Origin of the sequence: Coprothermobacter platensis DSM 11748, assembly GCF_000378005.1 — a bacterium.
Lineage (GTDB): Bacteria > Coprothermobacterota > Coprothermobacteria > Coprothermobacterales > Coprothermobacteraceae > Coprothermobacter > Coprothermobacter platensis.
Map to the genome: position 1 here is coordinate 461,154 of NZ_KB899040.1, position 57,671 is coordinate 518,824.

Genomic DNA, 57,671 nt, shown 5'->3' on the forward strand with positions numbered 1-57,671 from the left:
CAAGGTATCTTCCCCATCGTTTAACTTGCTTAAAGTTTATGACATGCAGGATGGCGGTAAACTATACCATCTGGATTTCTATCGTGTTATTAGTGTGAAAGAACTGTGGGATATACGTATTGAAGAGTTCTTGGAAGATGGAATTGTATTGGTAGAATGGCCTGGGCGTTTTCCAGACTTAATAGAGCTTCCTCACTGGAAAGTGATTTTTAAACTGGAGGATGATTGTCGTTGCATAGAAATCGTAAGACACTCATAATTCAAACAGCCGTACCTCAGGAATTTGCAGGCATTTATGATACCGCCACACAGCAGTTTTGCTGGCAGTCTTTAGAGGGAAAGAACCTTGAAGCTTTATGTGGCGTGGATGTGCCTGCTGATTTGGATGCATTGGCTGTTGCTGTCGGGCCAGGAAGATTCAGTTCTACACGCGTGGGCGTAGGTTTTGCCTTTGGATTGAGCTTCGCAAGAGACTTGCCCATAGCGGCACTGGACGTTTTTGATCTTATGGATAACGGAGAGAATGGGTGGTATTTAATAACGTCCAGAAAAGATGAATTCTATGCAAGTTACAGGCGGAATTCTATGGAGATTCGGCGGACTATTTTGGAGACAGTGCCTGAGGATACTGTGCGCATCGTAGACAAGGAACATCCTTTAGGCTACGAAGATGTGGAGCGTTATGTTTCATCACATAATGGTTTTTCTTTTAGTAGTGATTGGCAGTCGTTAAGAGTAGCTTACATGAAAGATGTGGCAGAGGAATACAAGTTATGGAAATAGTTGAAGTTGAAGATGCCACGCAAGATGATCTGGACGCCATTTATGAGGTGGACAGGCGAGCTTTTGAGTTTCCTATGAGTAAAGCAAGTATAGAACGTGATCTTCGTGACGAACGACTTTCTAAGTACTTTGTGGCTCGAGCTCTGGGTGTAGTCGTAGGCTATATCGGTTTATGGTGCATTTACCCAGAAGCACATATTATTTCCGTTGCCGTGGACCCAGACTTTCAAGGGCGCGGGATAGGCAAAAAGCTCATGGAGACCTCTTTGAAATGGCTAAAAGACGCAGGCTTTAAACATGTTTTTCTCGAGGTTAGAGTGGATAATACCATTGCAATAAACCTATATAAACAATTCGGCTTTGAAAACGTTACTGTTCGTAAGAACTATTACCAAGATGGTTCTGATGCCTTTGTCATGGTATGTGATCTTGGAAAAGCATCTAATATTGATGGAGAGCAAAAAAATGAATGAAATATTGGCTATAGAGTCAAGCTGTGATGAAACCGCTGTCGCCACCTTGACAAAAAATGGACAAGTAGGTCTGAGCAGAGTTATAAGCCAGATCGATATGCATGAAGTATTTGGTGGAGTCCTGCCTGAAGCGGCAGCACGTAGGCATTTGGAAGCTCTACCTTATCTGCTTCAAGGAGTGACACGGCCTGATTTGGTATGCGTTACAGCAGGACCGGGGCTTCTTCCAGCACTGCTTACAGGTGTTAGTGTTGCATTGGGTTTGTCCCATGGTTGGGGTATTCCTTTGCTGGGTGTAAACCATGTTGTTGCGCATGTAGCCGCCGCATCTCTGGAACAAGACATTCATTTGCCTGTGCTGGGTTTGGTTGTGTCGGGCGGTCATACGTCTTTCTATTTTATTGAACGATGGAGTGAACCCAAGCTTATTGGCTGGACTTACGATGATGCTGCTGGCGAGTGTTTAGACAAGGTTGGGCGGGCTTTGGGCATGAAATACCCAGCGGGCCCCGCCATAGACAAACTTGCTCTGGACATTTCTGATCGCATAGCGCTACCGTTACCGCTGAAGAACGAATCATCTTTTAACTTTTCTTTCTCTGGTTTAAAAACTGCTGCTTTACGCCACAAGGATGACACTTCGCCTGAGATTCTGGCAGCTTCACTGATGGACGCTGTAGTTGCGCATCTAATGGATCGTGTAGATCGCGTTATGGCTGATTATCATTATCCATTAGTCGTAGGTGGTGGCGTCTCTGCTTCCTCATATTTGAGAAACAGGTTTCTGAGCAAGTACGGGAACAATGTTCTCTTTCCAAGCCCTAAGAGAAGCACCGACAACGCTGAAATGATTGCTGCTTATGGCCGATTACTCTTGGATGAAGGTGTGAAACCATCAGCGTGTGTTAGTCCGGATCCGAATATGGAACGCGGTTGGTGTTGAATAGCACCCCCATGGTCGTGGTATATTATTCTTTAGCAACTGTTTAAAGAAATTGCTAAGGAGGTGTCCTTATGGAGATTAGACCATTGGGCGACAGAGTGCTCTTAAAACCATTAGATCAAGAGGAAAAGACAAAGTCCGGTATTGTGATCCCTGACACTGCAAAAGAAAAACCTCAGAAAGGAAAAATTTTGTCTGTAGGTAGTGGTCGGATTTTAGACAATGGAACGAAGGTTCCTTTAGAAGTTCAGGTCGGAGACATTGTTATGTTTTCCAAGTACTCCGGAACAGAAGTTAAAGTTGACGGAGAAGAGTATTTAATTGTTTCTGAACGTGATATTTTGGCCGTAGTCGGTCACGAAGATTAAGAAGGAGGTGTAGATAACTCATGGCATCTAAAATGCTTTCATTTGATGAAGAAGCAAGAGCTAAACTGCTCAACGGAGTCATAAAACTGTCTCAGGCTGTAAAAGCAACACTGGGACCGAAGGGCCGCTATGTTGTTTTAGAGAGAAAATTTGGTTCACCGCTCATTACCAATGACGGTGTGACTATTGCGAAGGAAATAGATCTTGAAGATCCTTATGAAAATCTTGGCGCGCAGTTAGCAAAAGAAGTCGCTTCCAAAACTAACGATGTCGCTGGAGACGGAACCACCACAGCAACAGTGTTGGCTGAGGCTATGGTAAAAGAAGGTATGAAAAATGTTACGGCTGGTGCAAACCCTATCGCTCTGAGGCGTGGTATTGAGAAAGCCGTAGATTCCGTTATAGATGAGATAAAGAGACTTTCAAGAACTGTAAACGGGAAACGTGAAATAGCTGAAGTAGCAACAATATCTGCAAAAGATACAGAAATTGGAAACATCATCGCTGAAGCTATGGATAAAGTAGGAAAAGATGGTGTGGTCACCGTTGAAGAAGGTAAATCGTTAGCACTGGAGCTCGAGTTTGTAGAGGGTATGCAGTTCGATCGCGGTTATATTTCTCCATATTTCGTGACCGATCCTGAGCGCATGGAAGCCACATTGGAGGATCCTCTGATCGTTATTACTGATAAGAAGATCAGCAATGTACAAGATTTCTTGCCGCTTTTGGAGAAGGTTGTGCAGTATGGCCGTTCCTTCTTAATCATAGCGGACGACGTTGAAGGAGAGGCTTTGGCTACATTAGTAGTGAACAAACTTAGGGGAACGTTTAACGCTGTTGCTGTAAAAGCTCCTGGGTTTGGCGACAGAAGAAAAGAAATGCTTCAGGATATTGCCATTGTTACAGGTGGCCAAGTGATCAGCGAAGAACTTGGTATCAGTTTTGAGAGCGTTACTCCTGATATGTTCGGACATGCTCGCAGCGTAAAGGTAGACAAAGACAATACCACTATCGTAGGTGGAAAGGGCAGCACTGAGGAGATTTCTAAACGTGTTGCTCAGATAAGAAAGCAGCTCGAAACCACCGAGTCTGATTACGAGAAAGAAAAACTTCAGGAACGCTTAGCAAAACTTGCTGGCGGCGTTGCTGTTATTAAAGTTGGCGCTGCTACCGAGACTGAAATGAAAGAAAAGAAACACAGAGTTGAAGACGCTGTGGCAGCTACCAAAGCGGCCATGGAAGAGGGTATAGTAGCAGGCGGCGGTCTTACTTTAATAAAGGCAGCAGCCGTTTTAGACAAGCTTCCACTGGAGAACGATGAGCTTATCGGTGCCAATATTGTGAAAAAAGCTCTTTACGAGCCCGCCAGAGTTATTGCCGAGAATGCTGGGTTCTCTGGAGAAGTTGTCGTTGAAGAGCTTAAGAAGAGAGAATACCCGATGGGCTTTGACGCCACTAAGGGCACCTATGTAGATATGTTTGAATCAGGTATTATCGACCCAACCAAAGTTACGCGTTCTGCCTTGCAGAATGCAGCGTCCATCGCAGCTATGGTGTTAACCACGGAGGCTCTCGTTGTGGAGAAACCAGAGCCAAAGGAAAATACACCAGCGATGCCACCTGAGGAATACTAATCAACTAAAAACAAAACTTTAGCAATATTAGAAGGAGGGGACCAGTTGTTGGTCCCCTCCTTCTTTTTTAAGGTTGTTGCTGTATAATTTAATGAAAATAGTCCCAAGGGAAGGGAGTGTAAGTTGAATGAATTATCTTATCAAAAGGATCTTAGAACTCATTCCTACGTTCCTCATCGCCACGCTCATCGCATTCATACTGTTCTCCTTAGTGGGCGATCCGTTTGAGGGAATGCGTCAGGACCCGCGATTAGCTTCTCAAGTAGAACGTTTGAAGAGAATCTACGGCTATGACAAGGATCCGGTAACGCGTTACTTCTTGTGGCTTTACAACTTCTTCAAAGGTGAATGGGGTTACTCCATTATGGCCAAGCGGCCAGTGTTCAATGTGGTGGTGGAGCGAATACCCGTATCGCTTGCCATGGGTGTAGCTAATACGGTGCTGTCAACGCTCTTCGGTATCTTGCTGGGCATCTATTCTGCCTTGCATTTGTATTCGACTGCCGATTATGCAGCTACTGCTCTGGTGTTCTTTGGTATGTCCATGCCGTCGTTCTTTTTCGGGGTTCTCGGGCTCTTTTTCTTTGTCATCTCGTGGCCGCTGTTTAATGTCGGCTTGATGACGCCAGGGTTCCATCCTGAAATGGCGAATTTGCTGGAGAAAACCATTGAGTACGGAAGGCACTTGATGCTTCCCATATTGTTGCTGACAGTCCTCGGAATGGGTGGCTTTGTGCGTTATGCTCGTTCTTCCATGTTAGAAGTGCTGAACATGGATTACATTAGAACAGCACGGGCAAAAGGTTTACCAGAAAACGTTGTGGTAAGAAAACACGCGTTAAGGAACGCTCTTATACCCATTGTGACGCTGCTGGCTTTAACGTTGCCAGGCGTTTTGGGGAGTGCTCCAATTACTGAAACAATCTTTAGTATTAATGGTTTAGGTAAACTGTTCATAGACGCGTTAGGAGCCAACGACCAGATGACATTGATGGCTAACTTGGTTATTTCAATCGTTCTCGTCATTTTCGGTAATCTGTTAGCCGATATACTTTACACTGTCGTAGATCCACGAGTCAGTTTGGAATGAGGAGGGTATAAGTCATGGCTGATAACGACAAAGAAAAAAACCAAAGCAATATCAACGCAAGCAGCAATGGCACAATTCCTCCTGCAACTGCTGACTATGAGGTTTCCGAGGAAAATTACTCTTTCTGGGGTGCTGTGTGGCGTCGATTCAGGCGTCATAAATTAGCCATTTTTGGTCTTTGGGTATTGGTCATTGTGTTCCTGTTCTCATTTGTGGGACCAGTGATTTACACCACTGACCCATCAGAAAATATTTTCGAGGAAGATGTGGCAAATTACTATCTTTCTCAGATAAACAAAGTTATCAAAAAGGATCCGGCAATAAAAGAATATCTTGGCCAATCTCTGACACAGTTTGAGCAAGATCTTAAAACTGCGGATCAGTTGAAGACAAAGGCAGCCAGCGGCGACTATGAAGCGTTGAGCCAGCTTGCGTTTAGCAGGAGTGATATATCTTCACTCAGTATGCAAATACTAAGCCAAATGGCTTCCTACACAGACAGCAATGGCAATCAACCTTATACCTATTTCTTGGATATGACGCGTTACCTCAGCCCTCCTGGACTTCCAGTAGGTGCTCCAGGTCATCCACTGGGAACCGATGACCAAGGACGAGACTTATTAGCCAGGGTCATGTTCGGTGGTAAAGTTTCATTTACTATAGGTGTGGTATCAGCTTTGATAGCTGTTATACTGGGAAGTTTGATCGGCTTAGTGGCTGGTTACGTTGGTGGTGTTGTAGATACACTGCTCATGCGTTTCGTGGACATTATGCTTTCTATCCCGAGTATGCCGCTTTTATTAGCATTGGCGCCTCTAATCCGGCGATGGACAAAGACGCTGACAGAAGGAATGGGCCTTGGTGTCTTCGGCGCCATACTTCCTATGGTGTTGGTGCTCGCTATTTTTGGATGGATGGGGTTGTCGAGGTTAGTACGCGGAGAAGTTCTGTCTTTAAGAGAACAGCAGTTTATTGAAGCTGCTCGCGCTATCGGCGTGCCCACCAGCAGAATTCTGTCACGGCATCTGTTCCCGAACGTTATTGCACCTGTGGTTGTTGCTGCGTCATTGGCAGTGGCTGGAAACATCATAGAAGAAGCCAGTTTGTCGTTTTTAGGCTTCGGTATTCAACCACCAGCTACGTCATGGGGCCAAATACTTAACGTTGCTATTAACTTTATAAACAGTCCAGAACAAATTGTGCGTTATTGGAATATGATTTTCATTCCGGGTGCTTTGTTGTTCCTCACGGTGCTTTCGTTTAACTTTGCGGGTGACGGTTTAAGAGATGCCGTAGATCCCCGAATGAAGTTGTGAGGTGAATTTGATGGATAAAAGTAACATTTTGGAAATAAAGGACCTTCATGTAACTTTCTACACTGAAGATGGTGTTGTGCGTGCTCTTCACGGTGTAAGTTATGATGTGCCGGAAAACGAGACCTTGGGTGTGGTTGGCGAATCAGGTTGCGGTAAATCCGTTACGGCTCTTTCAGTAATGCGCCTTTTGCCTCGCCCTCAAGCTCGTGTTGAGCAGGGAGAAATATGGTTTAGGGACAAAGACACCGGAGAAGAGATTAACCTGCTTAATCTTCCAGAAGAACATATGCGCCACATACGTGGGAACAAAATTTCCATGATCTTTCAAGAGCCTATGACAGCGTTAAACCCTGTCTACACGGTGGGCGATCAGATTGAAGAGGCAGTGCTTATACACAACCCCAAAATGAGCCAGAAAGAGGCCCGTGAACGGGCTATTGAAATGCTCAAGACGGTAGGTATTCCTGCTCCAGAAAAACGTGTGGATGATTTCCCTCACCAAATGTCAGGCGGCATGCGTCAAAGGGTCATGATAGCAATGGCTCTATCGACAAATCCTGAGATATTGATAGCCGACGAGCCGACTACAGCGCTTGACGTGACCATTCAAGCCCAAATACTGGAACTCATGAATAAGCTACAAGAGCAGTTCGGAATGAGCATCATCCTTATCACTCACAACTTGGGTGTTGTGGCTCAAAATGCTGACAAGATCGCTGTTATGTATTTGGGGCGTATTGTGGAAAAGGCTCCTGTGAGAGAAATATTCCATGATCCCAAACATCCTTACACGGAAGGGTTGTTGGCCTCAGTGCCACGTTTGGACAAAGGTGGACTTAAAGAGCACTTGCCAGGTATAAGTGGTAGTTTACCATCTCCTTATAATCCGCCGCCCGGATGCAAATTCCATCCTCGGTGCCCTTATGCCTTTGACAAATGCCGTGTGGAGGAACCACCTCAAGTGGAGATTAGCCCAGGCCATACTGTTTGCTGCTGGCTCCATACAAAGGAGGAAACACGACATGAGTGATAATAACAGCGATGTCTTGTTGGAAGTTAATGACCTTGTAAAGTGGTTTCCTATAAAAAGAGGTTTCTTCGGTGGTGTACAGGGCAATGTTAAAGCTGTAGATGGTGTAAGCTTCAAAATTAAAAAAGGTGAAATCCTTGGTTTGGTTGGTGAAACGGGTAGTGGAAAAACGACCATAGGTCGCTTGGTGTTGAGGCTTATTCCTCATACTAAGGGACAGGTCCTTTTTGATGGTATTGACATAACAGCAATGGATTACAGCAAATTCAGACCAATGAAAAAGGATATGCAAATTATCTTCCAAGACCCTTATTCTTCGCTAAATCCAAGGATGACCATAGGTGAAATCATCGCAGAGCCATTGATCGTTCATACAAAAATGAGTACTAAAGAGCGTGAGAAACGCGTGTACGAACTGCTGGAACTGGTTACTCTTCGCCCTGAACATGCTCGGCGTTATCCTCACGAGTTCAGCGGTGGTCAGCGTCAGCGTATCGGTATAGCACGCGCCTTAGCGTTAAAACCACGCTTTATTGTGGCTGATGAACCCATAAGTGCTTTGGACGTTTCAATTCAGGCTCAGATTACCAACTTGCTTATTGACCTGCAAGGAAGGTTAGGGCTATCGTTCCTGTTTATCGCTCACGACCTTTCTGTTATAAAGCACATGTGCGATTCGGTGCTAGTTTTGTACTTGGGAAAAGTTATGGAATATGGTACGAATGCTGATATTTTCCAACAATCGCGCCACCCATATACGCAGGCGCTCCTCTCTGCGGTGCCTGTACCAGATCCTGATTACAAACGTGATAGGATTTTGCTTCAGGGAGAAATTCCTTCTCCAATAGATCCTCCGTCTGGGTGTGTATTCCATACGAGATGCCCGTATGCAACAGACAAATGCAAAACGGACGTTCCTGAACTAAGGGAAGTTGCTCCTGGACATTTAGTTGCTTGCCATTACGCTTAGCATACTCAAAGGCTGAGTTACGAGTTTTCTCTTGTAACTCAGCCTTTTTAAAAGAGGTTGACAGTTATGATAGTGAATTTCATAGATATTTCTACGGCGTTGTGGCCTGGTTTTACTTGCACGGGCATTGTTCTCGATGATCCCAGTGATTGGTGCAGAAAGATAAGTTTCAGCCATGAGATTCTAAGTGTAAGACGCGCCACGAATTTCTTAAGGAAGAATGCGGATGTCATAGATGGTGTAGTGATTATTGGCAATGGCTCAGAGGCTGCAACGCTGTCGGCTGTTGCACGTGACATTGTAAAACCTGTTCGTTGGGTGCTTGGTGCAGAACAAGAGCCGTCTGATGCTTCTTCGAGCTTTAATAACATTTTACTGATGTATAGCGGTGGTTGGAATAAGGGTTGGGACCAATTGGCGGAAAAGATAACTTTAGGGATACTTGACGAAAAATATGTGAAAAAAGGACTTCAATTATCGAATGATCTTTCTATACCGGTGGAAACGCCCTTAAACACTGTTCCTAAGAATTACGCTCAGAACATTACAACTTTTCACTGGCTCTGGGCTTGAAGCTGCTGGAATGAATCGTCGGCCATATAGGACGAGCGAACTAAGGGCCCAGCAATGGTTATGGGTATACCTACTTCTTTCGCCATATTTGAAATGTCTGCAAACTCCTTTGGTGTGTAGTACTTGCTCACGGGCCAGTGTTTCTTAGAAGGCTGCAAATATTGGCCCACTGTTACGATATCGGCACCTGTTTTTGCTATTTCTTCTAATAATCGAGCAATGTCTTCCATGGTTTCGCCAACACCTACCATGAAACCTGTTTTTGTGGTAAACCCCATAGACTTGTAAAATTTGAGCATTTCTAAGGAGACATCTAAATCTCCTTTAGGCCTTAGCTTTGGAAACATGTTTCTCACTACTTCTACGTTGTGTGCCACAACATCTACGCTGGGTGTTATAAATTTATCCCAATTGCTTTTATTCTTATTGAAGTCTGGGATCAGCGCTTCCACTTTTGTTTGCGGATTCTCCATTTTCACTTCTTCGACTATGGAACGGAAGAATGAGCTACCTCCATCTCGTAGATCATCGCGCGTTACACTGGTAAGAACTACATATTTTAAGTTTAAGCGTTTAACCGCTTGTGCTACGCGCTTTGGCTCATTACTGTCCAGGGGCATGGGTATGCCACCTTCTACGTTACAGTAGAGGCAGTGACGGGTACAAACACTTCCCATGACAAGAAATGTGGCTGTTCCGTGATTAAAACATGTTCCAATATTGGGGCAGCGCCCTTCTACACATATGGTGTTTAAATCCAATCCTTGTAAAGCTTGCCGGACATGTTTTGCCGTTTCACTATCTTTTAGATTTGTTTTTATCCAATCTGGTTTAGTATTTTCCATAGTTTCATTTTAGCATCGCTTTACTATGTTATATTAAACGTGTGAGACTGTACAGGTGTTTGCCGTTTTCGTTGTATGCCGATTTTGTAGATTCGGTAAGCGAAGAATGGGTGATTCCAAAACCAGAGCCTGTTTTTTGGAAAACGAAGAAATGCGGTGTTTATTGCCTTTATCCTTATGCACAGGCAAAACCAATGATTAAGCAATGGAAATTTAACGGGGATGTGGCGCTGGGTTATCGACTGGGACAAGTTATTGGTGAAACCTTTAAAGATGTTCTTCATGACAAGACTATTTCATATGTGCCACGGTACGGCGAAGGATATCCATATGTGGGAAACCATTTGTTTTCGCTTTTAGGTGGTATTGCTGACGTCTCTGGTTGTGAAGTGGTACCTGCTTATAAGAAAATAAGACAAACATTTCCGCAGAAGGCTCTTTCACGTCGTGCGCGCATGATGAATCTGTCAGGTTCATTTGCCGCCGTAGGCAAAGCTGATATTGTGGTGGATGATGTGTTCACTACAGGCTCCACGTGCAGCAGTATTTACGATGCTGCACCGTTTGAAGCATGGCTCGTAGTTTCTCGCGTAGACCTAATACTTGAGCACTAAACATTTGCTAAGCATGATATACTTTATAAGGTAAAGCGGAGAGGTGGCCGAGTGGCCGAAGGCACCCGCCTGCTAAGCGGGGATACGATGTCGAGTCGTATCGAGGGTTCGAATCCCTCCCTCTCCGCCATTTTTTTAGGTTTAGGGGTTGAAATCAGAACAAAAACGCGTTTTCCCGTAATTTTCCTTCACAGAGAGCAAGAAGCTTTTCAATTTTTTCGTAGAAATACGTGGTAGCTATCTGTGTAGTTGGATTAAACTGCAAGATGGACGTTGTTAGCGAAACATGGGTGAGATAAAGCCTGAAGTTCATTATCATCATTTTTGACATATATATCCATCTTACAGAGCAGTCAAGGAGGTAAACTTGATGATTAACGATTTTATTTACGAAATTCCGACAAAAGTGTATTTTGGAAAGAATCAACTTCACCGTTTAGGTCAAGAACTTTCACACTTTGGCCAGCGTGTACTTCTCACATACGGCGGTGGTTCTATAAAAACATCTGGGTTATATGACAACGTTGTAAACGAGATTCGTTCCTCCAAGCTTGACTTGTTCGAGCTCGGTGGGATAGCACCCAATCCTCGCATAGACTCCGTGAGGGAAGGAGCTGCAATCTGCAAACGCGAGAACATCGATGTGCTGTTAGCGGTAGGCGGCGGTTCTACCATCGATGCTACGAAATGGATGGCGGCCGGCGCATGTGTCGATTTTGATCCTTGGAAGTTTTTCTCCGACAACGTTCGAGTGGAAAAGGCTTTACCTGTGTGCAGCGTTTTGACACTATCTGGAACAGGTTCTGAAATGGATGGAGGCGGTGTAATAACAAACCCCCAGACACATGAAAAGATAGGGCGTGGTTCAAAGTTACTAGTCCCCAAGGTTTCTTTTCTCGATCCCACGAACACGTATACGGTTAATGCGTATCAAACGGCATGTGGTTCTGTGGATATGATGTCACACATAATAGAGGTTTACTTTCATCCTGAAAGAGACTTAGAGATGCTGGATCATGTTATGGAAGGTCTTTTAAAAACGGTTATTAAGTTTGCGCCTATGGCTATGGAAGAACCTGAAAATTATGAAGCAAGAGCAAACCTGATGTGGACAAGTTCTTGGGCCATTAACGGATTTATCAGCTCTGGAAAAAGGCATGAATGGAGCTGCCATCCTATAGAACATGAGCTATCTGCGTTTTACGATATCACACATGGCTTGGGCTTAGCTATATTGACCCCACGATGGATGGAATATGTTCTGGACGAAGATAATGTGGAACCGTTTTATCAGTTTGCTGTTAATGTTTTCGGGGTAGATCCCAAACTACCGAAAATGGATGTAGCAAAGGAAGGCATAAAGCGTCTAAGTGATTTCTTTTTCCATACATTGAAGCTCAGCAGTACTTTGCATGAGCTTGGCATAGATGATAAAAACTTTGAAGTAATGGCAAACAAAGCGTGTCAGGGGAATGTCTTAAAAGGATTCAAAACACTAACGCCACAGGATGTAGAAAACATATACAGAATGTGTTTGTAGATTCAAAGAAAGAAGTACACATGGAACTTAAGTTGTCTTCTTTCAGCAATAAACGTGTTGAGGCAGAACTAACTCCTGTTAGCTCTGCTTTTTTTACGTGTTGTGGTGAGAATGTTAGAAATAATGGGGATATTCCGGGTGCTCCAACGTTATATATGCACGTATGCACACTTAATTATACATATGCACTTATTGACAAATCGTATACTTTACTTTAAGTACTGACTGATCACGCAAGTATCGTTGTTTATACACTATTTGGTTTCCTCAAAATGATTCATGAGAAAGTTCATTTTTGACTAAATCGCGTATAATATACTATATTCTTTTGGGTGTGAAACGAAGGGAGGCTTCATCGTGAGGTGGTCCAAAAAGGGTGTCATAACAGTAATGGTTTTGGTGTCACTGTTCATCATGGGTTGTTCCGGAGGTGGAGGAAGTTCCACAGGTGGAAGCAGTGATACCATAAAGATTGGACTTATTGCACCTATGACTGGCAGTGAGTCTTTGTACGGTCAGGCTTATCAGCGTGGCGTTGAGCTCGCCATCAAGGACATCAATAACGCTGGAGGCATTTTGGGTAAAAAGGTGCAGCTACTTGTGGAAGATGATCAAAATGATCCAAACCAATCCATAAATGCAGTGCAAAAACTGGTCACCCAGAATCATGTAGTGGGTATTATTGGATCGTTTTCATCCAAGTGTTCCATACCAGCTCATGAACAAGCATGTTCCTTGAAGGTACCAATCATTTCTCCCACATCTACAAATCCAAGTGTGACCACAAATAATGATGGTACCCACAAGTGGTGCGCATTCCGTGCCACATTTATCGACCCATTCCAAGGAGAAGTAGGAGCGAAATTCGCTTATCAGAATATAAATATCCGCAAAGCAGCAGTGTTCTGGGACAACGGCAACGACTACAGTATTGGTCTTGGCCAGGCGTTTATTACAAATTTTGAAAAACTTGGTGGTCAAGTACCCATAAAAGAAGCATACACATCCAGTGACCAAGATTTTTCAGCACAGATAACAAAGGCCATACAGGCGGGCGTGGAACTGATTTATTTGCCTGATTATTATTCCAAGGTGAACCTCATATCTGGGCAAGCAAGGAAACTTGGGTATAAAGGTATTTTCATGGGTGGCGATGGTTGGGACGATCCAGCATTAGATAAGACAGTTTTGAGCGGTTCTTACTTTACAACTCATTATTCTCCTGACGACCCTGGTTCAGCCTCTCTGGTAAGTGAGTGGAAGGCTGCCTACAACGGAGAAACACCATCGGGAATAGGTGCTTTGGCTTATGATGCTGCTGTCATATTGTTAAAGGGAGGCATAGAAAAAGCAGGCACCACTGATGGAGAAAAAGTCGCTGATGCCATGGTTCACATAACAGACCTGAAAGTCGGAACAGGCACTATATCGATAAACTCGCTGGGAAACACAGTGAAACCCGCTTATGTTATGCAAGTTACCAGCGGTGAACCAAAATTTATTACAAAAGTAGGGCCTTAGGTAAGTATTACTTGCTCCGAGGGTAGCACTCGCGGGTGGTGCCCTCGGACTTATTGGAGGTGAAACGAGCTATGCAACAGGTCATAAATGCACTAATGCTTGGTTCCATGTACGCTCTTATTGCCCTCGGTTATACCATGATTTACGGTATCATCCGGTTCATAAATTTTGCTCATGGTGACGTTTTTATGGTGGGTGCCTACATTGTTTTCAATGTGGTTACCATATTTAAGTTCGGTTTTTGGGGCGCGCTTTTGTGTGCTGTTCTTGGTACGATGCTGCTGGGCGTTGTTATAGAACGCGTGGCTTATAAACCGCTTAGGAATGCGCCTAAAATATCTCTTCTCATTACTGCCATAGGTGTTTCTTTGTTTTTGGAGAATTTTGTAGCATTGCCCGTGGTAATGGGGTCTATGCCCAAGGTTGTGCCTTCTTTTATTCCGATTTCCATATATAGTTTAGGCAATGTAAAGTTTTCGTCAGCTCAAGTAATAATTCTGGTAACAGCGGTAGCCTTGATGATATTCTTAGGTTGGTTCATACGCAGTACAAAGTTGGGTCGCGCTATGAGAGCTGTATCTTCCGATTATGCTGCTGTGCCTTTAATGGGAATAAACGTGGATAACATCATATCCATGGCTTTTGCTATTGGTTCTGCTTTGGCTGGAGTCGGCGGTCTCCTTTATGTCATTGTTTATCCTGAGGTTGATCCATTTATGGGCATTATGCTCGGTACAAAGGCCTTTATTGCCGCAGTGGTAGGTGGCATCGGTAACATTTATGGAGCTGTTGCCGGAGCATACCTTATTGCTTTTTTAGAAGTTGCTATGGTAGCAGCTGGATATTCTATGTGGCGCGATGCTGCTGCCTTTGGCTTGCTCATCATCGTATTACTTATAAAGCCATCTGGCCTATTTGGCAAATTTGAAAAGGAAAAGGTGTAAAGCCATGAAGCGGTTATCTAAAAATACAATAACTACTATCGTGGTCATATTAGTTTTATTGATCGTACCTCAAGTGCTTTACAGTACCGGAGTAATAACCATTTATGTGCTGTCCATACTGATGGAAATATGTTTTTTCTCCATAAGTGCGCTTTCCCTTAATTTGGTATTTGGCATTGCCGGGCAATTTTCTTTGGGACAAGCTGCCTTTGTTGGCGTGGGTGCTTACGTTTTTGGTTACATTATCAATCAGGTTCCATCATGGTGGATGTTATTCCCAGCATTAATCGCCGGTGGTTTGGCGTCAGCAGCATTGGGCTATGTTGTCGGTCTTCCCACGCTGAGGCTCAAAGGGGACTATTTAGGTATCGCAACCCTCGCTCTGGATCAAATCTTTGTCGTAGTGATACAGAATATAAAAGCTGTTGGCGGAGCAAGAGGCTTTCTTTTGGGTATAGGAAGTTCTTTTCGTCAATGGTGGCTGTTTTTTGGCGTTGCCGTTATCAGTGTCTGGATAATGAGAAATATTGTCTATTCTAACTGGGGCCGTACGATGATTGCAGTAAGGGAAGACGACATCGCTGCAGAGGCTGTTGGCATAGATACCACGAAATCAAAAATTTGGGCGTTTGTTATTGGCTCGTTTTTTGCGGGCGTAGCCGGTGGTTTATCTGCAATTTACAGCGGTTTTCTACAGCCAAACTCTTTCAACTTTATCCAGTCTTTTAATTATATGGTCATGGTCATTATGGGAGGTCTTGGTTCGCTGGGAGGTTCTCTGGTGGGCGCTTTTGTGTATGTGGCATTCCTGGAAGGATTTCGACTGTTGAAAGATTGGGCCATGTATGTGCCGTTACTCGGCAGCATAGCTCAAGATCAATATCGCATAGTGTTTTTTGCACTGATCCTGATAGTTATCATGCTTTATGCTCCTAAGGGCATTATGGGTGGAAAAGAATTTGCCATTCTTAAGGGTAAGGAGCTGGAAAAGAAATGAAGCCTGTCCTTGAGTTCAATAATGTTATCGTTTCTTTTGGTGGACTAAAAGCAGTAAATGATGTATCGTTCACTATCGAAGAGGGGCAGATATTCGGCCTTATAGGGCCAAATGGCGCTGGCAAAACAACGGTATTCAATACCATAACAGGTTTTTATAAACCAGATAGTGGGGAAATACGCTTTTTAGGTGAACCCATAGAAGGTAAACCCACATGGTGGATCACACGTAAAGGCATATGCAGAACATTTCAAAACATAAGAGTTTTTAAGCAATTGACAGTCTTAGATAATGTGCGTATTGCACTCCATGAAGCTGCTGAATACGGATTATTGGATGCTGGCACACATGCTACGAAAAAATTCCGGCAGCGTGAAGAAGAAATAATAAAAGTATCTGATGAGCTATTAGGGGGAATTGGTTTGCTCGAGGAACGAAGCAAGATTGCGTCACAACTGCCTTATGGTAAACAGCGAGAGTTGGAAATCGCTCGAGCGTTAGCATTAAAGCCAAAGTTACTTCTATTGGATGAACCAGCAGCCGGGATGAACCCAACTGAGACCATGGAATTAGGGCGCTATATAAAATCTATTAGGGATAATTTAGGCATTACCATTTTTGTTATCGAGCACCACATGGATTTGGTTATGGGTATTTGCGAAGAAGTCGCAGTGATGGACTTTGGGGTAAAAATTGCTGAAGGCACTCCTGACGTAGTCAAGAATAATCCACAAGTTATTTCGGCTTATCTTGGTCAGGAGGTGAGCACAAATGCTTGAGCTTGATTCCTTATTCGTTCGCTATGGCGGTATTACGGCTGTGCGCGGTATCAGCGTAAAAATTGATGACGGCGATTTGGCGGCGATAATCGGTGCCAATGGCGCTGGAAAGTCATCTACTCTAAATGCCATTGTTGGCATGGTTCCCGTAGCCGAAGGGAAGGTCTTCTTCGATGGCCAAGATGTAACAAGAACGCCTACTCATGTGAAAGTAAGAAAAGGTATGGTACTTGTGCCCGAAGGGAGACGAATTTTCCCAAACCTGACCGTCTATGAAAACCTTCAGATGGCTGGATATGCAGTAAAAGATTGGAAATCAGAACTGGATTTTGTTTTTACGTTATTCCCCATACTTAACGAGCGGTTTAAACAATCGGCAGGAACGTTGAGCGGTGGAGAACAGCAGATGCTTGCAATTGCCCGAGGAATAGTAGCTAAGCCTAAAGTATTATTGCTGGATGAGCCATCTTTAGGCCTTTCTCCTGTATTGGTTCAGCAGATAATGGGTGCCATAAAGCAGATAAACCAAAGAGGAACCACGGTACTACTAGTGGAGCAAAACGCTTTTGCAGCTTTGAGAATAGCGTCTAAAGCTTTTGTAATGGAACTCGGAGAAATTACGCTGCAGGGTGAACCTTCGCAGATTGCTGTCAATGAGCACGTAAGAGCTGCTTATCTGGGCGCCTAATCGTTAGGGTGCATGAGCCAAAAGGGTAGCAAGTATTGTCAAGTGGCATATGTTATGTGTATAATTTATTTGGTTGGTTGAAGTTGGACCTTGACAAGCGTAAGGCCTCTGGGCTAAAATAAGTAAAGTTGAAGGGCGGTTAGCTCAGTGGTAGAGCGCTTGTTTCACACACAAGAGGTCGGAGGTCCGAGTCCTCTACCGCCCACCAAGGTGCGGGAGTAGCTCAGTGGTAGAGCATTTGCTTGCCATGCAAAGGGTCGCGGGTTCGAATCCCGTCTCCCGCTCCATTGTTTTTCTTTCCCCCTCCACGATGATGGGCCGGCGTAGCTCAACGGCAGAGCAGCTGATTCGTAATCAGCAGGTTCCCAGTTCAAGTCTGGGCGCCGGCTCCATATGTAATTCGGACAAAATCTGTTTAATCCTTTTTAACAACTATTGGCATATATAATTGATTTTGTTGTGTAGGAGCGTGATGTGATGGACTTGAAATCGATAATTTACGAAACTATTGAAAAGCAGTTCAACATAACCTCGAAAGACGATATTCCCTCATTTGATTTGCAGCTTACGCCTGATATTGGCATGGGCGAATATGCTGTTCCTGTGGGATTTGTTTTGGCTAAGAAGCTGAAAATGGCGCCGGATAAAATAGCTGAACAGATAGCAGAGAACATGCATGGTCCTTTTGAAGCTCACTACGTAAAAGGTTTTGTCAATATTCGGATGAGTGACGATTGGTGGTTGAGTCGTCTTAATGAAGCATTTGTTTCTTATCCCCACATTACAGGCAATGCGTTGGTAGAATTCGTGTCTGCTAATCCTACGGGTCCTGTACACATTGGACACGGAAGGGGAGCCGTAGTTGGCTCCATTCTTACTAATGTACTTTCACGCGTTTATGACAAAGCCGATTCTGAGTTTTACATAAACGATGCCGGAGAGCAAATCAGAAAATTCTGTAACAGTGTCGAAGTGCGGATAAGACAACTCAAGGGAGAGCAAGTTGAACTACCCGAAGATAGTTATCATGGAGATTACGTAGTAGACATAGCGAAAAAGGTACTTGGAACGTATGACTGGGATCATTTGAATGAAGAGCAAAAATGGAACGTATTGTGGAACGGCGCTGTAAGTATGATGGAAGAATGGCACAAAGCAACCTTGGACAAGCTTGGTGTGATGATGAACATCTGGACAAGTGAGCGTCGCATTAGAGCGGAAAAATGGCCTGAAAAAGTTCTGGAGTTGCTTGGAGAAAAGCATCTAACTTACGAACAAGAGGATGCACTGTGGTTCAAGTCAACCGCATTTGGTGATGATAAAGACAGGGTTTTAGTGAAGAGCAACGGGGAATACACATATTACTTGGTTGATATTGCCTACCACCTTGAAAAAATCAGCCGTGGTTATGATGTCTTGGTGGACGTGTGGGGAGCTGACCACATAGGGCATCTCTCACGCATGAACAGTGCTCTAACCGCATTGGGTTTTGAAAATCGCCTGAATGTGGTTTTGGTGCAAACAGTTAGATTCTGGCGTCAAGGGGTAGCTGTTGCAATGTCAAAGAGAAAAGGCGAGTTCCTCAGTTTGGATGAGCTCATAGAAGAAATTGGTAAAGACGCTGCACGTATTATGTTTGTCAGTAGATCTGTAGACGCCACATTGGATTTCGATATCGATGTTGCGAAGCAAAAAGCTATGGACAACCCTGTTTACTACATCCAGTATGCCTACGTTAGAGCCAGGAATATATTGATGAAAGAACAAGAACGGCAGTATGGGGACGCTAAAGGTTTTGATACGTACGAGCGTACGCTTCTTCGTTTATTAAACGCCTATGAGGATCGTATAGCACAGACTGTTAGGAAAATGGATCCTTTTGTCCTGGAAAGCTATGCTTGGGATTTATCCGATGCTTTCCACAAGTTTTATCAATTTGATAGAGTTGTTGGCTGTGAGTATGAAAACAGCCGATGGCTTTTAACTGAACGCTTTGTGGAGGTTATGGAAGAACTCTTCGATATACTCGGTATAGAGAAACTGGAGCATATGTAAAAAGGGGGCGTATATGGATACCAAATTTGTGTTTGTTACTGGCGGTGTATTAAGTTCTGTAGGGAAGGGAATTGCTGCAGCTTCAATAGGGATGTTGTTTAAGGCACGTGGCTACAAAGTAACGGCAGTGAAGATGGATCCTTACCTAAACGTGGATGCGGGCACCATGAGCCCGTTTCAACATGGGGAAGTGTTTGTAACGGAGGATGGCGCTGAAACTGATTTAGACTTGGGCCATTATGAACGTTTCTTGGATGAGAATTTGTCTGGTAAAAACAATATTACTTCTGGCAAAATCTACTCTCATGTTATTGCTAAAGAAAGAAAGGGTGACTACCTTGGTTCCACTGTTCAGGTCATTCCACATGTCACTGATGCCATAAAGGAGAGTATTTTGTATGGTGCGCAAGGCTCAGATCTAGCGGTGGTTGAGATCGGCGGGACAGTAGGTGATATCGAGAGTTTACCGTTTTTGGAAGCGGTCAGGCAACTACGCAGAGAATTAGGGCCTAATGGTAGTGCCGTAGTACATGTTACCTATGTGCCCATACTGGATACAACGCAAGAAGCTAAAACGAAGCCCACGCAGCATAGTGTAAAGGAGCTGCGTTCCATAGGTCTTCAACCTGATGCGATCATACTTCGTTCGCATTTGCCTCTGGAAGAGCATGTTCTTGAAAAAACTGCTTTGTTCTGCGATGTTCCCTTAGATGGGGTAATCAACAGCTATGATTTGCACTCTGTTTATGAAGTACCTTTACTTCTCGAAGAAAAACACTTGTTGCAAGTGCTTGAACAAAGGCTTTTTGGAACGAGCAAAGAAGCTGACATTAGTGCTTGGCGCAACATGGTAGGTATGAAGACAGAAAAGAAATTGACAATAGCGTTAGTTGGCAAATATGTGACGTTGCCTGACGCATACATTTCTGTAGTTGAAGCAATAAAACATGCTGCTATTAGTAAAGGTGCAAAAGTAGAGGTTATCTTAATCTCTTCCGACAATTTAGAAACTGCAAGTGATAGTGTTCTCAAAGAAACATTTGATGGCATTGATGGCCTTGTTATACCAGGAGGATTTGGCGGAAGAGGCATTGAAGGCATGATCAAAGTGCTTCAATATGCACGGGAAAACAAATTGCCGACACTGGGTATCTGTTTAGGTATGCAGGTCATGTCTATAGAATTTGCTCGCAATGTTTTGCAATTAGACGGTGCAAACAGCACAGAATTTGATCCTGCTACATCTTATCCTGTGATAAGTTTGTTACCGGAACAATCTCAAATCGAGAATATGGGTGCGAGCATGCGTCTGGGAGCTTATCCTTGCACGCTAATAGAAGGAACGAAAGCGCAAGAAATGTACAAGAAACCAGTAGTTTTTGAGAGGCATAGACATCGTTTCGAGTTTAACAATCTTTTTAAACAAAAGTTCGAAGAGAACGGTTTCATTGTTTCAGGCATTTTTGAACCAAAAAACCTCGTGGAGATACTGGAATTGAAGGACCATCCATTTTTTGTGGGGGTACAGTTTCACCCAGAGTTCAAGTCGAGGCCTATGGCGCCTCATCCGTTGTTCCAGGGCTTGATTGCACAAGCTTTGGAGCGATCAGCACTGTGATATAATAACAGCTGCGGGGCGTAGCGCAGTGGTAGCGCACTCGTTTGGGGTGCGAGTGGTCGGCGGTTCGAGTCCGCCCGCCCCGACCAATTTTTGTTTCTTGGAGGTGGCTACCCCTTGAATTCTGATGAAATAATCCAAAATTATCATGATCACATAAATCCAGGTTTGGCTGATTTACTTCAACTTGGTGGATTAGCGGCAGTTGATGACAGAGCCGAAGGTTCTTATGTGTGGGACATGGACGGAAATAAGTACCTGGATGCTGTTGGAGGTTACGGTGTCTTTGGTTTGGGACACAGACCACCAAAAGTTATTCAGCGAGTCAAAGAAACACTTGATAGGATGCCCATGGCCTCTAAAATTTTTGTCTCTCCTTCTGAAGCTGAATTAGGTTATGTTCTTTCAAAGGCTACTGGTTATGAGTATTTCATGTTCTTAAATTCTGGTTCTGAGGCTGTGGAAACAGCATTAAAACTAGCTCGTTTGACCAGTGGCAAGCAAACGCTCATTGGGATGACAAATGGCTATCATGGTATCACCTATGGTGCGTTGTCTGTTTCTGGCAGAGATTTTTACAAAGAGCCGTTTAAACCGCTCCTACCTGGTGTGAAGATCGTTCAATACGGAGATATTGAAGCGCTGCGAAATGCTTTAGATGAAAACGTAGCAGCAGTTATATTGGAACCCATACAAGGTGAAGGCGGTGTAAACGTTCCACCTGACGGTTACTTAAGAGCTGTAAGGAAGGCTTGTGACGACGCTGGCTGCTTCCTCATCTTAGACGAAATTCAAACTGGTATGGGCAGGACAGGTAAATTATTGGCAGAAGAATGGGAAGATGTTCGAGCGGACATCGTGTGTTTAGGTAAGGCGCTTGGTGGTGGCGTAGTTCCCATAGGTGCAGTAGGTGCCAATGAAAAAGCATGGCAAGGTTTTATTGATAACCCCTTAATACATGAGAGTACATTTGGGGGAAACCCTTTAGCAACCAGTGCTGGTATAGCATCTGTTCAAGAAATACTGGACAAGCACATTTGGGACAATGCTTACACTATGGGAACAAAACTGATAAATGCATTGAAGAGTGAAGCAGAGAAATATCCAAATCTAATTAAAGAAGTTAGAGGGCGTGGACTTCTTATAGGCATTGAAATGGCTCAGGAGGGTTATGGTTTGCCCATGATGGGCTTTATGCTTGAGGAAAAGACACTGGTGGCTTACGCTTTGAATAATCCGCGCGTCATACGTATAGAACCTCCCTTAATAATCGGTGATGAAGAAGTTGAGTGGATCGCAAACGCATTTAGCAATGCCTTGGTAAAACTTCAGGATCTTGCCAAGGATTTGGAGGTGTAGACAAGATGTTAGTTGAAGAAGAGATTATAGTCAATGCACCTGCTGATAAGGTTTATGACATCGTAAAAGACATGGGACGGTATGCAGAATTCATACCGTCGCTGAAAGAAGTTACCGTTTTAGAGAGTGGACCAAATTACACCATAACCAAATGGGTTTCCAAGGTTCAGACGTTTACGCTGCAATGGACAGAACGTGACACCTTCTTTGATGATGATAGACGTATAGAATACAAACTTGTAGAAGGTGCTATGAAAAAGTTCGAAGGGAAATGGTTAGTAGAACCTCAGGCTGATGGAACCACGAAGGTTCATCTCGATGTGGACTTCGAACTGGCTATGCCGGCACTGCGTGACTTTTTGGGCCCCATGGCGAAAAAAATCATGCGTGATTCACTCAAAGCGTTGCTCCAGGGTGTAAAAGCGGAAAGCGAGCGCTCATGAATAAGCGTGTCATTATAGTAGGAGCTGGGCCTGCTGGTATTTTCTGCGGTTTGCGCCTTTCAGAGTTTATCCCTGGAGAAAATATAACCATAATTGAAAAAGGCAAACCCATAGATAAACGCAATTGTCCTTTGCTTATCACGGGGAAGTGCATAAATTGTGAGCCATGTTCCATGATCAGCGGATGGGGAGGAGCAGGCGCTTACAGTGACGGTAAGCTGAACATAACGGGTGATGTGGGCGGCTTCTTAGTTGATTTGTTGGGTGAAGAGCGTTTTTCTTCTCTTGTTCCAGAAGTTTTGCAGTACTATTTCGACCATGGTTCTCCACGCAACTTGGACAACGTCTCACAAGACCCGCAGGTTGCTGACTGGAGCAAAAAAGCTCGTCTATTAGGGATGAAACTTGTAACATTTCCTATTATCCATTTGGGTACAGACAAAACTAAAGAAGTACTTTCCAATATGTATAGAACACTCTCAGATAGAGGCGTTAAGGTGCTTTTTAACAGTGAAGTCGAGGCTATCATTACAGAGAATAACCATGTAACGGGAGTGAAGATTAAGGATGGCGATTCCTTAGAATCTGATTACGTGGTGGTGGCCGTAGGACGTTCTGGTGCTGACGATGTTACAAGGTGGGTAAATCAATTACATTTGAGTTTTGGCACTAATCCCGTAGATTTGGGTGTCAGGGTTGAGGTTCCTGCTGAAGTTCTATTACCCATGACCGATGTTCTTTATGAAGTTAAGCTGGAATACTACTCTCACGCTTTTGAAGATAAAGTTCGAACATTTTGTATGAACCCAGGTGGAGAAGTGGTTAAAGAGCATCTGGATGATGTAATCACGGTGAACGGGCATTCTTACAAGGAAAAATTCTTGCCCAATACGAATTTCGCTGTTTTGGTAAGTACTTATTTTACCGAACCGTTCAAAGATCCTGTAGCATACGGCAAGCACATAGCAAAATTAGCAAATTTGCTCAGTGGTGGTATCATCGTGCAGCGTTTTGGCGATTTGTTGAATGGGCATAGATCCACCCCTGAAAGGATTAAAAGAAGTATTGTTACACCTTCTCTTAAGGACTCGGTTCCTGGGGATTTGAACGCTGTTCTACCACGTCGTGACCTAGAAAGCATAATAGAGTTTTTGCAGTTATTGGATAAGTTCGCCCCAGGTGTGGGCAGCAGAGACACATTACTTTATGGAGTAGAAGTTAAGTTTTACTCAATGAGACCCGAACTTACAAATACGTTGGAGTCAGAAGTGCAAAACTTGTTCATGGTAGGAGACGGTGCAGGTATAACAAGAGGATTATTCCAAGCGGCGATGGCTGGTCTCGTAGTCGGAGACGCAATAAAGGAGAGATGCTTGTGAGTGCCGATTTGGTATTTGGGCTACAATGGGGTGACGAAGGAAAAGGCAAGGCTGTGGATTACATTTCGCCCAATTATGATGTTATAGCTCGCTTTAATGGTGGTGATAATGCAGGCCATACCGTGGTTCACCAGGGACAAACATATAAGTTTCACCAGATTCCTAGCGGTGTTCTGCACGGTTGCCTCGGGATTATAGGAAGCGGAGTCGTACTGAATCCAGAATCTTTGGAACAAGAGTTGACGCAGCTAAATGGCACACCGAAATTGATTATTTCTAAACGGGCACATCTTATTTTGCCGTCGTACAAGCTTCTTGACCAACATCTCGAAAGTTTAAAGAACGGAAAAGTTGGCACGACAGGCAGAGGTATAGGACCAGCATACGGTTTTAAGGCATTACGGTTTGGTATTCGCGTAGGCGATCTGTTTGAAGAGGATTTGCTAACGAAACTCAACGATGCAAAGAAACTTGTCGAAAACCTTGGCGTGGAATGGCAGGAACCAGATATAGAACACTGGAGGAGCATCCTTGAACCTTTTGTAGGTGATGACTATAGAACTTTGCATGAATGTTTGCTCGAAGGCAAGCATATACTTTTTGAGGCTGCGCAGGGAGTCCTTCTTGATTTGGATTTCGGTACTTACCCGTTTGTGACATCGAGCCCAACATTTACAGATGGAATTCACGTAGGTTCTGGCTTTAACGGAAAAGACTTGGATGACATTATCGGTGTTACCAAGGCATATACCACGCGCGTGGGTAATGGCGCTTTTCCTTCGGAACTTGATGGTGAGATGGCAGATTTTATAAGGAAACAGGGAGCAGAATTTGGCACCACTACAGGGAGACCGCGCAGGGTGGGATGGCTGGACTTAGTGGCACTCAAGTACGCCTGTAAAATTTCTGGTTGTAACAAGATATTCCTGACCAAAGTAGACGTCCTCTCGGGATTAAGTGATGTGGGTCTGGTAACAGCTTATGAAAGCAACGGAAAACGCTATGATGAATGGTTTGACTTTGATGAAACAGCTTTAAAACAAGTTCGACCAGTTGTGGAATGGGTGAGTGGGTGGGATAGCCCCACACATGATGGTTCTCCAGACAAGAATCTGATTTCTTTTATGGATAAAATAGAAAACACAGTGGGAGCAAAAATCCAATGGATCTCCTTCGGCCCTGGTGACGAAGAAACAATGCGCATGATATAATTGCCTATGGCAAACACATGATGACAGTTAGAGCGGGGCGTAGCGCAGCTTGGTAGCGCACCTGGTTCGGGACCAGGGAGTCGGCGGTTCGAATCCGCCCGCCCCGACCATTCAAAAGGGAGGAAACACGAGGGAATGAATGATCAATACAGAACCCCTTATTACAGTGGCCTTTTGGCCTATATTGCGAAACATCGTGCAAGTTTTCATATGCCAGGGCATAAACGAGGCCGAGGCATTCATCCGGATTTCAAGGCATTTTTAGGTGAAAATGTTTTTCTTCTGGACTTAACAGAAGTACAAGGGGTTGATTACCTCCATAAACCCACAGGTATTCTTAGAGAGGCCATGGATCTTCTTGCAGATGCTTATGGAGCCAAGGAGTCGTTTTTTCTGGTAAATGGCAGCACTGTGGGCAACGAGGCTGCTCTGATGACTGTAGGCGGGCCAGGTAAGAAGATACTTATAGCAAGAAATAGCCATCGCTCTGTAGTAGGTGGTCTCATCTTAAATGGTTCTATCCCTGTCTACCTCCCTGTTAATGTTGACCCTGAATTAGGTATTACCACAAGCGTTTCTCCAGAAGTTCTTAAAGAGTATTTGGAGAAAAACGATGTTGATGGTGTTTTCTTAACAAATCCCAATTACTACGGCATATCCGGTAATATCAGTGAACTGGTGGACATCGTACACGAGCATAATTTACCTATCATTGTTGATGAAGCTCACGGAGCCCATTTCCATTTCCACCAGGCTTTGCCTCTTTCTGCTGTGGATGCGGGTGCGGATATCGTTGTCGAATCAACGCACAAGACACTTTCATCCATGACGCAGAGCTCTTGGATGCATATTAATGGCAATAGAATAGATGAGGACCTTCTGAAAGCATCATTAAGAACTTTGCAGAGCAGTTCTCCTAACTACGTACTTTTGGCAAGTTTAGATGTGGCTCGTATGCAAATGGCAACTGAAGGAAGTCAACTGCTAAGTGCAGCGTTGGAGGTTGCGCAGTATTTGCGTACTTCCATAAATGCCATACCAGGTCTTCAGTGCTTTGGTAGGGAACGGATAGGACGTTATGGCATCTTTGATGTGGACCTGACCAAGATAACTATTAACGTTCTTGGTTTAGGGCTCACTGGATATAAAGTAGAACAATTGTTGAACGATGAATTGGGTGTGGAAGTAGAACTTTCAGATCCTAATAATATATTGGCTTTTGTAACCATCGGCGACGATTATGACAATGCAGATAAGCTCATAAAAGCAATGAAGAGCTTGTCAGAAAACTACTATGGTAAACTACAACCTCTGGAAACTGCAGCGGTGCATACGTTCCCAGAATTGCCTGATGTAGTTCTGACACCACGTGAAGCATTCTTTGGTGAGAAGAAAACTGTAGCATTCAAAGATTCTGTGGGAGCGGTGAGTGCAGAATCTGTGGTACTGTATCCGCCAGGAATACCTATAATTGCGCCAGGCGAACGTATTACTGAAGAAAGTTACGAGTACATTATTAAAAGAAAAGAAGAGGGTGCTGAGGTTCAAGGCACTGCTGATCCAGAGTTGGAATTTATTGAAATCCTCAAATAGTGTTAATGTCACTATTATAATGTATGTGGATTCTATTGAGGAGGTGAGGCTGTGGAAGACTTTTTTGAAAAAATAAATGCTTTTGAACAAGAAGCTACACGCATTGTCGATGATGCTGCTACACAGGCACGGCAGCGTGTTGAAAATGCACGTAGCGAATTGCAAGAAAAACTTGATTCCGTTGAAAAAGAACTTCGTAAGGATATTGAAAAAACATTGGCTGCCAATAGCGAACACTGGGAGTCTGTAAAAAAAGAACAAGTTCAATCCTATAATCTAAAACTCAGTGAATCGGCTAATAAAATAAGCAAGAATACCGAAAATATGGCAGATGAGCTGCTCAATGAATTTCTAAGGGTGTGATCATTTGGCTATAGCTGAATTAATGAAAGTAGGTTTTTGTGTTCCCAAGAGTAATGTGGGAGCACTACGGAAATATCTATTTGAAGTGTCTGACTTTCATCCTCTCGATTTAAACGGTTCTGTCCTCGGTGATTTTGCTTCGCTTAAGGAGCGGTTGGAACATGTAGTTAACGTTGCGGTGAAACGTAAACCACAAATTTACGGGACATCTATTCTTTCAGAAAAGGAAGAAATTTCCTCTGGATATATTGAAATTGGTCCGATTTTATCCCATATTGAAGAGCTTTTGGATAAAGAGCAGCAGTTTTTGAGTGCTATTGAAACGATTAAACGACAGCTAAGCTCATTTGAACCATTTGCATGGGTTAGCGCTCCATGGGACAAGTTGAACGATTGGCAATGGCTGACAGCTGTTTTGCTTAAGAAAAATAAGAATGTTCTAAAGTTGCTTGAAAACTCTAATGCTGCCTGGTTTGAAGGAGACAATGGTGTTATCGCTGTTGTTTACAAGGGCGATGATGAACTTCTGAATATGCTCCGCGATTACATGCTTGATCAAGCATTGCTTACTGATATCAACGCTCTTCTAAAAGACTTGAATAACCAACGTAATACGCTGGAAGAGGAATTGCGAGAAGTTCAAGATCAGCTCGGTAGCTTGCTGGAAGAAAATGCCTCTCAAATAAAACGTGCGTTTGACTATTACACTGTATCTTTGGACTATGCACGATTAATAAAGGGTTCCGTGGACACAAATTTCCTCGGCATTGTTGTGGGTTATGTCCCTCGAAAACTGTATAATAGTGTTTTACATGAAGTAGAAATGCTTGGTGGGACAGCCGTGGAACTTCCTCAAGAGGAACAAGAAACCTTCCCTACGAAATTGGTGAATTCTTCATTTTTCAAACCATATGAGTCCATCGTTCTTATGTATGGACCTCCGCTTTACAGTACTTATGATCCCACGCCGTTAGTGGCTTTATGGTGGAACTTCTTTTTTGCCTTTATGCTTGGCGATGCTGGTTTTGGTCTGATTATCACATTAGCGAGTTTGTACGGTTTGAGAAAGTTAAAAAGTATGAAGCAATTATCTAAATTAGGTTTGAATATAGGCATTGCCACAATGGCGGTGGGCACAGTGACATGGAGTTGGTTTTCTACTCAACCGTTTCTTATAAATGGGAAAGCTTTAGGACTGTTTTATCCCTTGAATTCGAACGATGTCAACACAATGTTAGTAATTTCACTTGCTATCGGTGTCGGGGCACAGTTTTATGCCATGGGAATAAAAGGCTGGTGGATGCTTAAGCACAAAGATTACCTGGGATTTTGGTCAGATGTGTTTTGCTGGTGGGGCCTCTTAAGCTCTCTCATTTGGCTCTTACTGGGCGGTGGAACAATGGCAGAATACACTGCTATCTTTTTTGCCGTGAATCTTCTACTTTTCCAAGGTCGAGCTTCAAAGAATTGGATTGCGCGTATTGGGATGGGCCTGATCGGCCTTTATGGAATAATCAGCCCTTACGGTGTAGCCTCGTTCTTGGGAGATGCATTATCTTATTCTCGTCTAATGGCGCTGAACTTAACGGGAGCACTTATGGGTCAAGTCTTCAATACCCTTTCTTTCAGCGTTATGAAGAGTGGTATCGTGGGTATGGTTGCTGGTGCGTTGATGTTTGTTCTTTTCCAGGTTTTCAATTTTGCCATATCCGCCTTGGGAGCGTTTGTACACAGTATACGTTTGTTATTCCTTGAAATGTATGGACGGTTCTATGAGGGCAACGGTGAGTCATTTAAACCACTTAGGAGAACAGGACGGTATTATGAGTTTAAGGAGGTAGATTACGAATGATCATTGATGGGACGTCGGTGGCTTTGATTGGTGCTGGATTAACGGCTGCACTTAGTGCTGTTGGTTCTGCTTGGGGAGTTGGCTTAGCTGGAAAGGCTACAAGTGCGGTGTTGTCAGAGAAGCCTAATCTATTCGGACAAATGCTTGTGCTACAGGCTCTACCTGGAACGCAGGGCTTTTATGGATTCATCGCTATGTTCCTCGCACTCGGACGAATAAATGCTGCTCAGTCGATTTCTATTGCTCAGGGCGTGCAACTCATAGGCGCGTTACTACCTGTTATGTTAGGCGAGTTGATTAGCGCTTATTGGCAGGGCGTAGCTTCTTCTGGAGCCGCATCAATGGTTGCAAAACAACCCGATTCTTTTGGTAGAGCCGTTATCATACCTGCATTGGTAGAAACTTATGCTATTTTGTCTTTGCTTGCAAGCATATTGCTTCTCGGAGGAGTGAACCTTTAGTGAACGAAGATAAATTGAAAGCAGTTATCTTCGAGGAAGCGAAGCGGCAGGCAGGCGATATCATAGCTGCTGCTGAAAAAGAAATTGAGAAGCTTCGCGATGAGTATGCTAAAAAAATGGATGAGTTGCGTAGTTCACTATCGCAAGAGAAAGAAAGAGCGTTATCTGTTGAAAATGAACGTTGGGAAAGACAAATTGAATATGAAAAGCGTCTTGCAAGAGAACTGACGATTTCTAAAATCGTGGAACAACTACGCGTGGACATCGAAAAGAAATTGATAGATAAAACGTATGCCGACTTATATGCTGATTGGCTCATGAATAAGTTACCTGATGCTGACGAATGGTTCATAGGTAAAGATTACCTTGCACTTGGAGACGCGTTTTCTAAAAAAGGAATACGATGGAGTGCTAGCGACACAGGCGTAAAAGCAAGAAAGGGCAACACTACGTATGATTTGTCGCCCAGTGTCGTAGCAAACGCAGTCTTGGAAACGTATTCTCACGATATCTACGATCAGATAGGAAAGATGTTGGCATGAAGGGTTTGGCTGATATCTCTGCTTTAGTTGCCTCAAGGCAAGATTTAACTGTGCCTTTAGACACATTGAAGAAGTTGCAAACGGATCCATTTTGGATCAGGCAAATACCTTTGAGCAATGCGCTTAAAGAACAGATATCAGGGAAATCCGCACGCCGGGCTATGGAAGTACTTTGGGAAAATTTTTTGTCGGAGCTTGACGAACTTTCTATGTACCTGGAGGAAGATGGCTATGACATTGTAAAGGCATTCTATGAAGCACGATTTAAGGGAACAGAATTCGATGAGGAGCTTCTTAGGAAAATGCCTTTCGGTAATGTGTTGTCTGAGCTGTTTATTAGATCGAAGAACACTAAACAAACGGCGAATGAGTCACCCGTTGATTGGCGAGTAGAATGGCTAAAATATCTCGAACAAGAGTATTATTCTGGTTCTTTCTTGGCAGGGGTTCTTCGATATATTGAATTGAGATTTCAAACTGTGGCAGGGCTAAGCTTAGCCTTGCTTAGAACGGAGTAGACAAAAATCATGGCAGAGATAATTGCCTGCGGCAATGGCGGATTATACGACTTCCTGAGTTTTTCAGGCATAAATGTTATGAGATCCGAACAAATTGATGCCTTTGTTTCTCGTTCAAATGATACAGTAGTACTTGTGACAGACGGAATCGCATGCGATGTGGAAACACTTACGCAATTAGAGGAGAAATACCCTGCTAAGTTCATACCAGTAGTACTGGACCCAAAGCAGGGCGTTGATGTGAGCTCTGCAAAAAAGTTCGTTGAAAGAGCTCTCGGCATAAAGCTCGATAGGTAGGTGATAATTAGTGGGAGGATACATAGTTCGCGTCGCCGGACCTTTGGTAACGGCAAAAGGCTTGGAAAAACCTATGATGTATGAAGTGGTACGAGTAGGTGACCTCAAGCTGTTTGGTGAGATTATTGGTATAGAAAATGATTTGGTGTTTATCCAGGTTTATGAAGATACCAACGATGTAAAGCCTGGTGAACCCGTTGAAAATACAGGACAACTTCTTAGTGTTGAGCTTGGTCCTGGACTGACCAGTAGTATTTTTGATGGAATACAGAGGCCCCTAACGGCGCTTCAAGTGAATACTGGAGATTTCTTAACAAGGGGTTTTTCCATCAATGCTCTTGATCGAAACAAGAAATGGCACTTTGTCCCTATCGTGAATGAAGGCTCACAAGTGGAACCAGGTACATTTTTGGGGGATGTTGACGAATCATCCACCGTTAAGCATAGAATTATGGTCCCGCCGACAATCAGTGGAAAGGTACAATGGATTGCTCCAGAGGGCGACTACACTGTTGAAGAGACCATTGCTAAGGTAGAGCAACAAGGGAATGTGGTTGAACTAAAACTCATGCAAAAGTGGCCTGTAAGGATACCCAGGCCGGTGAAAGAAAAGGTATTTAGCGATATTCCCATGCTTACAGGACAGCGCATCTTAGATGTATTCTTCCCTGTTATTAAGGGGGGTACGGCATGCGTGCCTGGCCCGTTTGGTTCTGGAAAAACAGTTATTCAACATCAGCTTGCGAAATGGTCCGATGTGGATGTCGTAGTTTATGTCGGGTGTGGCGAACGGGGAAACGAAATGACCGAAGTGTTAATTGAGTTTCCTGAATTGAAAGATCCGCGCACCGGTGGTCCGCTTATGGATAGGACTGTACTGGTCGCCAATACGTCAAACATGCCTGTGGCCGCTCGAGAAGCTTCTGTTTTTACTGGTATAGCTATCGCTGAATACTACAGAGATATGGGTTATGATGTTGCACTTATGGCCGATTCGACATCGAGATGGGCAGAGGCCATGAGGGAGATTTCTACCAGACTTGAAGAAATGCCGGGTGAAGAAGGTTATCCAGCATATCTTGCTTCGAGAATTGCATCGTTTTACGAACGTTCTGGTTTTGTAAAATGCTTGGGAGAACCAGAGAGAACTGGTTCCGTCACAGTTATTGGAGCTGTGTCACCTCCAGGCGGTGACTTATCTGATCCTGTAGTACAGGCTACGTTGCGAGCTGTACAGGTTTTCTGGGGATTAGATCAGCAGTTGGCTTTTGCGAGGCATTTCCCGTCGATAAACTGGCTGAACAGTTATTCGCTCTATTTAGATCGGATAGGGCAATATTACAATAGAACATTCGAAAATGATTGGCTACAGAAACGTAACAATGCCATGGTGATCTTACAACGCGAGGCAGAGCTTCTTGAGTTAGTTAGACTAGTAGGCTATGATGCACTATCTACTGAAGAGCAGCTGTATTTGGAGACAGCACGTTCTTTAAGAGAAGATTTTCTCCAGCAAGATGCTTTTGACGACATAGATAGTTATTGCTCGTTAAGGAAGCAATATGTTATTCTTTCGTCTATCTTGTTAATCCACGAGATTATCCTGGACCATTTAAGAAAAGGTGGGGATTTTAACGTTCTTATAAAAAATCCTATAAGGGAGCGTGTATCACAACTTAGATGGCTGAAGGAAGAGGATGTCCCTGATTGGGATACCATGGAAAGAGCTATCGTTGAAAGCTTTTCGGAGGAAGTGAAAGCTCGTGATTAGAGAATTTAATACCATATCTGAAGTAAATGGACCTCTGGTATTTGTTGAAGGCGTGGGCGATGCTGGTTATGGCGAATTAGTGGAATTCATTCTGAACGGGGAAGTTCGCCGTGGTCAAGTTTTGGAAACCACCGATAAATATGCTCTGGTACAAGTTTTCGAAGGAACGCAGGGATTAACGCCAAAAACGACTGTCGCCAGATTTCTGGGGCGTGGCCTAACCTTCGGTGTTAGTGAGAGCATATTAGGAAGAGTGTTCGATGGGCTGGGTTCTCCTAAAGACGGCAAACCGCAGCCATTTGTTGATAAATACGTGGACATTAACGGTGCTCCTATAAACCCCGTAAGTCGTGAATACCCCGCTGAATTCATACAAACCGGCATATCCGCCATAGATGGAATGAATACATTGGTTAGAGGCCAGAAGTTGCCCATCTTTAGTGGCAGCGGTTTGCCACACGCACGTCTCGCAGCTCAAATAGCAAGTCAAGCAAAAGTACTTTCTTCTGAAGAAAAGTTTGCTGTGGTTTTTGCAGCCATGGGAATAACCTTCGAAGAAGCCAACTTTTTTATACAGTCCTTTGAAAAGACTGGCGCTATTGAGAGGTCTGTGCTTTTTCTAAATTTGGCCAATGACCCCACCATAGAACGCATAGCTACCCCTCGTTTTGCTTTAGCTGCTGCTGAATATCTTGCATTTGAGAAAGACATGCATGTTTTGGCCATACTCACAGATATGACAAACTATTGTGAAGCGTTAAGGGAGATTTCCGCGGCGCGTAGAGAGGTGCCGGGTAGAAGGGGATATCCCGGGTATATGTATACAGACTTGGCTAGCATATACGAAAGAGCCGGAAGAATAAAAGGGAAGAAAGGCAGTATAACGCAGATACCAATTCTTACCATGCCTGAGGACGACAGAACACATCCAATCCCAGATTTAACTGGTTACATAACAGAAGGGCAGATTTTCCTTTCTAAAGATCTTCAGCACAAAAACATTTATCCTCCTATTGACGTTCTGCAATCGTTGTCTCGACTCATGCAGCGCGGCATAGGGCAAGGACATACCAGAGAAGACCATTCGGCAGTGGCCAACCAGATATATGCTGCTTATGCTAGAGGTAAAGATGCGCGAGAATTGGAAATTGTTCTTGGCGAAGCTGCGTTGACTGATTTGGATAAACTTTATGTGCAATTTGCTGATCGCTTCGAAGCAGAGTTTATTGCACAAGGAGAGGATGAGAATCGTAGCATCGAAGAAACACTATCCATAGGATGGGAACTATTGAGTATGCTTCCCAGGAGTGAGTTGAAACGTATAAGAGATGAGTATGTCAACAAGTATATGCCGGGGGTACGGGGCTAATGGTTTCTAACGTTAGCCCTAACCGTATGACCCTACTCGCTGTAAAACGGCGGTATATTACCAGCAAGAGGGGGCTTAAACTATTAAAAGACAAATTGGAAGCCATGGTGAAAGCGTTCCGGGAGCTTTTTAATGAATTCGACAACGAGAGGCGTTATATTGAAGAACTTATGGGTCCTTTTATGGAGCTCATGAATCAATATGAGGCTGAAACATCACCGTTAGTAAGAGAAAAAATAAAGGCCATGCGGCTTTTCGATTTGAATTATCAGCTTTCTACCAGAACTGTTTTCAACATAAAAGTTCCTTTTTTAAACGTGGAAATTAGTCAGCGCGAAATGCCTGATCTGTATTTGCAGACCGGATCAGCTTTTTATAAGGCATTAGATCTTTATGAGCAACTTTTGCCTCACTTACTCAAACTTGCTTCTTTACGGAACGCACTTTACGTTATGAGTGAAGAGATAGAGAAGACACGAAGAAGAAGTAATGCATTGGAGTATAATGTAGTACCGCAGCTTGAAGAAACGATAAAATGGGTACAACAGTATTTGGACGAAATGGAAAGGAGTCAGACAGTGCGGATTATGAAGGTAAAAAGCATGCTTGAGAAGGAGAGGAGAGACTAATGATGGGATTAGATGATGCCGTTGCGGCAGTAAAGAGGCTGAAAGCCTTGGCAAAAGCGGAAATACTTGAGTCAGAGGCTTTCGGCTTGAATGAACAACAGATTGCGTTCGCAAAAGAACGCCATCATTATTACTCACGTCTGTTAGATAGGTTAGAAACAGAACCACTGGATGATTTGGTTGAAGATGTTCAAAAGCAAGCCAGTGAGCTTTGGCACAGGGAAACAAAGAACATTACTGAAAAGGCTGACTTGGTAGCTGCAGAGAGTTTTCTCAGAGCAATAGGTTTAGAGCCCGACTACGATAAAGCTTAGCCGCGTTTCACATTTTTCGTCAGACTCTTCTTGAAAATAAGATGTTATGTAAGTCAGAGAAGTATAAATAATTTTCACATCCATCTACAAGATAAAAATTAGCAAAGTATTATGCTCCTTTATTAGGTGTAATAAAAATCCTTTTTGCTTACTAAGATTGACCAACGTGTATTAGTAGAATATTTCTGCTAAGTTGTAGAGCTCCTTGTCTGCAGTCTTTATCTGGGATGCCAGGTCAAAGTTTATGAGTTCCATTCTTCCACCACTGAAAGCAACCATTTTATTAATTGTTCCTTCTTTGACCGCATTTACCAACTGTATGCCCATTTGTGTTGCCAGCATTCTGTCCTGCACAGTAGGGCTTCCTCCCCTTTGCTGATGGCCTAAAACGGTTATACGTGTTTCCATGCCAGTGGCATCCTGTATTTCCTTGGCCAATGCGTGCCCCACACCAACTTCGCTTTGTGGTAACCAAGGCAGTTTTGTCCCTTCCGCTACCACCACTATAGAGAAGCCTCTGCCTGATTCTCTTCTGCGGTAAATATGATCAACAATTTTTTCTTTTTCTACTTCTACTTCTGGAATTACGATGAAATCGGCTCCGCCGGATATACCACCATACAATGCTAACCAACCTGTGGCTCCACCCATGGTTTCGACGACCATAACTCTGTGGTGTGCCTCTGCGGTAGTGTGCAATTTATCCAGCGCTTCAGCGATTGTTGTGACTGCTGTATCAAACCCAATCGTTTCATCAGTGCCATTAATATCGTTATCAATAGTTAACGGTAATGCCAATACAGGTATGTCGTTCTGAGAAAGTAACTCGCAGGTGGACATTGTTTCTCTGTCACCCAATACTGCTAAGATTGTTATGCGGTACCTATCCATGACTTCTTTTATGGTCTGTATTTGGCTCTCATCGATATGCGTTCTGGATGTGCCTAAAATGGTTCCGCCGCGAGGTAAAATACCTGATACGGATTTAGAAGTGAGAATAATCACATCATCGCTAAGGAGACCTGCGAATCCTCCTCTTACCCCAAGTACTTCCATGTCTTTATAATAGGCGGTTCTAACTATACTCCTTATAGCCGCATTGGCGCCAGGAGCATCTGCACCTGCTGTTAAAATAGCAATTCTTTTCATGCTCATCGCTCCTTTCCTTTAGACAGTTTACAACAACTTTAGTGAAAAACGGACATATGCAAAGATGGTATATAAATAGTCACTATTGACTTTGTGGGAGAAAGTGGTAATTTATGGATGATGGGAACTGTGGATGTGCTTACCGGGGAATACGAGTATACCCTTGACAGCAAAAGTAGATTTTTAATGCCAACTGAGTTTCGAGATTATCTGGGCGAACCTATGTATTTTGTCCGTGGTTTTGAGAATTGTATTTACGTTTATAGTGAAAGTCAGTGGCAGAAAATGTCTGAAGATATCAGAAATTTGCCTTGGTCTTCTGATGCAGCTCGATGGGTAAAAAGAATATGGTTTAGTTCTTCAATTAAGGTGAAGGCAGATCCACAAGGAAGGGTATTGGTTCCTCAAGTTTATAGAGACCATGTTTTGAAATCCAATAAAGTTGTTGTTCTTGGGTGTTTTGATTATGTAGAAATTTGGGATGAAGAACAATGGCGAAATGATGCTTCCGAAAAAATCGGTTTGTTGGGAAAGTTTTTGGAGGAAGCTAACAAATGATGAACTATATTCCTCATAAACCCGTTATGGTTAGTGAGATTTCTCAGTTGCTCATCTGGAAAGAAAATGGCATTTATATAGATGGAACGGCAGGCGCTGGTGGGCACCTGGAAGAACTCTCTAAGTCATTTCCTAAAGCGGTGTTCGTGGGTATTGATATAGACAACGAAGCTGTAGAGTTTCTCAGAGAAAAGTTCTCTAATACCGAGAGCGTGCACATTCTCGCTGGCAACTACGCTGATATGGAAAGTCTTTTGACTTCCATGGGCATTGATAAGGTCGACGGCATTCTGTTGGACCTTGGCTTATCAACTCATCAAGCACTGTCTGCTTCCAGAGGTTTTAGCATAAAGAACTCTGGCCCTTTAGATATGCGCTTCAGCGTATCGCAAAAAGTTACTGCTTATGATTTGGTGAACAAACTTAGCCAGGAAGAACTTTCAGATATTATTTACCGTTACGGTGAAGAGCCAAGAGCGAGGAAAATTGCAAAAGACATTGTTAATGCAAGAACGATCAAACCACTGGAAACAACCGGTGAATTGGCTGATTTAGTTGCAAAAAGCGTCGGAAGGCATGGTAGCAGGATACATCCAGCTACACGTGTTTTTCAGGCGCTGCGTATTGCTACAAATGATGAGCTATCAAATTTGGAGAGAGCATTACCCAACATACTCAATTGCTTGAACATAGGTGGACGATTAGTCATAATCTCATATCACTCACTGGAAGACCGTGTGGTTAAGCAGCAATTCAAACGTTGGGAACAGTCTGGTATGGGTGAAAGACTGAATAAAAAAGTAATAAAGCCGAGTCAGGAAGAAGTTGAAGACAATCCAAGTAGTAGAAGTGCAAAAGTAAGAGCTTTTGAGAAGGGAGCTGGGGGAGTTGAGGAATGAGCAAACAGTTTTAGCGGAGAAACCTCAGTATATTCCGCAGTATGAACCAAAAGAAAACAAAACACCCAAGCCGAAATCGAGCTACAAGATATGGGAACGCATGCTTGCACTGACGGTCATTCTTAATGTTGTTTTAATAACAGGTGCTGTATTCCTTTGCTACCGTCTTTCCAACAGCGTATTTACGGTAGAATATTTAAGGAGATCGATGTTGGAGACGCAGCAAGACATATGGAAATTGAATACAGATTTGGAGATGGCTACTAATCAGAAAATGCAGAGCTTGCTTGGTAACGCTGATTATGCTAAGTCACTAACAAGTATTGGACAGCGCTGATCATGTTGGGTTCGCAGTTAGCAAAAGTCGTTGGTGGCCAGTTAGTTGGGGAAGATTTCTATTTCAGCCACATAGCATTCAATAGCAGTGATTGTGACACAGATACCCTTTTTGTTGCATTGCCAGGTGCCAAAACGCACGGGATAAAGTTCTGGGCTGATGCCCGGGCTAAAGGTGCTACCGGTGTCCTTACCGATGTTTCTCCATCCACAGGTAGCTATGTTTTGGTCAAAGACAGCTTACAGGCGATGGAATTATTGGGCAAGTCCTTAGTAAGTGGTTACAAAGGGAAAGTTGTCGTTGTATTGGGCGCTAGTGGTAAAACAACGCTGAAAGAACTGCTAAGGGCATTGGCGCCTGTTCCGGTATGGAGCAGTTATGGTAATAGAAATACTATGATTTCGTTAATCACGGATTTATTCAACGAAGGTAATAACGCGCTGGATTTGCCATATTGGATATTGGAGTTTGGTATACATGAGCCTAAGGATGCTAATGAATTCTTGAGCGTATTTGACCCTTACGCTGTCATCTTTACATCGCTTGGAGCGGAACATCTCGAGTATCTCACAGACACAGATACGGCTATTAAAACAAATCTAATGATAGGCGAACACGCCAAAAAGCGCTTTGCATATGCTCCTGAAGGATACAGCGTGAATGATGCTGTCATATTTGGTGGGAATGATAGCCCATATAGGTTCGATGTAAAGAGTTTTACTTGCGATGGTTGCACCGTGGGGGAATTGATATGTGGGGAAGCGAAAAAGCATTTTGTACTTCCATTCTGGGGGAAACGGTCTTCGCAAAGCGTTGCAGGTGCGGCAGCTTTCTGGCAAAGCGAAGGGTTTTCTTTAGAGTCACTTCCATGGCAGAATATCGAATCCATAAACATATGGGGCAGACAGCAGCTTACTCGATGGAATGATTTACTTATTTTCTTTGATGCATACAACGCGAATCCTGAGAGCATGAAGGAATTTCTGGATGTTGTTAAAGAAGTTCCCTATGCTCGTAAAGGTTTGGTTATCGGTGACATGCTTGAGCTTGGATCATACTCTGCTTATTGGCATAAGCAGTTAGCTCACTGGTTAAAGAACTCAGGCGTGCAGTATCTCGTGCTCGTGGGCGACGAGGTCAGGTATACATTGCAAGAGTTAAACAAGATAGATGGTCAACCCATATATGTGGAATGGTATCGTGATGTGGACACCGCCAAAGCGTTTTTCCTTGTGCCAGATGACCTTGAACTTCTTGGTTTAAAGGGCTCTCGCAGAATAGCTTTGGAAAAGCTCATTCAGGAGGTTTCGGAGGTTGAATCGTAGTTTTTTTGTATTTTTTCTCCTTGGTCTGTGTGCTGGCTATTTAGTGTTTTGGCTTTGTTTAAAGTTGGGCATACAACTAAAGTTCTACCCTAAAAGAATCAGAGAGTTCTATGAAGACCAGAGCAAATCAAGTATACCGCTGAGTGGTGGTATAGGATTTATGCTCCTCTCGATGGGGTTGTACATTTATTTCCGAGAGCCTGCCCTTTTGCTCGGGTTACTGTGCGGTTTGGTCGGTCTTGTAGATGACTTGTCTAAAACGCTTCGGCACGGTGAGGGAATAAAGGCTCGAGTTAAAGTGGTTTTGCTTTTTCTTATTTCACTCGTTTTTCTTAGTTTTGGATTTGATTTTGTTCGTGTCCTTTGGTGTTTCATAGTCATACTCGCTACAACGTCTGCAACAAACTTTACAGACGGAGTGGACGGTCTACTTGGCAGTGTGCTTATCCCTGTGATGCTTATTTTGCCCTTATCAGGCGTTACCGGAGGGCTGCTGGGTGCTCTACTTGCCTTTCTGTTTTTCAATGTTTCTCCAGCGAAACTTTTCATGGGAGATACCGGTTCATTCTTCTTTGGTGGATTTCTGGGTGGGCTTATGCTTATTGAGGGAAAAGAATGGTGGCTTTTGCTTCTATGTTTTATTGGCGTTGTGGAGGTGGCATCTGTAATAATACAAGTAACATATTTTCACCTTACTGGTGGTAAACGTGTTTTTCTTATGACTCCCATACATCATCATTTTCAGAAATTAGGGTGGAGTGATCCTCGAATTGTTACATTATTTGCCAGCCTGCAAGCTATAGCATGCATATTCTTGTGGATGGGGTGGAACATATGGTAGATGTTAGACCCGGATTTTCTCAAGAGCTTGAAGATAAGAACGTACTTGTTCTCGGTTACGGCGTTTCTGGACAAAGTGCTGAATCATTCTTGGTTAGCAGAGGGGCTAATGTTTATGTTTATGATGAGAAAGACATAAAAACTAAAGTGGCTCCTGTACTACATGGTTTGCCAGATGATTTACAGATAGACCTTTGCGTAACATCTCCGGGTTTTTCTATAAACCATCCCATCATTCGAGAATTAACAACCAATCATGTGCCGGTAGTAGGAGAATTGGAGTTATCCTTCGACGCGAGCAGGTGGAATTACTGGATAGCTGTAACAGGTACCAATGGTAAAACGACAACGACCTCACTCATTGGTCATTTGCTCAAAAAAGCTGGACATCAGGTTGTCATTGGTGGGAATATCGGCGTTCCCATAACGTCTTTTCTTACTCAGCCTATCAGTGAAACAATTATTGTGGCTGAAGTGAGCTCGTTTCAATTGGAAACGGTATACACTTTCAGACCACAGGTGGCAGCTTTTTTGAACCTTACGCCTGACCACTTAGATCGTCATGGGACAATGGAAAACTATTTCAATACAAAGGCGAGAATATTCGCTATGCAACAGGAACAAGACCGAGCAGTCTTGAATGCTGAAGACAGGTGGACACGGTCATTACTAGGAACATTAAAGAGCCAAACGGTTACGTTTGGGATAGAAAAGGGCGATGTTCATTGGGAAAACGGCATGCTTCTTATTGATGGTAAGGCTGTTGCTAGTCTGGATAATGTAAAACTAAAGGGAACGCACAATTTAGCTAACATTTCCGCTGCTGTTGCTTGCTGTCATCACATTTTGCCTGAGAACTTCGATTATGCCAGTGCTATTTCAAGCTTCTTGGCGCCTGAACATAGGATAGAATTTGTTCGTTCAGTGAACGGTGTTGATTTTTACGATGATTCCAAGGCGACAAACATTGATTCTACAGTTGTTGCCTTAGAGGCATTTAGTGAGCCTGTAATACTCATATTAGGCGGCAGGAACAAGGGTATGGATTTTACGCCTCTGGCTGACTTCATCAAAAATGAGTCAAGTGTGAAGTGGATTGTATTAATGGGGGAATCTAAAGATTCTCTAAGAGATGCTTTGATAAAAAAGGGAATAGACAGTTTTTCTGAGGCAGATTCTTTAGAAAAAGCGGTAGAAGAAGCGTTCGACGTCGCTAATGAGGGAGATGTTGTCTTGCTGTCGCCGGCTTGCGCATCCTTTGATATGTTCAAGAATTTTGAAGAACGTGGGGACAAATTCAAGGAGATTGTAAAAGCGTTATGACAAAACTGCTCCAAGTTTTGTCTGTTTTTTTATTGATCGTTATAGTGTTTCTGTTTGGTTTGATTACCTGGCAAACGGGAACTGTTACGGCAAAGAACGTACTTTTATACATAGCATTGATGGCGGGGGTTTACTGGTTCGCTTTTTTTATCGTGTACGGCTTAAGAAAAACGAACTTTTTAGGCAGCCTCCAATGGATCGTTGGAGGGCTCACAGTTGTTGCCCTTTCCATGACGTTAATGATAGGAGAGGTTCGCTACGGTTCAAAACGGTGGCTTTATGGCGTACAGACATCGGAGTTAGCAAAAGGGCTGTTATTGCCAATGTTTTTTAAATCTAATGGAACCTATGTGGTTATTGGTTTGATTTCGTCAGTATTGGTTATCCTTCAGCCAGATTTGGGTACAGGTTTAGTGATTTTGTGTTCCATTGGCATTGCGTGGTTTCTAAGAGCGCAGAAAAACAGAAGCGTGGAAGTAATATGGATGATATTGATGGCGTTGATAATTTTGGTTCCTTCAGTGTTTTGCTATTCTTTGCCCATGAGACAGCAGGTTGTCTCAAAAATGTCCTCCGTTCCAATATTCTATGAACACTGGGAAGACAGATTTCAAAATTGGGCAGATCCATTGAGAGATCCATTTGGCGAAAGCTATCAAACGCTTTCTGCTTTAAGTTCATTGGGGCAATCAGCTGGCTTCGGAAAGGGTATAGGGCTTATGACAAGTTTACCTGTGTCATGGTCAGACTATGCCTTTGCGGAAATGGTCAGAAAGTATGGGATTCTTTCAGGTTTGTTATTGCTTCTTTTATTCGGTGCCTTACTTGAAATGATCATCAATTGGGGGGGTCGCAGTAAGTACTACGTGGCTTCCGTTATGGCTCTCCACATCATAATAAACTTATACACTGTCGCGAATGTACTTCCCGCTACAGGTATACCACTTCCATTTGTAGGCAGGGCGCTTCAAAATTCTATTGTTCTATCTGCTATGATAGGTGCTACTTTGGGGGAAGCATGATCCTAGTTGTTGGTGGTTCCAGTGCTGGGCACAGTATTCCTGCACAGGTTATGGGCAACATATTAAAAGAGGCTGGATTTGAAGTTCATTTTTATAATGGCAAAGAAAAAGTAGACTGGAATAGCGTTGATGCGGTATTAGCTGCCGGTAGCCGTAAAAGTGTCCCTATGGCGCTCCAAGCAAAACTTCATAGAAAAAAACTTTTCTTGCATGAACAGAATGTGATTCCGGGGAGAGCAAATCGTTTCATGTCTGCCATGGCAAATAAGATTTTTTTATCATTTGAAGATTCAAAACTCTTTTTCCATAGCAGTGATTGGGACAAACTTGTGACAGTAGGTATGCCCGTTAGAGAACCTACTCGCACAGTAGACGAACTAAAAAGAGAATTAAAAGTGCGGTGTCCCATGATTCTTGTGACAGGAGGAAGTCAAGGTTCGGCTTTTTTGAATTTTTTCGCTGATCAAGTTTTAATTCCTCTAAGAGAAAAATATTTTGTGGTACATCAATCTGGACGTTTAGAAGAAGAGCGCTATATGAAAAACTACATTAGAGTCCAGTCGTTGCCTGATCTTCAGAATTACATTGCTGCTGCTGACGTTGTTATAGGTAGAGCTGGGTCATCTACTTTACACGAGTGTTTACATTTTGGAACTCCAGCGATATTCTTTCCTATGGCATCATCTCCCGATAGACATCAATGGGCAAACGCTGAAGTGTTCAAAGAAAAACATGGATATCCATTTTTCTGGGAACATGTAGCCAAACCATCTGAGGTTATCTCTACTGTGGAACAGCTAATTGAACAAGGTAGAAACACAGCTACTGATGTGTTCGATAGTGACCTTTTTGTAGATACTGTTAGGAGGGCTATGGTATGAATATCGTAGTATTACTTGGCGGAATGTCGCCAGAGCGTGATATTAGTTTAAGAAGTGGTGAAAACGTCGCTAATATTTTGAGGAATAGGGGACACCATGTTATTACCATTGATACCGCTGAGCCGCATTTCATTGATCATCTTTTGAATAGCCATGCAGATTGCGTTTTCCCTGTACTTCACGGCGAAGGCGGAGAAGATGGCAATATTCAAGGATTCTTGAATGTGCTTGGTTTCCCTTATGTTGGTTCTGACGTAAGAGCATCGGTTATATGTATGGACAAGTATTTAACGAAGCTTGTGGCTATTGATAATGGCGTTCCAACGCCAAGATATACATACATATATGATCCAGACAATGTTCCGCCTTATGAGAATGTGATAAAAACAATAGGTAGTCCTTTTATTGTAAAGCCATGCAACACAGGTTCTACAATTGGGTTAAGTCTGGTAGGTAATGAGGACGATTACAACACAGCTTTGCAAAATGCATTTCAATTTAGTACGCGGCTTCTTTTTGAGGAATTCATAGATGGACTTGAAGTAACAGTGGGAGCTTATTCATTGGATGGAGATATCGGTACGCTTCCGCCTATATGGGTGGTCAAGCCTGATAAAGTATTCGATTATGGGACGAAATATACTGCCGGCGGTGCGAAACACGTTTACGACATACCATTGGATAGCAAGCCATTGAATGAACTTTTGAGCAATACAAAAAAGATTTGCAACGTTGTGGGAATAAGGGGTGTAGTTCGCTTAGATTTTATAGTTAAAGATGAAACTTCTTATCTTCTGGAGATCAACAGCATACCTGGTATGACATCTGAAAGTTTGGTGCCTGATGAAGTAATGCACATGGGAAACGATTTTGGGGACTTTTTGGAAGAACTTTTGAAAGATGCGCTATAAGGTATTACTTTGGTTAGGAGTGCTTCTCGTTGTGTTTTTCGTTGCTTTCGCATTTTACATAACCTATAAACCGTGGACATTGGTTTTCAATGCACCAGAGTACAGTAACTTCTCTACTTTTAAGACAGCAGGTAAGTCTTTCAAAGATGTTATAGCGCATTTTGTCCCTGGTATCACGCAGGTAAAAATAGATTTTAAAAGTCGTTCTGTTCTTATGAATGTCGTATTGCCAAAACCCAAAGGATGTGCAAGTCTAAAGGGCATCGACTATGTGGTTACTGGCTCAACATTAATGGAGTCTAAATACTATAGCAAAGACGCTCTTAATAACTGCGTACAAGTCGATGCTTGGGACAATGAACATGAGAGAATAATTGCAACTATGCAAAATAATGGCATTGTTCCTGTTTCAGTGCGCTATGTAGAAGGAATATATGAAGTCAGAGGAAAAAGGCAGTGTGGCATGGGCACGATAAAGGTAACTTTGCAAAACCTTGATAAGGTAAAGCAAATAATGAAATACTGGCCTGATTGCCATTATACTGAATATAGACTTCTTTATGATACAGGAGCGGTGCTCAAATGAAGAAAACAAGTTACTTTATCATTCTTGGTGTGACGTTGATTATCGGCATTGTCTTGGGATTCCAGCGGAGCGTAGTAGCAAGAAGTTCTTACATCCTGACAAGCAGAAAGGGAGAACTTGTAGCACAAATAGAACAGAAGGAGAATGAATTGGCAAGACTGCAAGAAGAAGTGAAACAGTTAAGTGACCAGATAGCCTCTTTCCCACAGGTTTCCTCGACGGTAGATCTTCAACCTTCCATCGATTTGGAAAAGCGAAAATTAGGATTTAGCTCAGTTCAGGGGCCTGGAATTATAATAACGTTGTCGGATTCAAAACAAAAACCAAAAGCGGAGGATGATCCTAATTACTATATTGTCCATGATTGGCAGATAAGGAACTTGGTTCGTTTTTTGCTTGGGAATGGTGCAGAAGGTGTTGCAGTCAATGATCAACGCATTGTATTCAATTCAGAGGTTGTTTGTGCTGGCCCCATAATAATCGTAAACGGTCAACGTTTATCGCCTCCATACAAAATCATGGCAGTGGGGAATCCTGAAGTTTTACAATCGGTGCTGGAAAAGTTTCCTGATTTAGACCTTTTAAAGGCTCTGAGAGATTCCTATGGCCTTGTTTTCCAAGTGGAAACATCTGATAGCATTACGCTTCCAGATAGGCCCGTAGAGGTGATAGTTAGTGAGAAATAGCTGGTTAGTCTACCTTACTGTGGCTATTGTTGCATTCACAACAACATTTGGTCTTGGTTTTGCAAGAAGTGGCTCTCAAGTAGATCTGAAGAGCCTATCTGAGGGTGATTTGGCCATGATTTATGCTAAAACATTGGATGAAGTTAACAAGTTAGAATCAGCAAAAACGCTGCTAACGGAGGATCTGAATAAGATGCAGAACCAAACGCAAAACGTACAAGCCATCAATGAAGAGCAGGAACAGACACTGCAAAAGTTAAAAGCGCTAGCTTGCGACTCACCACTCACGGGCTCAGGTGTAAGAATAATCATAAATGTGCCTGAAAATACATATTTAGGCTGGGATTGGGCTATTACCTTAGTGAATAATGCTTATAGCGCCGGTGCATTAGGCGTTTCTGTAAACAATGTTAGGCTGAGCCCCAAATGGTACATTTATTATGAAGGTGGTCATCTAAATGTGGACGGTACCAATGTAAATGGTCCTTTTGTATTCGATATCGTGGGAGAACCTGATTCTGTTCTCTCTGCTATGTACTTGCCTAGTGGTGTTTTCGATACTTTACAGCTTTGGGGGGTTAAAATAGAACATGAGCTCAAACCAAAACTCACGATTAAACAGTGCAATAATTAGGAATGTGGTACTTGCTGTTTCTGTTGTGGTCATAGCAGGACTTGGCTTCTATTTCGGTATGCATTTTGGAGAGCGGACGTCCTACTCGTCTTCGCAGGTGCGTTATGTAGGTGTGTTAGTGCTCGTAGTGCTGGATGCAGTTTTTGGCGGAATAAGAGCAGAAATACAAGACATGTTTGATATAGTCATATTCACGACTGGTATTGCGGTGGGCGGTTTGGTAGCTGTGTGGCTCCTGTTTCTCGGAGACCTATTCGGCATTGATTTGAGCTTAGCTGCTGTTGTCACATTTGGAGGAAGGATTTTCCAGAATGTGTCCATAATTAGACGAATACTTATTGAGAAGATAAGGAGGGCAAGGTAATGGAGGAGAGAATCCCCGACCTGTGGGAGGGCATACAAGCGCAGATTAAGGTTGTCGGTATAGGAAGTGCGGGCAACAATGCTCTGAATAGGATGATCAGTGAAGGAATAGATGGCGTCGATTTTATTGCCATGAATACGGACGTGCAAGCACTTTCGAAGTGCTTGGCGCCACAAAAACTCAACTTGGGTCCAAAACTAACAAGAGGTTTAGGTGCAGGTTTGGATCCTGATAAAGGAAAAGCCGCTGCAGAAGAAAGCGTAGAAGAAATCAGGAAACTGTTGGAAGGGTCGGATTTGGTTTTCATTACAGCAGGACTTGGTGGCGGGACAGGTACAGGGGCCTCCCCTGTAGTAGCGCAGGTAGCAAAAGAATTAGGTGCATTGGTAGTAGCAGTAGTTTCTAAACCACACCCGTTTATTGAAGGAACACGTCGGTACAGAATAGCTGATGAAGGGCTAAGGCAACTTTCCGAGCAGGTTGACGCTCTGATACCCATATCCAACGAAAACATATTTAAGATGACTAACACCGACCTAACGCTGGATCAGGCATTTAGTCTCGGTGACCAGATTCTTATGCAGGGTGTAAAGGGCATTTCTGAAATCATACTCAAACCAGGCTTTATCAATGTAGATTTCGCTGACGTGAGAATGGTGTTACAGAATGCAGGTACTGCTGTTATGGGCATAGGCTCTGCCACCGGTGACAACCGAGCAGAGAAGGCGGCGCAACAAGCTATTTCTTCGCCACTTCTGGAGTTTAAGCCCACTGGAGCAAGTAGGCTGCTCTACAATATCACAGTGAAATCGGGGCATATAACCACAAAGGACATAGCTAGTATAGCGGAGATCTTCCAGCAAATCGTCAGCGATGACGCGTTGATTAAATTCGGAGTGGTTTATGATGATGATTTGGAGGACAGTAAAATTGAGGTTACGCTTATCGCAAGCGAATTCAAAAACGAGCCTGTTAAAACGTCGACTACGCAAATTTCTAAAGAACAGCCGGTGAAAGAGGTAAAGCGAGTAACCATACCCGAAATATTTGGTAGATGAGCTGGAAGCAAGAGCAAGAAATTGACAAAATAAAAGCCAGCGAACGGTGGCTCCAGGAGCCTCGGTTTTTTGGTGATGATACAGAATTGGTTGTGTTTCCTGGCAGCTACAGTATTGGTGTAGCCAACCTTGGATATCAGTTTTTGCTTGGCCGTTTGATACATGCAGGAAAGTCGTTTGATCGTTTTTTCATAGACACATCGCTGCCTGATAGCATTAGCTTTGATACAAAAAGACCTATACTGGATTTCCCGCGATGGGATGTTACTCTTCCTTTTGAAGACAATTTGCTTCAGCTAATAAAGTTGCTGCAAAGATTAAACCTGCCTCTACAAGGTTCAATGCGCCAGTATCCAATAATAAATATCGGTGGACCAATGACGTTCATTAATCCTGCACTGATATCTTTTATAGCCAACGAGATGTATGCTGGCGAGGCTGATGATGACTGGCCGGAAGTTCGCGAGACAACGGAATGGAAATTGTCTGCGCATTTCGGGGTAAATTCTGTGGTTACTGGTCCCAGGAGCGTATTCAAAAATAGTATCTTAATTGAGGTAGCGAGAGGTTGTATGTGGCAATGTAAGTTTTGCCTTTACAGACGAGCTTACGGGCGCATACGATTTGTTTCCAAAGAACGTGTTATGGAGACAATAAGCAGTGCCAAAGCGAAAGGCTTTGATAAGGTAGGGCTTATTGCTGCTAATGTTAGTGATGTTCCGTGGATTGGAGAAATACTTCAATTCTGTGAACAAAAAAATGTCAGTGTTAGTGTTTCCTCTCTGGCTGTGGAAACGTTGTCTGAGGAAATGATGCACGCACTCAAGGGACTCGGTGTCGACCAGTTAACGGTAGCGGTGGAGCATGGCGATGAAAAAACCAGGCAGCAACTCGGTAAACCTTTTACTGATGATGAACTGGTAGATACGTTAAAAGCTGCAGAATCCAATGGGTTTAGAAGTGTAAAACTTTATTTCATTAACGGTATAACTGATGATTGGTCGTTTAACGCTTGTAGCGCGGCATCCTTACTAAATCGTTTGTGCGAATCGGTCAATATGAAAATACGTGTTTCTATGTCCGTTTTTGTACCTAAACCGGGTACTCCTATGGAAGATGCCTTATTTCCCGCACAGAAAGATGTGGAAGAAGAGCGCAAGTTTTTAGTAAGCAATTGTCCTCATGTGGAATTTACCTTTGAACCATATTACGAAGCGCGGAAAGAGTTCGTGTTAGGGCGGCTTCTTCCTGAAGATTTGTCATTGTTCTCATCGTTACTTAAGGAGAATGGAGAGCGCAAAGCAATTAAGTTTTTTGCTGAGAAATACGCTTAATTAGAGTGTTATCATATAGTTATTACGAGACCTTTTACAGGCTTTGATGTATAAAACAAAAATGTTTTGTTTTGGCAATACATGTTAGGACTTTTACAAAACAGTTATGCGGGAGGAAACTATATGGCAAAGGAAAAAGGAAAGTACGACAGTACGATTAACTTGCCTCAACCTGTCTTGCGGATGAAGGCCAATTTACCTCAGACAGAGGAAAACTGGCTTGAGTTTTGGCAGGAAAATCATATCTATGAAAAGGCACTGGAACAGAGAAAAGGGAACTCCGTTTTTGTTTTGCATGATGGTCCACCTTATGCCAACGGCGATATCCATTTAGGCACTGCTCTTAACAAAGTTCTAAAAGACGCGGTGAACAAATACAAACTGTTGAAGGGTTTTAAGACACCGTATGTGCCTGGTTGGGATACACATGGTCTGCCTATTGAGCAACAGGTGACAAAACAGACAAAGGTCAATCCGGACGATGTCGCGATTACTGAATGGAGAGATAAATGTCGCGATTTCGCGCTTTCTTATATAGATAAACAGATGAAAAGTTTCAAGCGTTTAGGTGTTTTCGGTTTGTGGGATAACTACTATGCCACGTTTAAACCTGAATACGAAGGTAAAGAGTTGGAAGTACTTGCCGATTTAGTTGAGAAGGGTTTTGTAGTGAGGAAAAGGCGTCCTGTTTACTGGTGCCCTCATTGCAAGACGACGTTGGCAGAGGCAGAAATTGAGTACAAAGAGATATCTTCTCCATCCATTTATGTGAGTTTTCCAGCGAAAAACGGTGATTTTAAGGTGATTGCGTGGACCACTACACCGTGGACTCTTCCAGACAACGTCGCACTCGCATTCAATCCTGAAGAAAACTACGTCTTTGTAAAAGTGGACGGAGAAACGTTTGTCGTTGCAGAGAAGCGTTTGTCAGATGTAGCAAAAGTACTTGAGTGGAAGAACTACGAGGTGATTGCTTCAAAGCCAGGTTCAGCGTTTGAAAGTGAACGATTTGAACATCCCATTTACGGAGATAAAGAAACAGTTGGCATAACTGCTGATTATGTTGCTATGGATGAAGGTACAGGTATTGTACATATTGCTCCAGGGCACGGAGAAGAGGACTATAGTGTCTGGGAAGAAAAAGGCATTTCTGATTTCCCCATGATGATTGATGATAACGGCAGATTTACTGACCAAGCAGGATTCCTTTCTGGCATGTTTTATGAGGATGCGAATGATGTCATATTATCGTTTCTGAGCGAACGCGGAAAGTTATTGCATAAGGGCAGTATCACGCATTCTTATCCTCATTGTTGGCGGTGCCATAACCCTGTCATTTTCAGGGCTCTCAGCCAGTGGTTCATCGACGTGGATCTATATAGGCAGGATGCGCTGGATGCACTGGACAAGACACGCTGGATTCCAGAAGGCTCCGATGTACGAATTCGGGACATGATAAAGAGTAGGCCTGATTGGTGCCTGAGCAGGCAAAGGATTTGGGGTGTACCGATACCGTCGGTGCGGTGTACTCACTGCGGCCGTTCCATATTAGACCCACGTGTTGTTAGAAACGTGGCGCAATCCGTAAGAAAAAGTGGTTCAAATGTTTGGTACTCTGAGCCGTTGGAAACATTCCTACCACCCAAATTTAAGTGCCCTGATTGTGGAGGAACCGACTTTGAAAAGGAATATGATATTTTGGATGTGTGGTTCGACAGCGGAGTAAGTCATTATTCAGTTCTTGAACAGTATCCAGATTTGAAATGGCCTGCGGATTTGTATCTTGAAGGTTACGACCAACATCGAGGCTGGTTCCAGACAAGCCTGCTTACGGCTGTACCTTTGAAAGGTGAAGCTCCTTTTGCATCTGTGCTGTCGCATGGGTTTGTACTAGATGAATCTGGTCGAGCGATGTCAAAAAGTGTTGGAAATGTTATTGACCCATTAAAGGTTGTTGGCGAAACAGGAGCAGACGTACTTCGGCTTGCCCTTTTAATGAGCGACTTTACTGCCGACATACAGGTGGGGCAGAATATTCTGAACCAAGCATCCGAGATTTATAAGAAGATAAGAAATACCTTCAGATTCATGGAAGGCAATCTGTTTGACTTTAAGGACGTTGATGCAGTGCCTTTCGATGAAATGAAAGCTATCGACAGATGGATTTTAGCTCGTTGGAGCGAAATGAAGAAACGCCTTTCAGCTTCGTTCGATGCTTATGAGTTCTATAGTTTTGTAAGTATTTTCCACAGTTTTTGTGTGAAGGAACTAAGTTCCATTTACCTTGACGCAATAAAAAGCAGACTTTATATGAGAAAACCAGGGCACAAAGACAGAAGAAGTGCTCAGACAGCGCTTGCTGTCATGGCTAAGGAATTTCCCATACTCATTGCACCAATATTAACGTTTACGGCTGAGGAAATGTGGCAGGCTCTCAGAAGCCATGATTTAGTTAGCGAAGAATCTGTTTACCTTGCTGACTGGCCAGATTTTAATTTTGAACTTAGCGATAAAGAAAATGATTTTTGGGAGAATGCCCTGGAGCTACGAGAAAAAGCAAATGAGCTTATGGAAAAGCTAAGGCAGAATAAAGAAATCGGCCATTCTTTGGATGCCTCAGTTACTATTTATGGAAGCGGTGCAGATTTTCTAAGCCCCGCTGAGTGGTCTGAGCTATTGGTAGTGTCCTCTGCTGATGTGCATAGTGAAGGTAAGGAATGGGATGTAGAAGTAAATAAAGCAGAAGGCGAAAAGTGTGCCAGATGCTGGAGGATTAGAGAAGATGTTGGCCTGGATGACCAACACCCAGAAATATGCGGCGAGTGTTTAGACGATATAACTGGCTAATACTGGGTATTTATGGGTTAGTCGTGGATAGGATATCGAAGTCTGCAATCCTTTACGCGGCTAGCCCTTATGTGTTAAATCAGGGCGTTTCATTTGGCGTCAGTTTCGGGCAAGGCACTACTATTCTTGTCATATTTGCTGTTATTTTGCTGCTGTGGGTTGCACTTAGTGAGAAAAAGTACCTTTGGTTATCTCTTTTTGGCGCATTAGGTAATGTCCTTGATAGGTTTATTTATGGTGGTGTTATAGATTTTATACACATGGGGAGTTTTCCATGGTTCAATGTGGCAGATTTTCTCATTACTTTAGGGCTTGTGCTATGGGCGATGAAGCAGTTAGGGTTATTAGCGGAATAGCCGACCTTGATGGAAGGCTAGACATTGCACTCATGGACCTCATAGATGATGAGGGTATATCCAGAAGCTGGGTACAGAGGTGCATAAAGTCAGGCCTTGTTCAAGTGAACGGTAAAACTGCTGAAAAATCTTCACAACATGTGCATCCGGGTGACCGCTTGCAAATCACGTTAGAACCGAGGACAACAGAACTATTACCCATGGATGTTGCATACGAGGTTGTTTATCGTGATCAGTATATGGCTGTTGTAAACAAACCACCTCATTTAGTGGTTCATCCAGCGCCCAGTGTTCGAGGTGCTACCTTGTGCCATGGTTTATTAAAAGACTTTCCAGAAATTAAAGATGTTGGTAGTCCAGAGCGACCGGGAATTGTGCATCGCCTGGACAAAGATACATCAGGTTTAATGCTTGTTGCTTTGAACATCGATAGTTATATGCGCTTGATTAAAATGATTGCTTCGAAAGAAGTCATAAGAAAGTATCTTGTGGCTGTTCTTGGAAAAGTAGACGCTCCGTTTCAGGTCAACGCACCTATAGGACGGGACGAAAGAAATCCTACGCGAATGGCTGTCACAGAAACAGGTAAATTTGCCTATACCAGTTTTAAACCGCTTGCTCAAGCTTCCAACAATGTGACATTATTGGAGGCATCTTTGGGAACAGGTAGGACCCATCAGATCAGAGTTCATCTACGTTATAGAAACCTTTATGTGCTTGGTGATGAAACATATGGAAATGCTGAAAGTTCCATGCTAGCTCCACGAGTTTTTTTGCATAGTTACTTTGTCCAATTTCAGCATCCTATAACCGGTGAAGTGCTATGCTTTACATGTCCACTTCCCGATGATTTGAAAAACGCTTGGGACAATTTAGGAGGCGATAGTATTGTATACCCTTCGATTTGTGCGTGATAACGAGAAAGATTTACGTGAGGCATTAAGAAAGAGACAAAGTGATGCGTTTATTCTCGATCAAATACTCGCTTTGGATGATCAGCGTAGAAGCGAAGTTACGGCTTTACAAGAGCTCAATACAAAACGTAACGAATTAACGGCTGTGGTTGCTCAGAAGAAGAAAAACAAAGAAGATGCGCCAAATGAAATTGCTTTGCTTAAAGAACTAAAAGATTCTGTCAATTCTAAAGAGGCCATTGTTAGTGAGCTCGATGGAAAGATTAGAGAACTCCTTATGCAACTTCCGAATATTCCTGACAGTTCTGTTCCAGAGGGCAAAGATTCTTCCGATAATGTGGAGATACGACGATGGGGTGAACCACGACAGTTCTCTTTCGAACCAAGACCGCATTGGGAAATTGGCGAAAGCATGGGTATCCTTGATTTCGATCGTGCAGCAAAGATATCTGGTTCACGTTTTGTTGCTTACAGGGGTTTAGGGGCCTTACTGGAACTTTCACTTATAAACCTGATGGTTTGGACACATGTAAATGAGCATGGGTACACCTTTGTTTTTCCGCCTTATTTAGTTAAAGAAGAGACAGCTTTCGCTACAGGTCATTTGCCTAAGTTTAAAGATGAAATGTACTACTGCCCGGAAGATAATCTTTATTTAATACCCACTGCTGAACTTCCTATGATCGCTTACCATGGCGGCGAAGTACTTAACGAAAGTGAGTTGCCCAAGCGTTATGTTGCATACTCCGCGTGTTTCCGTAGAGAAGCTGGTGCTGCTGGGAAAGATACGCGAGGGCTTATAAGACGTCATCAATTCAACAAGGTCGAGCTAATAAAAATCGTTAAGCCTGAAAACTCATTCGATGAGTTGGAATCACTGGTGCAAGATGCTGAATCCATACTTCAGATGCTGAACCTGCCTTATCGTGTTATTGTGCTATGCACAGGCGATATGGGTTTTTCTTCTGCAAAAACGTATGATATAGAAGTTTGGATGCCTTCCTATGGTCGTTATGTAGAAATATCTTCTTGTTCCAATACCACTGCATTCCAATCACGTCGGGCTAACGTAAGAATGCGTCGACCAGATGGAACAATGGATTTTCCACATATGCTGAACGGATCTGGATTAGCGGTGGGTAGGACGGTGGCCGCTATTATGGAAAACTATCAAAAAGAAGATGGGACGTTTGAATTGCCTGCGGCACTGCAACAGTTTATGAAGTTATAAAAAGCTAAGGTGTGTAACCTTTAAAGAGCATTACGTCGCGGACGACTTGCCTAAACCAAGGAGCCGCGACGTAAACAGCCAACGAAGGACTGATGTTGGCAGGTCGGTCTATGCTCACGAGCAAAATCATCTGTGGATTGTCACCGGGTAGTATTCCCACGTATGAATACAATCTATCGGTTTGTGTGTACTGCCCATTTACTGGAACCTGTGCGGTTCCTGATTTCGCAGCCACATTAAAGTATTTACCCTTGTATGGAACAGCAGCAGCAGATACTGTCGGTGTGGCTATAGTCTTCATTATGTTTCTAACGATGCGAGCAGATTCTGCACTTACTACTCTGGTGGGCGTGGCAGTAGGAAACTCTATCCGCTGCCCATCCACACTTATGCTTTTGACCAGACGCAAATCGTAAAGCAGGCCATCGTTTGCTATAGCTGTATAAGCACGCAAGAACTGTAACGGCGTAAGAGCTACACCTTGACCAAAGCCTGCGTTTAGAATACTTGCTATAGCATTTTGTGGCAAAATTGACGTTGCTTCTCCTGGGAAATTCAAGGCTGGTTTATCCATTTCATACTTTTTAAAACCTTCTATCAATCTTTGATAACCTACTCTCTTTGCCACGTTAGCCATATAAATATTGCTCGATTGTTGCAGAGCCCGTGTGATATCCACTGTACCTAAGTATTTCCAATCTTTTATTGTTATTCCGTCGATTTGTACAACTCCGGGTGAATATACTGTGTATGATGTATCGATGGCTCCTATGTCCAATGCCCAGGCCATTACCAGGGGTTTAAAAATCGATCCTGGTTCGAAAAGTTCTTGATAAACAGGAGAAGAACCTGTCTTGTTTTTTGTGTAAGCAGAAGCTGCCAAAACGTCTCCTTTGTTTGATATTACCGTTATCCATGCACGCTGCGGATTGAGTTCTTGAGCAATCTGGGCAACATACTTGTCAGTAATATTCTGTATGCCAGCATCAATTGTTGTCTCCACCAGTGGTTGCGTTGCCGTCTTCGAAAATGAATAGCGTGTTCCGAGAACCATGCCCAAAGCAGATTCTAAACCTGTGTCGCCGCCCGGGGCGTGGGTGCCTATGATGTACTGAACGTTCTTTGCTTGCTGACGTTCTTCTCTAAGCTCAACCCAAGCGTATGGTGTATCAACATAAACATGCGGTAACGATGTGATTTCGCTGCATTTTAAGCCCAAGGTTTTCTCAAGATTTTCATTGCAACTATCTCCAAGAAGCGCTTTCGGACCCCAAATCCGTTTTGTTATGGAAGAACTGTTATATGCAATCAGACCACCTGAAGACGTTATGGAACCTCTCAATACCAGAGAAGGAGACAACGGCTTTTCTGCCTGATCGTGAATGAATTCTGTAGAGGAAAAGACAGATAAGAACATTATTACAAAAGCCGAGAACAGAAGCAGTGGTATCATTATGTAACGTTTCACGTTTATAATGTTAGCATGAAGCAAGGAAAGAAAGGAGGGATGTCATGATTATAACGGTAACCCTTAATCCAGCTATTGACATGTGGCTGACTGTTTCCAGTTTGCAGAAAGGGCAGTTCGTTAGATCTGAAAAAGAACGTCTCAACGCTGGAGGAAAAGGCGTAATTATAGCTCGCATTCTGCAAAAGCTAAATATGGGACCAGTGGTGGCATCCGGCATTCTGGCAGGTAGGACAGGCTTGAGCTTGGAGGATTACCTTTCCAGAGAAAAAGTTCCGGCGAATTTTGTCTTTTTGCCAGGTTTTGATACGAGATTAAACATCGAAATCGTGGATAATTCTGACGGATCGGTCACACAAATTAATACCAGCGGGCCTTCTGTGGCTGAAGAACATGTTAATCAACTTCTTGATAACATTGGACGCATTAGCCACGTCTCCGACGTAGTTGTTCTGGCAGGGCAAGTGCCATCGGGTCTACCTGAGGATATTTATCAAAAGATGGCGGACACGTTGACAAAGAAAGGTCTAAAAGTGGTTGTCAACTCAGGTGCCCAATTTGTAAATCCCATTTTAGAATCCAACAATGCTGTGAGCGTTGTATTGGACCCAAAGGGCCCCAATGGGTATCAGGCTACATCTTTGGACGATGAAATTGAGTTGGTAAAGAAGTATTTAGGTGACAGACCTGTGCTTAGCTTTTCTTTGTCCAATACAGAAAACGTCATCGGAATGAATGGAAATATCTATCATGTCCGCATCCTTAATCCGAACATAAGGACACTGTGGGGTGCGAACTCCGCTTTAGCTGCAGGTTTGATCCGTGGTATTCATGAAAATGTGAAGCCTGAGGATGCAGTAAGCACTGCTATGGCTATGGCTTATTACATGGCTCGCGACCCTTGGGCACTGTTTGACAACACAGCTCCATTGGATGAAATAAACAAACTTAGGGACTCCATCGAAGTTAGGAAGATTTAATAATTTTCCTTACGTGGAGCCCCTGAGGTAGGGGCTCCTTAAGAGCTAAATTGTTAACGGTCGGCTGTTACGAAAGCTTCGTCATCGTAGTAAAGTTCGTCTGAAAGTTCTATAGTGCCGCTAACCAGCGGTTTTAAGTCTTTTACAGCATAAACTCTGTAGTAATCTGAAGTGTAGAAATAAACATCAGGTGCTCCCACATCAACGGGAGCCTCAGTCACTACTCTAAAGCCCTGTGTTAGCAGGTCATCAGCATCTAAATCATATTCATGAAAATCTCGTATTATATCTGTTATTACAAAACCCATTTCATGAAGGCGTCCTTGAATTTCGTACCATTTCTTGCGACTACTCTCAATGTGTGTAAGTCCAAAATAACCAGTAGAATCTTCACCACGAAGGCCTTCTGCACAACGAGAAAGGAATAAGGTTATACCGTCTATTGTCTCTACTGGATCAGTAATGAATACATCGTATGATTTCCTTATTTCATCGCGAAATGGGTGTTGCACATCATACAACTCTGCACTCACATTAGAAAACCCCAAAGATTCGGCTTTTCCATTTATGTAGTGAACTAAACGCTCATCAACTTCGAGAACTTTAACACTTCTTGGTAACCCAGTAATCGCTAAAGCCAAAGACGTTAAATCGTCGTCACCGACAATGAGTATATCTTTGTTTTCTAAATCACCAAATCGGTGTACCAACGAGACACGCCTTATGGTATCGTCTGTAATGACATACCCTTGATCATAATCTTTTATTGCCTTTGGTCTGTCCTTTGTCACTTCGTGAAATTTATCTGCCCATTCAGCATACGTCCCTCGAAGGACGATAGTCTTTCCCTCACAGGTATCACAAACTGGCGACTCATAAGGCGTGAGTCCCTCGTGTAAAGCAGTATTTTTACCTTCATCAGTTAAAACGAAAATCTGATTGTCAACTTTTACTAAACCTTGTTCCAATAAACGTTGCAATTCTTTTTCAAAATTTGGTAAACTATCGTCTTGATATCTTATGAGTTGCCAATAAGATTTTGGGCCTTTCAGCAAAGCTCTTAGCAGATTTCTTGTTGTTCGGGTC

General features: G+C 43.2%; 59 protein-coding genes and 6 tRNA genes (2 of these 65 cut by a window edge). 61 read left to right on the forward strand and 4 right to left on the reverse strand.

The window, feature by feature from the left end; translation table 11 throughout:
* From tsaE to D890_RS0102535, 11 genes are all read left to right on the forward strand, one after another.
* A protein-coding gene (gene tsaE, locus D890_RS07540; RefSeq protein ID WP_018962958.1) for a tRNA (adenosine(37)-N6)-threonylcarbamoyltransferase complex ATPase subunit type 1 TsaE crosses the window boundary here: on the forward strand, positions 1-259 show its 3' portion. 155 nt of this gene lie to the left of the window's left edge; only the last 259 of its 414 coding nucleotides appear in the window; its start codon lies off the left edge, out of view; the stop codon is at positions 257-259.
* Complete coding sequence (locus D890_RS0102490; RefSeq protein ID WP_018962959.1) at positions 232-783, forward strand: hypothetical protein; 552 nt, start codon at positions 232-234, stop codon at positions 781-783. Before tsaE ends, D890_RS0102490 begins: the two co-directional genes overlap by 28 nt.
* Positions 774-1,256 carry a ribosomal protein S18-alanine N-acetyltransferase gene (rimI, locus tag D890_RS0102495; protein ID WP_018962960.1) on the forward strand — a complete coding sequence of 161 codons (483 nt, stop codon included), beginning with the start codon at positions 774-776 and terminating at the stop codon, positions 1,254-1,256. Before D890_RS0102490 ends, rimI begins: the two co-directional genes overlap by 10 nt.
* On the forward strand, positions 1,249-2,199 hold the full coding sequence (locus tag D890_RS0102500) for a tRNA (adenosine(37)-N6)-threonylcarbamoyltransferase complex transferase subunit TsaD (RefSeq protein ID WP_018962961.1): 951 nt from the start codon (positions 1,249-1,251) through the stop codon (positions 2,197-2,199). The genes rimI and D890_RS0102500 overlap by 8 nt, the downstream gene beginning before the upstream one ends.
* Positions 2,200-2,270: 71 nt before the next feature.
* Positions 2,271-2,567 (forward strand): co-chaperone GroES, encoded by a 297-nt coding sequence (groES, locus tag D890_RS0102505; protein WP_018962962.1) that lies wholly within the window; start codon positions 2,271-2,273, stop codon positions 2,565-2,567.
* A gap of 20 nt (positions 2,568-2,587) precedes the next feature.
* Entirely contained in the window at positions 2,588-4,201 is a 1,614-nt protein-coding gene (gene groL, locus D890_RS0102510; protein ID WP_018962963.1) for a chaperonin GroEL, read from the forward strand.
* A 127-nt stretch (positions 4,202-4,328) separates the two neighbouring features.
* The gene (locus D890_RS0102515; protein ID WP_018962964.1) at positions 4,329-5,291 is read left to right on the forward strand and encodes an ABC transporter permease; all 963 of its coding nucleotides are present in this window, start codon (positions 4,329-4,331) and stop codon (positions 5,289-5,291) included.
* A gap of 14 nt (positions 5,292-5,305) precedes the next feature.
* Positions 5,306-6,607, forward strand: coding sequence for an ABC transporter permease (locus tag D890_RS0102520; protein WP_018962965.1), 1,302 nt, complete (start codon positions 5,306-5,308; stop codon positions 6,605-6,607).
* Between the two features lie 10 nt (positions 6,608-6,617).
* Positions 6,618-7,637, forward strand: coding sequence for an ABC transporter ATP-binding protein (locus tag D890_RS0102525; RefSeq protein ID WP_018962966.1), 1,020 nt, complete (start codon positions 6,618-6,620; stop codon positions 7,635-7,637).
* Positions 7,630-8,607 (forward strand): ABC transporter ATP-binding protein, encoded by a 978-nt coding sequence (locus D890_RS0102530; RefSeq protein WP_018962967.1) that lies wholly within the window; start codon positions 7,630-7,632, stop codon positions 8,605-8,607. The genes D890_RS0102525 and D890_RS0102530 overlap by 8 nt, the downstream gene beginning before the upstream one ends.
* A gap of 66 nt (positions 8,608-8,673) precedes the next feature.
* On the forward strand, positions 8,674-9,180 hold the full coding sequence (locus D890_RS0102535; RefSeq protein WP_018962968.1) for a hypothetical protein: 507 nt from the start codon (positions 8,674-8,676) through the stop codon (positions 9,178-9,180).
* On the opposite strand, the gene D890_RS0102540 is transcribed toward D890_RS0102535, so the two are convergent.
* Entirely contained in the window at positions 9,162-10,025 is an 864-nt protein-coding gene (locus tag D890_RS0102540) for a lipoyl synthase (protein WP_040363477.1), read from the reverse strand. The genes D890_RS0102535 and D890_RS0102540 overlap by 19 nt on opposite strands.
* Positions 10,026-10,066: 41 nt before the next feature.
* Between D890_RS0102540 and D890_RS0102545 the strand changes: the two genes are divergently transcribed.
* The 30 genes from D890_RS0102545 to D890_RS0102700 all read left to right on the forward strand — a co-directional run bounded on the left by D890_RS0102545 (position 10,067) and on the right by D890_RS0102700 (position 34,882).
* Positions 10,067-10,639, forward strand: a complete 573-nt coding sequence (locus D890_RS0102545; RefSeq protein ID WP_245533126.1) for a ComF family protein — start codon at positions 10,067-10,069, stop codon at positions 10,637-10,639.
* A 37-nt stretch (positions 10,640-10,676) separates the two neighbouring features.
* A tRNA-Ser gene (locus D890_RS0102550) sits at positions 10,677-10,769 on the forward strand.
* A 243-nt stretch (positions 10,770-11,012) separates the two neighbouring features.
* Positions 11,013-12,179 (forward strand): iron-containing alcohol dehydrogenase, encoded by a 1,167-nt coding sequence (locus D890_RS0102560; protein ID WP_026291288.1) that lies wholly within the window; start codon positions 11,013-11,015, stop codon positions 12,177-12,179.
* A 357-nt stretch (positions 12,180-12,536) separates the two neighbouring features.
* Positions 12,537-13,700 carry an ABC transporter substrate-binding protein gene (locus D890_RS0102570; protein ID WP_018962974.1) on the forward strand — a complete coding sequence of 388 codons (1,164 nt, stop codon included), beginning with the start codon at positions 12,537-12,539 and terminating at the stop codon, positions 13,698-13,700.
* A gap of 71 nt (positions 13,701-13,771) precedes the next feature.
* Entirely contained in the window at positions 13,772-14,644 is an 873-nt protein-coding gene (locus tag D890_RS0102575; RefSeq protein WP_018962975.1) for a branched-chain amino acid ABC transporter permease, read from the forward strand.
* A 4-nt stretch (positions 14,645-14,648) separates the two neighbouring features.
* Positions 14,649-15,641, forward strand: a complete 993-nt coding sequence (locus D890_RS0102580) for a branched-chain amino acid ABC transporter permease (protein ID WP_018962976.1) — start codon at positions 14,649-14,651, stop codon at positions 15,639-15,641.
* Entirely contained in the window at positions 15,638-16,420 is a 783-nt protein-coding gene (locus tag D890_RS0102585) for an ABC transporter ATP-binding protein (RefSeq protein ID WP_018962977.1), read from the forward strand. Before D890_RS0102580 ends, D890_RS0102585 begins: the two co-directional genes overlap by 4 nt.
* On the forward strand, positions 16,413-17,108 hold the full coding sequence (locus D890_RS0102590) for an ABC transporter ATP-binding protein (RefSeq protein WP_018962978.1): 696 nt from the start codon (positions 16,413-16,415) through the stop codon (positions 17,106-17,108). The genes D890_RS0102585 and D890_RS0102590 overlap by 8 nt, the downstream gene beginning before the upstream one ends.
* Positions 17,109-17,241: 133 nt before the next feature.
* Positions 17,242-17,316 (forward strand) — tRNA-Val (locus D890_RS0102595).
* Positions 17,317-17,320: 4 nt separating this feature from the next.
* Positions 17,321-17,395: transfer RNA gene (locus D890_RS0102600), tRNA-Gly, on the forward strand.
* Positions 17,396-17,425: 30 nt separating this feature from the next.
* A tRNA-Thr gene (locus D890_RS0102605) sits at positions 17,426-17,500 on the forward strand.
* An 85-nt stretch (positions 17,501-17,585) separates the two neighbouring features.
* Positions 17,586-19,163, forward strand: coding sequence for an arginine--tRNA ligase (gene argS / locus D890_RS0102610; protein ID WP_018962979.1), 1,578 nt, complete (start codon positions 17,586-17,588; stop codon positions 19,161-19,163).
* 13 nt (positions 19,164-19,176) lie between these two features.
* Positions 19,177-20,781, forward strand: coding sequence for a CTP synthase (locus D890_RS0102615; protein ID WP_018962980.1), 1,605 nt, complete (start codon positions 19,177-19,179; stop codon positions 20,779-20,781).
* Between the two features lie 14 nt (positions 20,782-20,795).
* Positions 20,796-20,870 (forward strand) — tRNA-Pro (locus D890_RS0102620).
* 28 nt (positions 20,871-20,898) lie between these two features.
* The gene (locus D890_RS0102625) at positions 20,899-22,140 is read left to right on the forward strand and encodes an aspartate aminotransferase family protein (protein ID WP_018962981.1); all 1,242 of its coding nucleotides are present in this window, start codon (positions 20,899-20,901) and stop codon (positions 22,138-22,140) included.
* A 5-nt stretch (positions 22,141-22,145) separates the two neighbouring features.
* On the forward strand, positions 22,146-22,583 hold the full coding sequence (locus tag D890_RS0102630) for a type II toxin-antitoxin system RatA family toxin (RefSeq protein ID WP_018962982.1): 438 nt from the start codon (positions 22,146-22,148) through the stop codon (positions 22,581-22,583).
* On the forward strand, positions 22,580-23,962 hold the full coding sequence (locus tag D890_RS0102635; protein WP_018962983.1) for an NAD(P)/FAD-dependent oxidoreductase: 1,383 nt from the start codon (positions 22,580-22,582) through the stop codon (positions 23,960-23,962). The genes D890_RS0102630 and D890_RS0102635 overlap by 4 nt, the downstream gene beginning before the upstream one ends.
* Positions 23,953-25,173, forward strand: a complete 1,221-nt coding sequence (locus tag D890_RS0102640) for an adenylosuccinate synthase (RefSeq protein ID WP_040363478.1) — start codon at positions 23,953-23,955, stop codon at positions 25,171-25,173. Before D890_RS0102635 ends, D890_RS0102640 begins: the two co-directional genes overlap by 10 nt.
* A 33-nt stretch (positions 25,174-25,206) precedes the next feature.
* Positions 25,207-25,283: transfer RNA gene (locus D890_RS0102645), tRNA-Pro, on the forward strand.
* Between the two features lie 25 nt (positions 25,284-25,308).
* On the forward strand, positions 25,309-26,766 hold the full coding sequence (locus tag D890_RS0102650) for an aminotransferase class I/II-fold pyridoxal phosphate-dependent enzyme (RefSeq protein ID WP_018962985.1): 1,458 nt from the start codon (positions 25,309-25,311) through the stop codon (positions 26,764-26,766).
* 51 nt (positions 26,767-26,817) lie between these two features.
* Positions 26,818-27,129, forward strand: coding sequence for a hypothetical protein (locus D890_RS0102655; RefSeq protein ID WP_018962986.1), 312 nt, complete (start codon positions 26,818-26,820; stop codon positions 27,127-27,129).
* Between the two features lie 4 nt (positions 27,130-27,133).
* Positions 27,134-28,981: a V-type ATP synthase subunit I gene (locus tag D890_RS0102660; protein WP_018962987.1), complete on the forward strand. Its 1,848-nt coding sequence runs from the start codon at positions 27,134-27,136 to the stop codon at positions 28,979-28,981.
* On the forward strand, positions 28,978-29,442 hold the full coding sequence (locus D890_RS0102665; RefSeq protein ID WP_018962988.1) for a V-type ATP synthase subunit K: 465 nt from the start codon (positions 28,978-28,980) through the stop codon (positions 29,440-29,442). Before D890_RS0102660 ends, D890_RS0102665 begins: the two co-directional genes overlap by 4 nt.
* The gene (locus tag D890_RS0102670; protein ID WP_018962989.1) at positions 29,442-29,984 is read left to right on the forward strand and encodes a hypothetical protein; all 543 of its coding nucleotides are present in this window, start codon (positions 29,442-29,444) and stop codon (positions 29,982-29,984) included. Before D890_RS0102665 ends, D890_RS0102670 begins: the two co-directional genes overlap by 1 nt.
* Positions 29,981-30,502: a hypothetical protein gene (locus tag D890_RS0102675; RefSeq protein ID WP_018962990.1), complete on the forward strand. Its 522-nt coding sequence runs from the start codon at positions 29,981-29,983 to the stop codon at positions 30,500-30,502. Before D890_RS0102670 ends, D890_RS0102675 begins: the two co-directional genes overlap by 4 nt.
* A 9-nt stretch (positions 30,503-30,511) precedes the next feature.
* A complete protein-coding gene (locus D890_RS0102680) occupies positions 30,512-30,799 on the forward strand; it encodes a hypothetical protein (RefSeq protein WP_018962991.1) in 288 nt (95 codons plus the stop codon).
* A 10-nt stretch (positions 30,800-30,809) separates the two neighbouring features.
* Positions 30,810-32,570, forward strand: a complete 1,761-nt coding sequence (locus D890_RS0102685) for a V-type ATP synthase subunit A (protein ID WP_018962992.1) — start codon at positions 30,810-30,812, stop codon at positions 32,568-32,570.
* Complete coding sequence (locus D890_RS0102690; protein ID WP_018962993.1) at positions 32,563-33,939, forward strand: V-type ATP synthase subunit B; 1,377 nt, start codon at positions 32,563-32,565, stop codon at positions 33,937-33,939. Before D890_RS0102685 ends, D890_RS0102690 begins: the two co-directional genes overlap by 8 nt.
* Entirely contained in the window at positions 33,939-34,568 is a 630-nt protein-coding gene (locus tag D890_RS0102695) for a V-type ATP synthase subunit D (protein ID WP_018962994.1), read from the forward strand. Before D890_RS0102690 ends, D890_RS0102695 begins: the two co-directional genes overlap by 1 nt.
* Positions 34,568-34,882, forward strand: coding sequence for a hypothetical protein (locus D890_RS0102700; protein WP_018962995.1), 315 nt, complete (start codon positions 34,568-34,570; stop codon positions 34,880-34,882). The genes D890_RS0102695 and D890_RS0102700 overlap by 1 nt, the downstream gene beginning before the upstream one ends.
* 171 nt (positions 34,883-35,053) lie before the next feature.
* On the opposite strand, the gene D890_RS0102705 is transcribed toward D890_RS0102700, so the two are convergent.
* Positions 35,054-36,031, reverse strand: a complete 978-nt coding sequence (locus D890_RS0102705) for a 6-phosphofructokinase (RefSeq protein ID WP_018962996.1) — start codon at positions 36,029-36,031, stop codon at positions 35,054-35,056.
* A 117-nt stretch (positions 36,032-36,148) separates the two neighbouring features.
* On the opposite strand from D890_RS0102705, the gene mraZ reads away from it, so the two are divergent.
* The 19 genes from mraZ to serS all read left to right on the forward strand — a co-directional run bounded on the left by mraZ (position 36,149) and on the right by serS (position 54,137).
* On the forward strand, positions 36,149-36,589 hold the full coding sequence (gene mraZ, locus D890_RS0102710; RefSeq protein WP_018962997.1) for a division/cell wall cluster transcriptional repressor MraZ: 441 nt from the start codon (positions 36,149-36,151) through the stop codon (positions 36,587-36,589).
* Positions 36,586-37,488, forward strand: coding sequence for a 16S rRNA (cytosine(1402)-N(4))-methyltransferase RsmH (gene rsmH / locus D890_RS0102715; protein ID WP_018962998.1), 903 nt, complete (start codon positions 36,586-36,588; stop codon positions 37,486-37,488). The genes mraZ and rsmH overlap by 4 nt, the downstream gene beginning before the upstream one ends.
* Positions 37,478-37,825 (forward strand): hypothetical protein, encoded by a 348-nt coding sequence (locus D890_RS0102720; protein ID WP_018962999.1) that lies wholly within the window; start codon positions 37,478-37,480, stop codon positions 37,823-37,825. Before rsmH ends, D890_RS0102720 begins: the two co-directional genes overlap by 11 nt.
* A 2-nt stretch (positions 37,826-37,827) precedes the next feature.
* Positions 37,828-39,150: a glutamate ligase domain-containing protein gene (locus D890_RS0102725; RefSeq protein ID WP_018963000.1), complete on the forward strand. Its 1,323-nt coding sequence runs from the start codon at positions 37,828-37,830 to the stop codon at positions 39,148-39,150.
* A complete protein-coding gene (locus D890_RS0102730) occupies positions 39,140-39,991 on the forward strand; it encodes an MraY family glycosyltransferase (RefSeq protein WP_018963001.1) in 852 nt (283 codons plus the stop codon). Before D890_RS0102725 ends, D890_RS0102730 begins: the two co-directional genes overlap by 11 nt.
* The gene (murD, locus tag D890_RS0102735; RefSeq protein ID WP_018963002.1) at positions 39,985-41,313 is read left to right on the forward strand and encodes a UDP-N-acetylmuramoyl-L-alanine--D-glutamate ligase; all 1,329 of its coding nucleotides are present in this window, start codon (positions 39,985-39,987) and stop codon (positions 41,311-41,313) included. The genes D890_RS0102730 and murD overlap by 7 nt, the downstream gene beginning before the upstream one ends.
* A complete protein-coding gene (locus D890_RS0102740; protein WP_018963003.1) occupies positions 41,310-42,335 on the forward strand; it encodes an FtsW/RodA/SpoVE family cell cycle protein in 1,026 nt (341 codons plus the stop codon). The genes murD and D890_RS0102740 overlap by 4 nt, the downstream gene beginning before the upstream one ends.
* Positions 42,332-43,216 carry a UDP-N-acetylglucosamine--N-acetylmuramyl-(pentapeptide) pyrophosphoryl-undecaprenol N-acetylglucosamine transferase gene (locus tag D890_RS0102745; RefSeq protein WP_018963004.1) on the forward strand — a complete coding sequence of 295 codons (885 nt, stop codon included), beginning with the start codon at positions 42,332-42,334 and terminating at the stop codon, positions 43,214-43,216. The genes D890_RS0102740 and D890_RS0102745 overlap by 4 nt, the downstream gene beginning before the upstream one ends.
* The gene (locus D890_RS0102750) at positions 43,213-44,127 is read left to right on the forward strand and encodes a D-alanine--D-alanine ligase family protein (protein WP_018963005.1); all 915 of its coding nucleotides are present in this window, start codon (positions 43,213-43,215) and stop codon (positions 44,125-44,127) included. The genes D890_RS0102745 and D890_RS0102750 overlap by 4 nt, the downstream gene beginning before the upstream one ends.
* The gene (locus D890_RS0102755; protein ID WP_018963006.1) at positions 44,117-44,713 is read left to right on the forward strand and encodes a hypothetical protein; all 597 of its coding nucleotides are present in this window, start codon (positions 44,117-44,119) and stop codon (positions 44,711-44,713) included. The genes D890_RS0102750 and D890_RS0102755 overlap by 11 nt, the downstream gene beginning before the upstream one ends.
* Positions 44,710-45,399: a DUF881 domain-containing protein gene (locus tag D890_RS0102760; RefSeq protein ID WP_018963007.1), complete on the forward strand. Its 690-nt coding sequence runs from the start codon at positions 44,710-44,712 to the stop codon at positions 45,397-45,399. The genes D890_RS0102755 and D890_RS0102760 overlap by 4 nt, the downstream gene beginning before the upstream one ends.
* Positions 45,389-46,033, forward strand: a complete 645-nt coding sequence (locus tag D890_RS0102765; protein ID WP_018963008.1) for a DUF881 domain-containing protein — start codon at positions 45,389-45,391, stop codon at positions 46,031-46,033. Before D890_RS0102760 ends, D890_RS0102765 begins: the two co-directional genes overlap by 11 nt.
* 4 nt (positions 46,034-46,037) lie before the next feature.
* A complete protein-coding gene (locus tag D890_RS0102770; RefSeq protein WP_245533127.1) occupies positions 46,038-46,397 on the forward strand; it encodes a small basic family protein in 360 nt (119 codons plus the stop codon).
* The gene (ftsZ, locus tag D890_RS0102775) at positions 46,397-47,455 is read left to right on the forward strand and encodes a cell division protein FtsZ (RefSeq protein WP_018963010.1); all 1,059 of its coding nucleotides are present in this window, start codon (positions 46,397-46,399) and stop codon (positions 47,453-47,455) included. Before D890_RS0102770 ends, ftsZ begins: the two co-directional genes overlap by 1 nt.
* Entirely contained in the window at positions 47,452-48,789 is a 1,338-nt protein-coding gene (locus D890_RS0102780) for a B12-binding domain-containing radical SAM protein (protein WP_018963011.1), read from the forward strand. Before ftsZ ends, D890_RS0102780 begins: the two co-directional genes overlap by 4 nt.
* A gap of 123 nt (positions 48,790-48,912) precedes the next feature.
* A complete protein-coding gene (gene ileS / locus D890_RS0102785; RefSeq protein ID WP_018963012.1) occupies positions 48,913-51,636 on the forward strand; it encodes an isoleucine--tRNA ligase in 2,724 nt (907 codons plus the stop codon).
* Positions 51,603-51,992: a signal peptidase II gene (locus D890_RS0102790; protein WP_026291292.1), complete on the forward strand. Its 390-nt coding sequence runs from the start codon at positions 51,603-51,605 to the stop codon at positions 51,990-51,992. The genes ileS and D890_RS0102790 overlap by 34 nt, the downstream gene beginning before the upstream one ends.
* Entirely contained in the window at positions 51,956-52,906 is a 951-nt protein-coding gene (locus D890_RS0102795) for an RluA family pseudouridine synthase (protein ID WP_018963014.1), read from the forward strand. The genes D890_RS0102790 and D890_RS0102795 overlap by 37 nt, the downstream gene beginning before the upstream one ends.
* Positions 52,881-54,137, forward strand: a complete 1,257-nt coding sequence (serS, locus tag D890_RS0102800; RefSeq protein WP_026291293.1) for a serine--tRNA ligase — start codon at positions 52,881-52,883, stop codon at positions 54,135-54,137. Before D890_RS0102795 ends, serS begins: the two co-directional genes overlap by 26 nt.
* Positions 54,138-54,141: 4 nt before the next feature.
* Here serS and D890_RS0102805 read toward each other — a convergent pair whose 3' ends face one another.
* Positions 54,142-55,605 carry a penicillin-binding transpeptidase domain-containing protein gene (locus D890_RS0102805; protein WP_245533128.1) on the reverse strand — a complete coding sequence of 488 codons (1,464 nt, stop codon included), beginning with the start codon at positions 55,603-55,605 and terminating at the stop codon, positions 54,142-54,144.
* A 44-nt stretch (positions 55,606-55,649) separates the two neighbouring features.
* Between D890_RS0102805 and D890_RS0102810 the strand changes: the two genes are divergently transcribed.
* On the forward strand, positions 55,650-56,585 hold the full coding sequence (locus D890_RS0102810) for a 1-phosphofructokinase family hexose kinase (RefSeq protein ID WP_018963017.1): 936 nt from the start codon (positions 55,650-55,652) through the stop codon (positions 56,583-56,585).
* Positions 56,586-56,638: 53 nt separating this feature from the next.
* Here D890_RS0102810 and D890_RS0102815 read toward each other — a convergent pair whose 3' ends face one another.
* A protein-coding gene (locus tag D890_RS0102815) for a bis-aminopropyl spermidine synthase family protein (protein ID WP_018963018.1) crosses the window boundary here: on the reverse strand, positions 56,639-57,671 show its 3' portion. It continues 2 nt past the right edge of the window; the window shows 1,033 of its 1,035 coding nt (coding positions 3-1,035); its start codon straddles the right edge of the window (only 1 of its three bases is visible, at position 57,671); its stop codon occupies positions 56,639-56,641.

Excerpts from the sequence above, each read along its gene's own strand:
- D890_RS0102795 (WP_018963014.1), top strand. The coding sequence starts at position 51,956 with ATGGGCGATGAAGCAGTTAGGGTTATTAGCGGAATAGCCGACCTTGAT.
- D890_RS0102535 (WP_018962968.1), top strand. The coding sequence starts at position 8,674 with ATGATAGTGAATTTCATAGATATTTCTACGGCGTTGTGGCCTGGTTTT.
- D890_RS0102705 (WP_018962996.1), bottom strand. The coding sequence starts at position 36,031 with ATGAAAAGAATTGCTATTTTAACAGCAGGTGCAGATGCTCCTGGCGCC.
- D890_RS0102530 (WP_018962967.1), top strand. The coding sequence starts at position 7,630 with ATGAGTGATAATAACAGCGATGTCTTGTTGGAAGTTAATGACCTTGTA.
- D890_RS0102515 (WP_018962964.1), top strand. The coding sequence starts at position 4,329 with ATGAATTATCTTATCAAAAGGATCTTAGAACTCATTCCTACGTTCCTC.
- D890_RS0102700 (WP_018962995.1), top strand. The coding sequence starts at position 34,568 with ATGATGGGATTAGATGATGCCGTTGCGGCAGTAAAGAGGCTGAAAGCC.
- D890_RS0102740 (WP_018963003.1), top strand. The coding sequence starts at position 41,310 with ATGACAAAACTGCTCCAAGTTTTGTCTGTTTTTTTATTGATCGTTATA.
- ileS (WP_018963012.1), top strand. The coding sequence starts at position 48,913 with ATGGCAAAGGAAAAAGGAAAGTACGACAGTACGATTAACTTGCCTCAA.
- D890_RS0102590 (WP_018962978.1), top strand. The coding sequence starts at position 16,413 with ATGCTTGAGCTTGATTCCTTATTCGTTCGCTATGGCGGTATTACGGCT.
- murD (WP_018963002.1), top strand. The coding sequence starts at position 39,985 with ATGGTAGATGTTAGACCCGGATTTTCTCAAGAGCTTGAAGATAAGAAC.
- D890_RS0102755 (WP_018963006.1), top strand. The coding sequence starts at position 44,117 with ATGCGCTATAAGGTATTACTTTGGTTAGGAGTGCTTCTCGTTGTGTTT.
- groL (WP_018962963.1), top strand. The coding sequence starts at position 2,588 with ATGGCATCTAAAATGCTTTCATTTGATGAAGAAGCAAGAGCTAAACTG.
- ftsZ (WP_018963010.1), top strand. The coding sequence starts at position 46,397 with ATGGAGGAGAGAATCCCCGACCTGTGGGAGGGCATACAAGCGCAGATT.
- D890_RS0102665 (WP_018962988.1), top strand. The coding sequence starts at position 28,978 with ATGATCATTGATGGGACGTCGGTGGCTTTGATTGGTGCTGGATTAACG.
- rsmH (WP_018962998.1), top strand. The coding sequence starts at position 36,586 with ATGATGAACTATATTCCTCATAAACCCGTTATGGTTAGTGAGATTTCT.
- D890_RS0102725 (WP_018963000.1), top strand. The coding sequence starts at position 37,828 with ATGTTGGGTTCGCAGTTAGCAAAAGTCGTTGGTGGCCAGTTAGTTGGG.
- D890_RS0102675 (WP_018962990.1), top strand. The coding sequence starts at position 29,981 with ATGAAGGGTTTGGCTGATATCTCTGCTTTAGTTGCCTCAAGGCAAGAT.
- D890_RS0102525 (WP_018962966.1), top strand. The coding sequence starts at position 6,618 with ATGGATAAAAGTAACATTTTGGAAATAAAGGACCTTCATGTAACTTTC.
- D890_RS0102580 (WP_018962976.1), top strand. The coding sequence starts at position 14,649 with ATGAAGCGGTTATCTAAAAATACAATAACTACTATCGTGGTCATATTA.
- D890_RS0102575 (WP_018962975.1), top strand. The coding sequence starts at position 13,772 with ATGCAACAGGTCATAAATGCACTAATGCTTGGTTCCATGTACGCTCTT.
- mraZ (WP_018962997.1), top strand. The coding sequence starts at position 36,149 with ATGATGGGAACTGTGGATGTGCTTACCGGGGAATACGAGTATACCCTT.
- D890_RS0102635 (WP_018962983.1), top strand. The coding sequence starts at position 22,580 with ATGAATAAGCGTGTCATTATAGTAGGAGCTGGGCCTGCTGGTATTTTC.
- D890_RS0102520 (WP_018962965.1), top strand. The coding sequence starts at position 5,306 with ATGGCTGATAACGACAAAGAAAAAAACCAAAGCAATATCAACGCAAGC.
- rimI (WP_018962960.1), top strand. The coding sequence starts at position 774 with ATGGAAATAGTTGAAGTTGAAGATGCCACGCAAGATGATCTGGACGCC.
- D890_RS0102780 (WP_018963011.1), top strand. The coding sequence starts at position 47,452 with ATGAGCTGGAAGCAAGAGCAAGAAATTGACAAAATAAAAGCCAGCGAA.
- D890_RS0102680 (WP_018962991.1), top strand. The coding sequence starts at position 30,512 with ATGGCAGAGATAATTGCCTGCGGCAATGGCGGATTATACGACTTCCTG.
- D890_RS0102500 (WP_018962961.1), top strand. The coding sequence starts at position 1,249 with ATGAATGAAATATTGGCTATAGAGTCAAGCTGTGATGAAACCGCTGTC.
- D890_RS0102745 (WP_018963004.1), top strand. The coding sequence starts at position 42,332 with ATGATCCTAGTTGTTGGTGGTTCCAGTGCTGGGCACAGTATTCCTGCA.
- D890_RS0102585 (WP_018962977.1), top strand. The coding sequence starts at position 15,638 with ATGAAGCCTGTCCTTGAGTTCAATAATGTTATCGTTTCTTTTGGTGGA.
- D890_RS0102630 (WP_018962982.1), top strand. The coding sequence starts at position 22,146 with ATGTTAGTTGAAGAAGAGATTATAGTCAATGCACCTGCTGATAAGGTT.
- D890_RS0102760 (WP_018963007.1), top strand. The coding sequence starts at position 44,710 with ATGAAGAAAACAAGTTACTTTATCATTCTTGGTGTGACGTTGATTATC.
- D890_RS0102790 (WP_026291292.1), top strand. The coding sequence starts at position 51,603 with ATGCGGCGAGTGTTTAGACGATATAACTGGCTAATACTGGGTATTTAT.
- groES (WP_018962962.1), top strand. The coding sequence starts at position 2,271 with ATGGAGATTAGACCATTGGGCGACAGAGTGCTCTTAAAACCATTAGAT.
- D890_RS0102650 (WP_018962985.1), top strand. The coding sequence starts at position 25,309 with ATGAATGATCAATACAGAACCCCTTATTACAGTGGCCTTTTGGCCTAT.
- D890_RS0102640 (WP_040363478.1), top strand. The coding sequence starts at position 23,953 with ATGCTTGTGAGTGCCGATTTGGTATTTGGGCTACAATGGGGTGACGAA.
- D890_RS0102695 (WP_018962994.1), top strand. The coding sequence starts at position 33,939 with ATGGTTTCTAACGTTAGCCCTAACCGTATGACCCTACTCGCTGTAAAA.
- D890_RS0102615 (WP_018962980.1), top strand. The coding sequence starts at position 19,177 with ATGGATACCAAATTTGTGTTTGTTACTGGCGGTGTATTAAGTTCTGTA.
- argS (WP_018962979.1), top strand. The coding sequence starts at position 17,586 with ATGGACTTGAAATCGATAATTTACGAAACTATTGAAAAGCAGTTCAAC.
- D890_RS0102810 (WP_018963017.1), top strand. The coding sequence starts at position 55,650 with ATGATTATAACGGTAACCCTTAATCCAGCTATTGACATGTGGCTGACT.
- D890_RS0102750 (WP_018963005.1), top strand. The coding sequence starts at position 43,213 with ATGAATATCGTAGTATTACTTGGCGGAATGTCGCCAGAGCGTGATATT.
- D890_RS0102540 (WP_040363477.1), bottom strand. The coding sequence starts at position 10,025 with ATGGAAAATACTAAACCAGATTGGATAAAAACAAATCTAAAAGATAGT.